This is a genomic window from Janthinobacterium sp. NFX145, from assembly GCF_049810325.1.
GTDB classification, from domain to species: Bacteria; Pseudomonadota; Gammaproteobacteria; order Burkholderiales; family Burkholderiaceae_D; genus Janthinobacterium; species Janthinobacterium rivuli.
Map to the genome: position 1 here is coordinate 5,472,904 of NZ_CP187360.1, position 56,985 is coordinate 5,529,888.

Sequence of the window (56,985 nt, forward strand, 5' to 3'; positions counted from 1 at the left end):
GGTCGCGCGCGCCGGCAATGGCTGTATTCATCAGCACGCCATCGCAACCGAGTTCCATGGCAATGGCCGCATCCGACGCCGTACCCACGCCGGCATCGACGAGCACGGGCACTTTCGCCTGGTCGATGATCAGCGACAAGTTCCACGGATTCAAAATGCCCATGCCCGAGCCGATCAGGGACGCGAGCGGCATGACGGCCACGCAGCCGATGTCTTCCAGAATCTTCGCCTGGATCGGGTCGTCGCTGCAGTAGACCATCACGTCAAAGCCATCCTTGACCAGCGCTTCGGCCGCAATCAAGGTTTCCGGCATATGCGGAAACAGGGTCTTTTCGTCACCCAGCACTTCGAGTTTCACCAGATTGCGCCCACCCAAGAGCTCGCGCGCCAGTTGCAGGGTGTAGACGGCGTCTTTCGCGTTGTAGCAGCCGGCCGTGTTCGGCAAAATCGTGTACTGGTCCGGTGGCACGACATCGAGCAGGCTGGGCGCGTTCGGGTCTTGCCCGATATTCACCCTGCGGATCGCCACCGTGATGATCTGCGCCTCGGCCGCATCCGTCGCTTCGCGCGTCTGCGGCAAATCCTTGTACTTGCCGCTACCGACCAGCAAGCGCGATTGATACTGTTTGCCTGCGATGGTCAGCAGGTCGTCGTTGTTATTATTACTTGTCATTGCTTTTTCCTTAGTCTAGCCGCCGCCGATGGCGCGTACGATCTCAACCTGGTCTTGCGTCTGCAAGACCTGTCCCGGCCACGCCTTGCGCGGCACGACGTTGCGGTTGACGGCCAGCGCCAGCGCCTGGTTTTCCAGCGACAGTGCGGCGATCAATTGATCGAGGGTTTGCCCCGGCGGCACCTTGTGCGGTGCGCCGTTGAGCGTGATGGATATCAATGCAGGCATCACGCTCTCCTTCAGACCTTGCGGTACAGCTCGGCGCCGTTCTTGATGAATTCGATGGCCTTGATTTCCATGCCCTGCTTGAGCGCCTTGTCTTCCGCGATGCCCATGCCGGCCGCGTATTCGCGCACTTCCTGCGTGATCTTCATCGAGCAGAAATGCGGGCCGCACATGGAGCAGAAATGCGCCACCTTGGCCGAATCCTTGGGTAGGGTTTCATCGTGGAATTCACGCGCCTTGTCCGGGTCCAGGCCGATATTGAACTGGTCATCCCAGCGAAATTCAAAGCGGGCTTTCGACAGGGCGTTGTCGCGGATTTGCGCGCCCGGATGGCCCTTCGCCAGATCGGCCGCGTGCGCCGCAATCTTGTAGGTGATGATGCCGTCTTTCACATCGGCCTTGTTGGGCAGGCCCAGGTGTTCCTTCGGCGTCACGTAGCACAGCATGGCCGTGCCATACCAGCCGATCATGGCCGCGCCGATGCCCGAGGTGATGTGGTCGTAGCCGGGTGCGATATCGGTCGTCAGCGGCCCCAGCGTATAGAACGGCGCTTCGCCGCACTGCTCCAGCTGCAAGTCCATGTTTTCCTTGATCAACTGCATAGGCACGTGGCCCGGCCCCTCGATCATTACCTGCACGTCGTGCTTCCACGCAACTTGCGTCAGCTCGCCCAGGGTTTTCAGTTCGCCCAGCTGCGCCTCGTCGTTGGCGTCATAGATGGAGCCGGGGCGCAAGCCGTCGCCCAGCGAAAACGACACGTCGTACGCCTTCATGATTTCGCAGATGTCTTCGAAATGCGTGTACAGGAACGATTCCTGGTGATGGGCCAGACACCATTTCGCCATGATGGAGCCGCCGCGCGAGACGATGCCCGTCAGGCGCTTGGCCGTCATCGGCACATAGCGCAGCAGCACGCCCGCGTGGATGGTGAAGTAATCGACGCCCTGCTCGGCCTGCTCGATCAGGGTGTCGCGGAAGATTTCCCAAGTTAAATCTTCGGCCTTGCCATTGACCTTTTCCAAGGCCTGGTAGATGGGCACGGTGCCGATCGGCACGGGGCTATTGCGCACGATCCATTCGCGCGTTTCGTGGATGTGCTTGCCGGTGGACAGGTCCATCACGTTGTCGCCGCCCCAGCGGATGGCCCAGGTCATCTTTTCCACTTCCTCGCCAATCGACGAGGTGACGGCGGAATTGCCGATATTCGCGTTGATTTTCACCAGGAAATTGCGGCCGATAATCATCGGCTCGACTTCCGGGTGATTGATGTTGGCGGGAATGATGGCGCGGCCGCGGGCGATTTCCTCGCGCACGAATTCAGGCGTGATGTCAAACGGAATGCTGGCGCCGAACGACTGGCCCGGATGCTGGCGGCCCATCAGGTCGGCCAGGCGCTCGCCCATGGGGCTGGAGGCTTTCAGCTCGCGCAAATATTCCTGGCGGCGCATGTTTTCGCGGATGGCGACGAATTCCATTTCCGGCGTAATAATACCGCGCCTCGCGTAATGCATTTGCGTCACGTTCTTGCCGGCAATGGCGCGGCGCGGCTTGCGGTGCAAGTTGAAACGCAGCTCGGCCAGTTTCGGGTCCGCCAGGCGGGCGATACCGTAATCGGAGGTCGGGCCGGACAATTCTTCCGTGTCGGCACGCTCCATGATCCACGGCAGGCGCGGCGTATCGAGGCCCGAGCGGATATCGATCTGCACGTCCGGGTCCGTGTACGGGCCGGAGGTGTCGTAGACGTAGATCGGCGGATTCTTTTCGCCGCCGAACGACGCTTCCGTGTCGGACTGGCTGATCTCGCGCATGGGCACGCGGATGTCGGGACGGCTGCCTTCAACATAGATCTTGCGCGAATTGGGCAGCGGCGCGATGGCGGCTTCGTCGACCGTGGCGGTGGCGGAGAGGAATTTCGGGTTGGCGTTCATTTTGGCTCCTTGGCTAGACTATTTTTAAGCCTGGAGCCAGCTAAGGAGGTTCGGAATTACGCACGCGGAAAAGCGGGGTGCGTTCATCCTAAAGCTTCCCTTCGCTGGCATTATCCAGATCAGGTTCGGAGGGTATTTCTCACCCGCGCTTGCACCGTGTTTCCACAGCGAAATGCAGGACCCCTAGCGTTTGCCGCCTTGCGGCAGCGAGCCAATTATACGCGGTTCACGCCGCGCGGCCAGATGATTTCTTGCAGGTGTCGTCTTTGTACATCGCCCTTACTTCTTCTTGCCCCAGCGCCAGCTGGTCGGTTCACCCTTCAGTTGGCAGATGAAAATGAGCGCGGCAACGATGGCCACTTCATAGACGATGTAGCCCACCAGCATGGTTTGCGGCGGGAACAGGAAGGCGCCGCAGGCGAACAGCGCCAGCGCGCTCAAAAAGACCAGCCAGCCTTGCCACGTGATGGGCAAGCCCCAGCCCCAGCCATAGGTCTTGGCGGGGAACCAGTATTGCGGTGGTAATTTATCAGCCATGATGCTTTCCTTGTGGATATGGATAGCAGCCAGTATAAATCAGGCAATGCGATGGCGCTCCGTGACATCGAGGCCGATGCCGCGGTAGCCGATGAAGCGGCTGCCATTGTCGAACATCGGCTCGCCGCTCACTTGCAGATACTGCGTGCTGCCGTCGAGGTTGGCGCGGCTGTAGATGAAATCGAGAAACGGTTCGCGCGCGGCAATTTTTGCGTCGAGTAAGGCGCGCTCGGTGGCATTCCAGCGCTGCGGCTCTTCCTCGCTGCCGATGCCCAGCATTTCAGCCACGGGGCCGGAAAAGCGCGTCAGGTTGCCCTGCGCATCCTGTTCCCAGTACCAGTCGGACGACAGTTCCGTGAAGCGCTGGAAGCGCGCTTCGCTTTCGCGCAACTCCGCCGTGCGCTCTTCCACCATCTGTTCCAGCGACTTGTTGTATTCGGCCAGCTTCTGGTACAGCAGGCGCACTTCCAGCATGTTGTGGATGCGCGTTTTTACTTCCACCAGGTCGAAGGGCTTGCTGACGAAGTCCTTGGCGCCCGCTTGCAGCGCGCGCAGCTTGTGGCCGGGCTGGGCAGTGATCACCAGCACGGGCAGATAGCTGCCCGCTTCGATGTCGCGCAAGCCTTCCATGACTTCAAAACCATCCATTTCGGGCATCTGCAAGTCGAGCAGGATCAGGTCGTAGCGGTGCTGCTGGTGCAGCGCCTGCACGGCTTGCGGGTCCATGGTGGACGTGATGCGCGTATAACCGGCATTGCGCAGCACCTGTTCCAGCAGCATGACATTGGCCTCCTGGTCATCGACGATGAGGATGCTGGCGTTCAGAATCTCGGTGGCTTGAAGCATGGCGGTATTCCTAAAAATAAATGCTGAATTAGCGTACTGCGTGAATGTCGTCGGCCAGGCCGTGCGCGGCCGCATGGTGCAGGGCCACGTCGAGCGCATCCATGAATTCGACGACCTTGATCGGCTTGGTCAGGTAGCGGAAGAAGCCCGCTTCCAGGCCTTTCTCGATGTCGCGCGGCACGGCGTTGGCAGACAGGGCCATCACGGGAATATGGCTCGTCAGCGGGTCGTCATGCAGGATGTGCAAGGCGCCAAAGCCGCTGATGCCGGGCAGGTTGATGTCCATCAGGATCACGTCCGGCTGATACGTGCGCGCCAGGTCGATGCCCAGGTGCGCATCGATGGCCGTGAGCAATTTCAAATCGCTGCGGCGGGCGATCAATTGCTCCACCAGCGCCAGATTGGCGGGATTGTCTTCCACGTACAGCAAGGTGCGCTGGCTTTCCTGCGGCACCTGCACCTGCGGCAGCGCGTCGCCATCGCCCAGCACCAGGGCCGGCGCGCTGCTGGCGGCCAGCTCGAACCAGAACGTGGTGCCCACGCCGACCGTGCTGTCGACGCCGATGGTGCCACCCATCAATTCGACCAGCTGCTTGGTGACGACGAGGCCGATGCCCGTGCCCTCTTCCGTGCTGTTTTCCTGTCCCAGGCGATTGAAGGGCTGGAACAGCTGGGCCACCTGGCCCGCATCGAGACCGGCGCCGCTGTCGCGCACGCTGACCCGCACCTTGCCGCCACGCTGGCTGCAGTCGACGGTGACGGCGCCGCCACTCTGGTTGTACTTGATGGCGTTCGACAGCAGGTTGACCATCACCTGTTTCACGCGCGTGCGGTCCGCATGCACGAAGTAAGCTTCGCCGCAGCGGGGGAATTGCATGCGGATGCCGCGCTTTTCCGCCTGCGGCGCGATCATCGCCTGGCAATCCTGCAACACGTCGAGCAAGGACATGGCTTCCTGCGACAAGGTGACCTTGCCCGATTCGATCATGGCCAGGTCGAGGATTTCATTGATCAAACGCAAGAGATACCAGCCGCCCTTGAGGATCTGTTCGATCGAGCGCTGCTGCGGCACGGTGGGTGGCGGCACATCGGACGCCATCAGCTGCGCAAAGCCCAGCACGGCATTGAGCGGCGTGCGCAATTCGTGGCTCATGCTCGACAGGAATTCGGACTTGGCGCGGTTGGCCTTTTCCGCCACCTGGCGCGCCTTCTTCAACTCCGCATTGTTGGTCTCGACCAGCGAACGGGTGTACGCCTGCTGCTCCTGCAGGCGCTGGTCCAGCAAGGCCTGTTCCGCCTCGACCTGCTTGCGCGCCGTGTTGTCCGTGCCGATCAGCAAGTAACCGATGACCTTGCTTTGCGCATCGCGCAAGGCCGTCACGGAGACGATGGCGGGGAAACGACTGCCATCCTTGCGGATATAGGTCAGTTCATAAATGTCTTCGATGCCGCGCGTGGCCTTGAACACGAGCGCTTCCACGCCGGGCGTGATGACCCTGTCGAGTTCGGCGCTGAGGGCAGCCGCGCGCGCGACGATTTCTTGCGCATCGGAAATGCCGGCCGGCGTCAGCCTGTCGACCACATCGCTCGCCGCATAGCCGAGCATGCGTTCGGCGCCCACGTTGAAAATCTGGATCACGCCCTGCGCATCGGTGGCGATGCACGAGAAATTGGCGCTGTTGAAAATCGCATCCTGCAAGGCGCCCGCCTTGAGCAGCTGGCGCGGCAGGCTGGCCGCCAGGGTGCGCCGGTACAGCGCCACGAGCAGCATCAGCAGCAAAAAGACCAGCGCGTCGATGACGCAGGCCGTTTCGAATGGCGCGCGCCAGGCCAGCAGGCCGATGGCCAGCAGCACGATGGCGCTGAACGAAAACGCCAGCGCCATGGGCCAGCGCGACGGCGCGCGCGGAGGAATGTTTTCAACAGATTGCATGAGGTAGCCTGGGCTGTGACAACGATAGAGAGAAGATGCGGTATTCAGCGCGCCTGGCGCTGGCGCACGTCCGACAACAGGCGCGCGAATTCCTTTTTGACCACGCCATAGCATTCGCACACATGGCCTTCGAGGCCGGCGCGGTCCAGCACGGAAATATGGCCGCGACGGTAGCTAATGAAGCCCCGCGTCTGCAAGCGCCCGGCCGCTTCCGTCACGCCTTCGCGGCGCACGCCCAGCATGTTGGCAATCAACTCCTGCGTCATGGTCAGCTCGCGGTTCGGCAGGCGGTCCATGGTCAGCAGCAGCCAGCGGCACAATTGTTGCTCCACCGTATGGTGGCGGTTGCACACGGCCGTCTGCGACATTTGCGTGATCAAGGCTTGCGTATAACGCAGCAGCAAGCGCATGACGGGACCGGCGCGGTCGAATTCTTCCATCAGCAAATGCGCCTTCAGCCGGTAGCCGACGCCGCCCGTCTGCACGACGGCGCGGCTCGGCGTCGAGTTGCCGCCCATGAACAGCGACACGCCCACGACGCCTTCATTGCCGACGCCGGCAATTTCCGACGAGCCGCCGTTTTCCAGCAGGTAGTGAATGGAAACGATGGCCGTGGTGGGGAAATACACATGCTGCAGCTTGTCGCCCGAATCGTAGATCACGTCACCGAGCAGCATCGATACTTGCTCCAGATGGGGGGCCAGGCGCGCAAAATCGGCGTCGAGCATGGCGGCGAGCAAATGGTTTTGATTCGGGTTGTGCAGCTGGGCATGCGGACTCGACATGGGCAGGTTTCCTGTTTTCCAGTCGTCAGCTAGGGGATAGTTGAAAGGCGTCCGAACGAGGGGCGCCATGTGGTGCAGCGTAACACAGCGCTGGCACAGTGACCCGACTATATTTCCTATCGGCATGGCCGTCCGTTCGGTAGCGAACGGACGATATTTCGCCTTGCGCTCTACAGTCGGTCACTGCCCGGCCTGCCAGATCATGGATCGGCACCGGCGCTGCCACGGGACTCACCATGCAATCATTCTTCAAACGCATTTCCATTTCCGTTTCCACCTCGGCCCTGCTCACTCTGGCGTTCGGGTTGTGCCTGACGGCCCTGTGCTACGCCTCGGCGCGCCAGATCGAAGGGGAAAGCGCACGGCTGCTGCTGCAGTACCACGCCAGCGGGCACACCGTGGGCGCCGCCCTGCTGCCGGCCAAAGGCATGGGCCTGGACGCCAACCATCGCGGCTCGCTGTATGTGCTGCTGGGTGGAGTGCTGTCGAGCCTGCTGGCAGCAGCCTATGTGTATCAGCTGGTGTCGCGCAATTCGGTCATTGCCCGCATCACGGGCGAACGCACGGCGGCGCTGCAGTTTGCCAATTTGCGCCTGTCCGAGGATATCGCTGCGCGCATGCGCAATGAAAAGTCGCTGCGCCTGCGCGAACGCATCATCGAAGTGTCGGCCAACGCCATCATCCTGTGCAGCGCCGACGCGCCGGGCTACCTGATCGAATACGTCAATCCCGCCTTCGAACGCATCACCGGCTATGCGGCCGGCGACGTCATCGGCCAGCGCCTGGAAGATCTGCAGGGGCCGGAACATGCGCGCCAGGACATGCACGCCATCAGCGCAGCCCTGCACGAACAGCGCGAAGGCAAGGCCATCGTGCGCAATTTCCGCAAGGATGGCAGTACTTACTGGAGCGAGCTGTTCGTCGCTCCCGTGCGCGACGAGGGCGATGGCGCCGTCAGCCACTTCGTGGTGGCGCAATACGACATCAGCACCGTCATGCGCTTCGAGCAGGAACTGGAATTCCAGTCCCGCCACGATATCCTGACGGGACTGGCCAACCGTTTGCTGCTGCGCGAACGGTTGGAACAGGCGATGGCCGTGGCGCGCCGCAGCACCCTGCCCCTGTGGGTGGTGTTCATCGACCTCGACCGTTTCAAATTCGTCAATGACACCCTGGGCCACGACGCGGGCGATACCCTGCTGAAACTGATCGCCGACCGCCTGCGCGCCGCCACGCGCGAAGTCGATACGGTGGCGCGCCTGGGCGGCGACGAATTCGTCCTGCTGCTGCCGCAACACACGAACAGCGAACCTGGCCAGCTCATCCTGCAGCGCGTGCTGGACACGGTGGCTCAGCCACTGCAGGTGGGCGGCCATGAATTCTTTCTTACATGCAGCATGGGCGTGGCCACCTATCCCGACGATGGCGACAGCGCGGAAACCCTGATCAAGCATGCCGACATCGCCATGTACCGGGCCAAGGAGCAGGGACGCAACCATTGGCAAAGCTACGCGCCGGCCATGAATGCCAGCATGCTGGCCCGCTTAAGCCTGGAAAGCGAATTGCGCCATGCGCTCGAACGTGGCCAGTTCCACCTCGTTTACCAGCCGCAGGTGGAACTCGACAGCGGCAGGATCGTCGGTATGGAAGCGCTGCTGCGCTGGCAGCACCCCACCCTGGGCGCCATCGCGCCCGGCGACTTCATCCACCTGGCCGAAGAAATGGGCTTGATCGTGCCCATCGGTGCGTGGGTGCTGCAGACGGCGTGCGCGCAGGCAAAAGCATGGCAACGGCAGGGACTGGGTGGCTTGCGCCTGGCAGTGAATTTGTCTGCCCGGCAATTCCGGCAAAGCGGCTTGCTGCAATCGGTGCGGGAAATTCTGGCCGTGACGGGCCTGGAGGCGCGTTTCCTCGAGCTGGAACTGACGGAAAGCATGATGATGCAGGATGTGGAACAGGCGATCAGCACCATGGGCAAGCTCAAGACGCTGGGCTTGCAACTGTCGATAGATGACTTCGGCACAGGCTATTCAAGCCTGGCGCACTTGCGCCATTTCCCCATCGACGTATTGAAGATCGACAAGTCCTTCGTCAGCGACATCACGCACAGCAACGACGACGCGGCCATCGTGCAAGCCATCATCGCGCTGGCGCACAGCCTGCGCCTGAAAGTCATCGCCGAAGGCGTGGAAACGGCGCAGCAACTGGCCTTCCTGCGCCAGCACGGCTGCGACCAGATGCAGGGCTACCTGTTCAGCCGCCCCCTGGCCGCCGCCGCCTTCGAAACATTGCTGCGCGAAGGCAACATGTTGCCCGCTTAAAACGCGTGGCGCAGGCCGACGTTGAAGGCGCGGTTGCCGCTGCCCACTTCGGTGGCATTGCCCACCATGTAGGCGGCGTCGTTGCGGTTGCGGATATGCGCGTAGGCAAGATACACCTTGCTGCGCTTGGATAAGGCATACGTGGCGCCGATGGCCAGCTGCCGCGCGTCGCGGTTGGCTGCGTCACGGTCATCCTTGTGCACGTACGAGGCCAGCAAGGTCGTCGCGCCCAGTGGCACGGACACGCCGACGATGGCGTCGCGGCTGTCCGTCGACTGGGCCGGCGCCTGCGCCGCGCCGTACGGGTTTTCCGCAAAGAACATGGTGCTGCCGTCGCCCGTGTTGCGGCCATAGCCGGCAAACGCCGTGGCCACGCCGAAGTTGTAGTTACCGGCCAAAATCGTGTTGTTCACGTCGGCCTTGCCCGGTTCGCCGGCACGGCTCTGGCGCGCCAGGCGCAGGGTCAGCGGACCGTTGACATAGCCGAGGGCCAGGCCCAGCGAACGCTGATCTGCCACAATCCCCGTGTGCTCGCCGGCACCATACATGACGGTGGCCGTGACGCCACGCCATTCGGGCGAGGTGTAGCGCACGGTATTGTCGATGCGCGTGGCCGAATAGCCGGCCAGGTTGGTCGCCGCGCCAGCCAGGCCGCCTTCGAATGGATCGGCCACGTCGGTCAGCGCCTGGCTTTGCAGATTGTACTGGCGGCCCACGGTCAGCATGCCCAGTGGGCTGTTGAGGCCGACAAACGCCTGGCGGCCGAACAATTGCCCGGCCTGGTCGGAGCGGCCCGTGTCGCTCAGGACGCCCGCTTCCAGGGTGAACACGGCTTGCAAGCCATTGCCCAGGGATTCCGTGCCGCGCAAGCCCAGGCGCGAGCCGGCCGACACGCCGCTGGTGAGCTTGCTGACGCCACCCTCCTGCACCAGGCCCGCATCCATCAAGCCATACACATCAACGGATGATTGGGCGTGGGCCGCAGGCAAGGCGCCCACGGTGGCGATGGTCGACACGAGGCCGACGGTGATCGAGATTTTTTTCATGCTGGTTTCCTTGTCAAGGCAAAACCGGGAAAGCGCGCGGCCATGGCTCGGCCACAGGCGCCAAAGGCGCGCTGGGGAGTGCCGTATCGAAAGACGACTGGCCAGGCAGCAAGATTCCTGGCTAAGCTGTGGCGGCAGCGGCGTGCAATGATGCGCCGCGTTGATTCCGCCGTGAATGGTGCACCGCTGGCGGTGCGCGTGGCTCAGGCGCCCGGCCCGAAGGGGACGCTCTGAAGGTGGCTGGCATCGCGGATGCGCTGGCCTTGAGACGCGGACGAGTGCTGGATATGCAACGTAAATACAACCGCGTCTGCTGGCGCCGTCCGCAAGGATGGGGCAGGAGGCGCCGGGGCCAGAATTATAGCATCGGCAGCGCCTTGATCCCCGTTCTGTTGCAGGAAAACGACTCGCCAGGCCGCTAAAACCCGGCGTTGTCGCCGGGCAAGATGACGCATGCCGACCAGGCAAACGCTATTGCGGCAACGGTGCGGCGGCCGCAGGCTTGCGCGCCGCGGCGGCCGCCTTCAGCAAGCTCAGCACCGCCTTACTTTCCGGCGTCGACGCCCGTTGCTGCGCCATCTTCAATACGGGAAATTCCCCGCCCAGCGGATCGGCGCCCAGACTCAGCAGCAGCTTGACCATCGCCGCGTCGCTATTTTCGACGGCCGCCAGCAAGGGCGGCAGATAACCGCCGGTGGCGATGGGCGCGCCCATCGCGGCCAGGCGGGCGACCCAGTCGTGCCGCTGGCTGCGCACCGCATGCCACAGCAGCGTCTCCTTTTCCAGGCGCCGCGAATCGAGCGCCGCCTGCTGTCCCTTGTAAGAAACTTCGGCGGCGGGTCCGACTTGCTGCCATGGCATGCCGGGCACCACCAGTTGGCGCAGCACGTCCTCGGACGTCGGCTGGTAGTTGTACATGGCGCGCATCGCAGCGTCGAGCCAGCGGTCATTTCCCTTCGCGTCATGCCGGGGCACGCGCTGCTTGAGCCAGTCCAGCGCGCCGGCGTTGCCCGCTTCGGCGGCATAGGCGTACAGCGACTTTTCCTGCTCATCAGTATTTGGCGTGGTGCCGGTGGCCAGCATTTTATCGAGCACTTCGGTGCCGCGCGTCAGGCGCAGCAAGGGCCCCCATAGCAAAGAATCGGCCAGCGGCCGTTCCGCTGGCTGCGCAGCCCCGCCTTTCTTGGCCTTTTTCTCTGCCAGGTATTGGTCTACCAGCAAATAGGGCCGGCCCGCGCCTGCGTCGAGCATGGCGATCATGCTGGCCGTACGTTCTTTCGCGTCGATCAATTCCGGCAAGATGTCCGCATCCTCCTGCTGCAAGGCGTATTCCAGCGGCGCCTGCGTGTGGTTTTCGCCGCCGTATTGCCGCACATCGGCGCCATGCGCCAGCAACAGGCGCACCATTGCGGCATTGCCGTACAGGGCAGCCAGATGCAGCGGTGCGGCGTGGTAAAGCGTATCGCCTTCGCCGAGCGGCACGCCGCGTTGCAACAGCAGCGTCATCATGCGCAGCTTGGCGGGCAACAGCGCGGCGTACTGCTCACGCAGCGCCTGGCGGCGCGCCTGCAGCGGCGCCTGCGCCAGTCGCTGCTGATCGTCGTCCTGCCGGGTTTGCGCATTCAGCCATGCCGCTTCGGCTTTGTACATGCTCGATGGAGGCGAAATCAAATAGTTCAGCAAGGGACTCCTGTCGAGCGCATAGGCGCCCGGCTCGGCGACGCCGGCCAGCAGCTTGCCAAAGGCAGCTTCGTCGCCCTCTTTGGCAGCCTTGAACAGCGCCGTCACCTCTGGCGTCGGCGGCAGCTTGTTGCGTGCCTCGCGCACATAATTGATCAAGCGTTCCATGCCATGCACCGAGACCTGCGGCAACGGCATGCCCACTTTCCATGCCCGCGCCAGCTGCTGCGCCTCGGCCTGTTGCGCCGCATTCAGTTTCTTTGTCCAGCGGGCCACGGCGTCGCCGGCGTCCGCCGCGCCGCCCGCCGCCGCCAACTGGCTCAGCATGGAAGCGAGCACATAGTCCTGCGGCACGCCCGCCTCCTCGCCATACAGCACGGCCAGCTGCAGCTGGGCCTTGGCAATGCCGCTTTCGGCGGCCTTGCGCAGCCAGCGGGCAGCCTGCTTTTCATCCAGGCCGCCCGTGCCTTTCCAGCACAGCAAGCCCAGCTGGTAAGCGGCTTCCATGTCGCCCCCCTCGGCGGCGCGGCGGTACCAATCCTGCGGCGAACGCTGTCCCGTCTGCGACGTCGTCGGCAAGGGTGCGCCGCGCTGCCAAAGGCCGGCCAGGCGCACGGCCTCGTCGACCTGGTCCGGCGACATCCTGCCACGGCGCGCCGGCAGGGACTTCTCCATCGCGGCCGCACCGCTCCACTCCTTGTCTTGCAGCGCCAGCAGGTTGAGCGCATACGACAGCACCCGGTCGACCGGCCCGCCTTCGCCCCGCTCATACATTTGTGCCAGGTCCTGCAGCGGCTTGCCCTCCCCCTGCGCGGCCATGACGCCCAACCAGGGCCGCGCGCGCGATGGATTGAGCATGCGGCCCGGCGCGTATGCATACATGAAAACCAGCGCCTCCTGCGCGGCGCGATCGCCGCCCTTGGCCGCCAGCAGATACCAGCGCTCCGCTTCGACCTCGCTGCGCTCCACGTCCCGGCATCCTTTCTCGCCCATGTAGATATCGGCGAGGACCTTTTGCGCCTCGACATTGCCACCTTGCGCCGGTCCGCGCAATTGCGCCACGGCCTTGCTGCAGCGCCCATCCTGCAGAGCCGCCATCCCCTCCGGAACGCCGGCGTACGCGCCCCCGGCAGCCCATCCGGCGCCGAGCACGGCCAATTGCCACAATTTTTTCATGATTACCTAAACTTTCAAATAATGTTGCAAAGATGATAGCTTAGAAAAAATACAATGCAGCAATATTGCGCAATCGTGCGCGGCTTTTCGGGCCATCCAGGCCCGCTATTTGCTGCGCATGCTTTATGCACCCCTTATAATGGTTCCTTTTGCCAATCACACGCCAAATCATGGAATTAGCCAAGTCTTTCGAGCCCGCCGACATTGAACAATTCTGGCGCACCGAGTGGGAACAGCGCGGTTACTTCACCGCCACCCTCGATGCCGGAAAACCTTCCTTCAGCATCCAGTTGCCGCCGCCGAACGTCACCGGCACCCTGCACATGGGCCATGCGTTCAACCAGACCATCATGGATGGCCTGACCCGCTACCACCGCATGCTGGGCCACAACACGGCCTGGATTCCCGGCACCGACCACGCGGGCATCGCCACGCAAATCGTCGTGCAACGCCAGCTGGACGCGCAAAAGATTTCGCGCCATGACCTGGGCCGCGAGAAGTTCGTGGAAAAAGTGTGGGAATGGAAAGAAAAATCCGGTTCCATCATCACCGGCCAGATGCGCCGCCTGGGCGCCTCGGCCGACTGGCAGCGCGAATACTTCACGATGGACGAGCCGCGCTCGAAAGTCGTCACCGACGTCTTCGTGCGCCTGTTCGAGCAAGGCCTGATCTACCGCGGCAAGCGCCTGGTGAACTGGGATCCCGTGCTGGGCACGGCTGTGTCCGACCTGGAAGTGGTGTCCGAAGAAGAAGACGGTTCCATGTGGTACATCAAGTACCCGCTGGCCGACGGCAGTGGTTTCCTGACGGTGGCCACCACGCGTCCTGAAACCATGCTGGGCGACGTGGCCGTGGCAGTCGATCCGACGGACGAGCGCTACCTGCCGCTGGTGGGCAAGATGCTGAAACTGCCTTTGAGCGACCGCGAAATCCCCATCATCGCCGACGAATACGTCGACAAGGAATTCGGCACGGGCTGCGTGAAGATTACTCCTGCGCACGACATGAACGATTACGCCGTCGGCCAGCGCCACAAACTGGCGCAGATCGTTATTTTGACGCTGGACGCGAAGATCACCGACGACGCGCCGGAAGCCTACCGCGGCATGGACCGCTTTGCCGCGCGCAAGCAGATCGTCGCCGACCTCGACGCGCAAGGCTTGCTGGAACAGGTCAAACCGCACAAGCTGATGGTGCCGCGCGGCGACCGCACGGGCGTCGTCATCGAGCCGATGCTGACGGACCAGTGGTTTGTCGCCATGAGCAAACCAGCCCCGGAAGGCACGTTCTTCCCAGGCAAGTCGATCGCCGAAACGGCGCTGGACAAGGTCGCCAACGGCGAAATCAAGTTCGTGCCGGAAAACTGGAGCACCACCTACAACCAATGGCTCAACAACATCCAGGACTGGTGCATCTCGCGCCAGCTGTGGTGGGGCCATCAAATCCCGGCGTGGTACGACGACGCCGGCAATATCTTCGTTGCCAAGACGGAAGCCGAGGCACAAGCCAAGGCGCAGGCGGCCGGCAGCACGGGCCCCTTGAAGCGCGACGACGACGTGCTCGACACGTGGTTCTCGTCCGCCCTGGTGCCGTTCTCGACCATGGGTTGGCCTGAAGAAACGCCGGACATGAAGGCGTTCCTGCCATCATCCGTGCTGGTGACGGGTTTCGACATCATCTTCTTCTGGGTGGCGCGCATGGTCATGATGACGGCGCACTTCACGGGCAAGGTACCGTTTGAAACCGTCTACGTGCACGGCCTGGTGCGCGATTCGACGGGGCAAAAAATGTCCAAGTCGAAAGGCAACACCCTGGACCCGATCGACCTGATCGACGGCATCGACCTGGAAGGCTTGATCGTCAAGCGCACCACGGGCCTGATGAACCCGCGCGACGCGGAAAAGATCACCAAGGCGACGCGCAAGGAATTCCCGGAAGGCATTTCGGCCTACGGCACGGACGCCGTGCGCTTCACCATGGCCAGCTATGCCTCGCTGGGCCGCAACATCAATTTCGACCTGGGCCGCTGCGAAGGCTACCGCAACTTCTGCAACAAGATGTGGAACGCCACCCGTTTCGTCATGATGAATACGGAAGGCAAGGATTGCACGCCAAATGACGCCGACCTGTCGCAAGCGGACAAGTGGATTATTTCCCTGCTGCAAAAGGCGGAACTGGACGTGGCCAAGGGCTTTGAAGACTTCCGTTTCGACAATATCGCCGCATCGATCTACAAATTCGTGTGGGACGAGTATTGCGACTGGTACCTGGAAGTAGCCAAGGTGCAAGTACAGCAAGGTACGGAAGGCCAGCAGCGCGCCACCCGCCACACCTTGCTGCGCGTGCTGGAAGTGGTGCTGCGCCTGGCCCATCCGATCATCCCCTTCGTCACGGAAGCCCTGTGGCAGACGGTGGCGCCTTTGGCTGGCAAAACGCTCAAAGCTGAGGGTGATTCCATCATGATGCAACCGTATCCGATCGCCAACACCGACAAGATCGATGAAAGCGCGGAAGCTTGGATGCAGCAACTGAAAGCCTTGACGGACGCGACGCGCAACCTGCGCGGCGAAATGCAGATCTCGCCTTCCGTGCGCGTGCCGCTGATCGTCGAAGCGGGCAATGCCACTGAAAAGGCCGCGCTGGCGTCGTACGCACCGTACATCCAGTCGCTGGGCAAACTGGCGGAAGTGCAGATCGTCGATGCGCTGCCGGACTCGCCAGCGGCCGTCGCCATCGTCGGCACCACCAAGCTGATGCTGAAAGTGGAAATCGACGTGGCTGCCGAACGTGAACGCCTGGGCAAGGAAATCGCCCGCATCGAAGCGGAAATTGCCAAAGTCAACAGCAAATTGGGCAATGAAAGCTTTGTCGCGCGCGCACCGGCCGCCATTGTTGCGCAAGAAAACGAGCGTTTGCTCAGTTTTTCGGCGACAATTGAAAAACTGCGCGAACAGTTTGCTAAACTAGCCAGCGCATAAGGCAAGTTTGGAAGGATTGCGCGGCCGTCCCAGTGACGCCGCGCAGCACTGCTGGTCTTGCCTTGGTATATAACTGTTCGTGACACGATCAAAAAACCAATGGAGACTAGCGATGCATAAAGTATTCAAAGCAAGCGTACTGGTGGCCGCCCTGGCCATCGCCGGCAGCGCCACCGCGCGCGATGGCAACTATACCCCCGTGGGCACGTGGAAAACCATCGACGACGCCAGCGGCAAGCCAAAATCCCTCGTCGTCATCACGGAAAACAACGGCGTCTTGCAAGGCAAGATCGACAAGCTGTTCCGTGCCCCGAATGAAGATCAAAATCCCAAGTGCGACAAGTGCGCGGGCGCCAACAAGGACCAGCCCATCATCGGCCTGGTGATCCTGTCCGGTCTGAAATATGACGGCAAGGAATGGACGGGCGGCGAGATCACGGACCCGGCCACCGGCAAGGTCTACAAGAGCAAGGCCGAACTGATTGAAGGCGGCACCAAGCTGCAAGTGCGCGGCTATGTCGGCGTGCCGATGTTTGGCCGCTCGCAGACGTGGGTGCGCGAAGAGTAAGCAACCACCCCGCCCTGTCAAAGCCGGCCATGCGCCGGCTTTTTTGCGCCTGTCTTGCGCACACTGGCGTTGTTTTTCAGGCCGAATCGGTCCCTTTCGAACCCATTCGCAGCCAAAGACCAGCTATGCGCGCCACCGAACATACTTGAAGTTTCCTAAATGAAATAGTGCATGCCTGTGACGCCATCGCCCTGTAGCGACAGGCGGCATGGCTCTGCCGGATGACCCCATCCGCGGATGCCCGGCAATGACTGCCATGCACAAAGGAACTATATGAATCTCTTCAAGCGATATCTGACCCCGCTGCTCGTCTCGGCAGGTCTGCTGACCATGGCCGCCCTCGCCGGCTGCGGCGGCGGTGACCAGGGGCGCGATCCCATCCTCGGCTTGCCGGGCGCTACCCTGTCCAGCCTCGTCGTCACGCCAGCCACGGCCACGGTCGCCATCGGCGCGGGCCAGCAATTCACGGCCATCGCCACGTATAGCGACGGCTCCTCGCAAGACGTCAGCGCCAAGTCGGCCTGGACGTCGGCCACGCCGGCCAACGCAACCGTCAATGCCGCCACAGGCTTGAGCACCGGCATCGCCGCCGGCAGCAGCAGCATCAGCGCCGCGTTTGGCGACAAGAGCGCAGCGGCTCAGTTGACCGTCTCGCCAGCGACCTTGCTGTCGATCGCCGTCACGCCGCAAAACCCGATCATCCCCGTCGCCGCGACGCGCCAGTTGGCCGTGCTTGCCACGTATTCGGATGGCAGCAGCGCTGACGTCACGTCCGGCAGCAGCTTTGTGTCCGCCACGCCAGCCTCGGCCACCGTCGCCAGCGGCGGCCTCGTCACCGGCGTTGCCTTTGGTAGCAGCGTCATGAATGCCAGCTTCAACGGCAAGACGGCCAGCACCACCGTCACCGTGCCCGCCATTACCCTGGTCAGCATCGCCGTCACGCCAGCCACCGCCAGCATCGCTGTCGGCGCCACCCAACAATTCGTTGCCACCGCAACGTATTCGGACAGCTCGAACGCCATCATCACCAACGGCGCCGCCTGGACCTCGGGCACGGTTGCCAACGCCAGCGTACTGAACACGGGCGTTGCCACCGGCATCGCTGTCGGCACCAGCAACATTACCGCCACAGCCGGCGGCCAGTCGGGCAGCGCGCTGCTGACTGTCACGGCCGTCGCCATCCCACCCGTCCTGAACCCGATCATCCTGGGCCGCGCGGCACCGTTCGGCGTGCTGGCCGGCACCTCGATCACGAACAATTCGGGCGGCACGACCCTGGTCACGGGCGACGTCGGCTCACCGTCGCAAACGGTCGATCCGACCCAGGCAGCTGGTTTTACCAACTACAAGTCGGGCGCCATCCTGGCCGGCGCCATGACGGATCTGCAAGCGGCGATCACGGACGGCAACAGCCGCAGCTGCGACGTCAGCTTTGCCGGCGGCATCGATCTCGGTGGCCAGACCTTCGGTCCCGGCGTGTATTGCTATGCCGGCGCCATCAGCATCACCGGTACGTTGACACTGAACGGTCCCGGCGTGTACATCTTCCGCACGGCGCTGACCTTGAACTCGACCGTCAATTCGGTGGTTGCCCTGAACAACGGCGCCACGGCCGACAACGTCAGCTGGCTGCCAGTCGGCCCCACCACCCTGGCCGCGAACAGCGTCTTCAAGGGCAATATCCTGGGCGAATCGGCCGCCATCACGGTGGGCGACAACACGACCCTGCTCAATGGCCGCGTGCTGACGGCCGCCGCCGTTACCCTGCGCAACAACCAGATCACCAAATAACCGGGACATGACCATGACTATCGCACACACACTGGGCGCCCTGAGCGTCATGACCGGCGCCTTGCTGGCGGCGCAATCGGCGCAGGCGCAGGACAACACTTTCATCAACCCGGACTGGGCCAACAGCGCCTGGTACATCGGCGCGGGCGTGGGCCAGTCGCGCGCCAACATCGACGAGCCGCGCCTGCGCGCCAGCCTGGCCGCCAACAGCGAAACCGTCACCGGTTTTACCAAGGACCAGCGCGACACGGGCTATAAACTGTTTGTCGGCCGCCAGCTGAACCAGTATTTCGCCGTGGAAGCCGGCTACTTTGACCTGGGCAAGTTCGACTTCAAGTCGACCACCAGCGGCAACGGCGTGCTGAACGGGCAAGCGGCCTTTCGCGGCGTGAACCTGGACTTGCTGGGCCAGCTGCCGCTGTCGCAGCGGCTCTCGTTGCTGGGCCGTGTCGGCATGCACTACACCAAGACCAACACGGAGTTCAGCGGCAACCGCCTGCTGGGTTCGACCAATACCCATGCCAGCGAGCGCAAGCTCAACGCCAAGCTGGGCCTGGGCCTGGAATACAAGTTCAGCGAAGCACTGGCCTTGCGCGGCGAAGTCGAGCGTTATCGCCTGAACGACGCCGTGGGCAACCGCGGCGATGCGGACCTGTACTCCGTCAGCCTCGTGTATAAACTGGGCCGCCCGGCCAGCGCCACGCCTGCCTACCAACCGGCGCCCGAAGTTGCCCCTGTCGTCGCCATGCCGGCGCCCGTCATCGTGGCAGCACCGGCGCCAGCACCCGTGTCGGAAAAAGTGTCGTTTGCTTCCGAAGCGCTGTTTGATTTCGATCAATCGACGCTCAAGCCGCAAGGCAAGGCGGCGCTGGACCAGTTGCTGGGCCAGTTGTCGGACATGGATCTGGAAGTCATCGTCACGGTCGGCCATACGGATGCCGTCGGCCCGAACGCCTACAACCAGAAACTATCGCATCGCCGCGCCGAAGCCGTCAAGGCCTATCTGGTGGCGCAAGGCGTGGAAACGAACCGTGTCTACACGGAAGGCAAGGGAGAAACCCAGCCCGTGGCCGACAACACGAGTGCCGCCGGCCGCGTCAAGAACCGCCGCGTCACGGTGGAAGTGGTGGGCACGAAAAAAGTTGCACTCTAAGTTAGATGCACGTAAAAAACCGGCTTGCGCCGGTTTTTTTTCGTCCACAGATTACTGCGCTGGCGCCGGCTTGCGGTGATGCTTGCTCAGGTGCCGGTCCAGGCTGTTGGCGAACTGCTGACGGTCGGACTGGCTGAAGGCGGCCGGGCCGCCCGTGTCCACGCCGCCGCTGCGCAATTCTTCCATGAAGGCGCGCATCGTCAGTTGCTGGGCGATATTGTCCTTCGTGTAAAACTCGCCGCGCGGGTTCAGCGCAAAACCGCCCTTGGTCAGCACGTCGGCGGCCAGCGGAATGTCGCCCGTGATGACCAGGTCGCCCGGATTCAACAGCCGCACGATTTCCTGGTCGGCCACGTCGGCGCCCGACGGCACTTGCACGGTACGGATGAAACGCGAGGGCGGCACGCGCAAGCCCTGGTTGGCGACCAGGATGAGCGGCAACTCCAGGCGGTCGGCGACCCTGTACAGGATTTCCTTGATGACGACGGGACAGGCGTCCGCGTCGATCCAGATTTGCATACCCGGCATACCTTCTTGCGCCATCACAGTTCCCACGCTTCGCCGCCCGGGCCAATGCGCGGTGCGCTGACGCCGAAGTGCAAATAGGCGGCCGGCGTGGCGACACGGCCACGCGGCGTGCGCTGCAGGAAACCTTGCTGTATCAGATACGGTTCCAGCACGTCTTCGATGGTATCGGCCGCTTCGCCGATGGCGGCGGCCAGGTTGCCGATGCCGACGGGGCCGCCGCCGAACTTGAACAGCACGGCTTCAAGCAGCTTGCGGTCCATCACGTCGAAGCCGGCGGAATCGACGTCGAGCATGGCCAGCGCGCGGTCGGCCACCACCTTGGTGATCTCGCCATTGCTTTTGACTTCCGCGAAGTCACGCACGCGGCGCAGCAAGCGGTTGGCGATGCGCGGCGTGCCGCGCGCGCGCTGGGCGATTTCGTGCGCGCCTTCCGGATCGATCGGCGCTTTCAGCAAGGCGGCGCTGCGCGTGACGATCTTCGTCAATTCGCCCGTGTTGTAGAACTCCAAGCGCGCGACGATGCCGAAGCGGTCGCGCAGCGGGTTGGTCAGCATGCCGGCGCGCGTGGTGGCGCCGACCAATGTAAACGGTTGCAGATCGAGTTTCACGGAACGGGCGGCCGGGCCTTCGCCGATCATGATATCGATCTGATAATCCTCAAGCGCCGGATATAAAATTTCCTCGACGACCGGCGACAGCCGGTGGATTTCATCGATGAACAGAACGTCGTTCGCTTCCAGGTTCGTCAGGATCGCCGCCAGGTCGCCTGGACGCTCGAGTACGGGACCGGAAGTCTGGCGCAAGTTGACGCCCATTTCGCGCGCGATGATGTGCGCCAGGGTCGTCTTGCCCAGGCCCGGCGGGCCGAACAGCAAGGTGTGGTCGAGCGCTTCCTTGCGCTGGCGCGCGGCCGTGATGAAAATCTCGAGCTGGTCGCGGATCTTTTCCTGTCCTACATACTCATCGAGCTGCTTGGGACGCAAGGCCCGTTCGATCGCCTCTTCATTGTGCGAGATGGGCGCCGCGTCGATGATGCGCTGTTCCGTGAAGCTGTCGGTCTGGATGCTCATGCCCTATCAGCCTTTCGACAGCGCTTTCAGCGCCAGTTTGATGCCGTCCGACACGCCGGTACCGGCCGGCACGTTCTTCACGGCGGCCAGCGCTTCCTTGTCCGAATAGCCGAGCGCGACCAATGCGTTGAGGATATCCGATTGCGCGTCCGGCGCCGCGTGCGCGCCCAGCGGACCAAGATCGGCACCGATCTTGCCCTTCAATTCCAGCAACAGCCGTTCCGCCGTCTTCTTGCCGATGCCCGGCACTTTGACCAGACGGCCGGAATCTTGCAAGGTGATCGCTTGCGCCAGGTCGGCAATCGTCATGCCGGAGAGAATCGACAAGGCCATGCGCGCGCCCACGCCCGTGATCTTGATCAACTGGCGGAACACGGCCCGCTCGGCCGTATTGCCAAAGCCAAACAGCAAATGCGCATCTTCGCGGATGGCCTGGTGCGTAAACAGCACGACTTTTTCGCCCACATGGGGCAAGTTATAAAAGGTGCTCATCGGCACGTCGACTTCATAGCCGACGCCCTGGCAATCGACCAGCAATTGTGGCGGATTCTTTTCAAGCAAAATACCGGAGAGACGGCCTATCATCGCGTGTTCCTAATGTTAAATTTCAGAGTGATTATCCAACTAAACGGCCGCGCTTCATGCGCAAACCCTGAAGTTGCGGCGCCAGCGCGCCGAGCATGGCCAGCGCATCGATGCTGTTGGCATGGCAAATGGCCACGCCCAGGGCATCGGCCGCATCCGAGCCGGGCAAGCCGGGCAAGGACAGCAGCCGCGACACCATGTCCTGCACCTGCTCCTTGGCCGCCTTGCCGTGGCCCGTGACGGCCTGCTTCACTTGCAACGCCGTGTACTCGGCCACCGACAGGTCAGCATGGACGAGCGCGCAAATGGCCGCGCCACGCGCCTGGCCCAGCAGCAAGGTCGATTGGGGATTGACGTTGACAAACACTTTTTCGATGGCCGCGCAATCGGGCTGGTAGGTGCCGACGATTTCGCTCACGCCCCGCAGGATGACCTTCAGGCGCGGCGGCAATTCCCCTTCGGAACCCGTCTTGACGGTCCCCGACGCAATATAGCGCAGCTTGTTGCCAAGTTTTTCAATGACCCCAAAGCCGGTCGTGCGCAGGCCAGGATCGATGCCAAGAATAATCATCGCCAGATTCTATAATGAATACGGCAGGCACCGGTGAATAACCGGTGCCTGCCGTTTGACCACCTTTCAATAAGGTGGGATAAACCGTAGCGAGCGGCGATGCGGCGTGGCCGAGAAGCGCAACTGTGCTAGAGCACAGTGAGCATCGCAGGCCGCGCCCCGCGCCGCGCAGTAGGTTTAGGCCGCCTTATTAATGACGGAAATGACGCGTACCCGTGTACAACATCACGACACCGCGCTCGTCCGCCGCATCGATCACTTCCTGGTCGCGCATCGAGCCGCCCGGGTGGATGACGCAGGTCGCGCCCGCGTCAACGACGACGTCCAGGCCATCACGGAACGGGAAGAAGGCGTCCGACGCCACGACGGAACCGGTCAGGCTCAGGCCGGCGTTTTGCGCCTTGATGGAAGCGATGCGGGCCGAGTCGATGCGGCTCATCTGGCCTGCGCCCACGCCCAGCGTCATGTTATTGCCGCAGAAGACGATGGCGTTCGATTTGACGAATTTCGCCACTTTCCAGGCGAACATCAGGTCGGCCAGTTGCTGCGGCGTTGGCTGCAGTTTGCTGACCACGCGCAAGTCGCCGATACCGACGTTTTTCGCGTCCGGCGATTGCACCAGCAAGCCGCCACCGACGCGCTTGAAGTCCATGGCGTGCACGCCGCTGCCCAGCGGGATTTCCAGCATGCGCACGTTTTGCTTGCTCGACAGAATCTGTTTCGCTTCGGCGGAGAACGACGGGGCGATCAGCACTTCGACGAACAGCTTGGCGATCTCGCCAGCGGTGGCGCCATCGAGTTCCGTGTTGAAGGCGATGATGCCGCCAAATGCCGAGGTCGGGTCCGTCTGCAGGGCGCGCGCATACGCTTCGGCCGCATTCTTGCCCAGGGCGACGCCGCATGGGTTCGCGTGCTTGACGATGACGCAAGCGGCGCTCTGCTCGAAGCCGCCCATGCTCTTCACGCATTCCCAGGCAGCATCAGCGTCGGCGATGTTGTTGTACGACAATTCCTTACCTTGCAGCTGGCGATAGTTGGCCAGCGCGCCGTCGGTGGTGACGAGGTCGCGGTAGAAGGCGGCGCTCTGGTGCGGGTTTTCACCGTAGCGCATGTCTTGCACTTTTTCAAAGGCCACGTTCAGGATTTGCGGATAAGCGCCGCGCTCGGCGTGCACTTTCGTCGGGCCCAGGCTCGTCAGGTAGTTGGTGATGGCGCCATCGTATTGCGCCGTGTGCGCAAAGACTTTTTTCGCCAGCATGAACTTGGTGTCATAGCTGACGTCGCCTGCCTTGCCGTCGACCGAGCGCATTTCCGCCAGCACCGCGTCGTAGTCGGTCGGATCGCAGATGACGACCACGTCCTTGTGGTTCTTGGCTGCCGAACGCAGCATGGTCGGGCCGCCGATATCGATGTTTTCGATCGCGTCTTCCAGAGTGCAATCGGCCTTGGCGACCGTGCCCTGGAACGGGTACAGGTTGACCACCACCATGTCGATGGTCGGCATATCGTGCTCGACCAGTTTCGACATATGTTCAGGGAAATCGCGGCGCGCCAGGATACCGCCGTGCACTTTAGGGTGCAGGGTCTTCACACGGCCATCGAGCATCTCCGGGAAACCCGTGTAATCGGCAACTTCCGTCACAGGAACACCGTTGTCTGCCAGCAATTTGGCGGTGCCACCCGTGGACAGGAGGTTGACGCCGAGGGCGGACAGGGCGCGGGCGAATTCGAGAACGCCGGTCTTGTCGGAAACGGAGAGGAGAGCTTGTTTGATCATGGCTGTGGCTAGGTGGTTAAGTGTTCTTGGCGAATGGCACAGCGGTCAGCTATCAGGCTGGGCCCGCTGCGGCGGATTCAAATCTTGGCGTCACTTGCATGCCGGCATTACAGCAAACCGTGCTCCTGCAATTTCTTGCGCAGGGTATTGCGGTTGATGCCCAGCATCTGCGCGGCGTGCGACTGGTTGCCATCGGCGCGTGTCATCACGACTTCCAGGATGGGCTTTTCCACGGTCAGCACGACCATGTCGTAGATATTCGATGCTTGCTGTTCGCCCAGGTCATTGAAGTAATCTTCTAGACTTTTCTGTACGACTTCCTGAATGCTTTCTTTGCTCATTTGTATGCTTCAACCGGCTGAACACCTGGCCATCCGGCACCGCGCCGCTCATGCGGTCCGCGTGCTGCCCTCTTGCCTCGGTGTTGTAATTAATATTGCATGACGCTCTGTATAGGCGCTCGCCCTTGTACTGCCGACAACTGACTACCCTGCTTGTTGCTATCTGTTCATGCTGCCGTGGCCATCGGTTTGATCACATCGATCAGGCCACTTTCACTGGATTCGGAGAGGCGGTATTGTAACCGTTCGCCAAATTTCCATTGCGACTCAAAAAATTGATCGACGGCCAGCAACTGCGCGTCCGTCGACTCCAGCAAGTTCATTTGCTGCCGGAACGCTTCGCCGCCTTCCAGATCCTTCACATACCAGCCGATGTGCTTGCGCGCCGTGCGCACGCCGAGAAATTCCCCGTAAAACGCGTAATGGGCGCGCAAATGCTCATCCATCAGGCTACGCACTTCATCCACGTACGGCGCCGGCAGCAAAGTGCCGGTGCGCAAAAAATGGTCGATTTCACGGCAAATCCACGGCCGGCCCTGCGCCGCGCGGCCGATCATGACGGCATCGGCGCCCGTTTGATCGAGCACAAAGCGGGCCTTTTCCGGACTGGTAATGTCGCCGTTGGCCACCACGGGAATGCCCACCGATGCTTTCACGGCGGCAATGGTTTCATATTCGGCATCGCCCTTGTAGCCATCGGCGCGCGTACGGCCGTGCAGGGTCAGCATCTGGATGCCGGCTTGCTCGGCGATGCGGGCGATTTTCAAGGCGTTCTTGTTTTCGCGGTTCCAGCCCGTGCGAAATTTCAGGGTGACGGGCACGTCGACGGCATTGACGACGGCGTGCAAGATTTTTTCCACCAGGCTTTCGTTTTGCAGCAGGGCCGAACCGCACCAGCTGTTGCACACCTTTTTGACGGGGCAACCCATGTTGATGTCGATGATCTGCGCGCCCCGGTCCACGTTGAACTTGGCGCAGTCGGCCAGGTCTTGCGGATCGGCGCCGGCAATCTGCACGGCTTTCGGCTCCATTTCGCCTTCGTGGTCCGTACGCCGCGAGCTTTTTTCCGTTGCCCACAGGCGCGGATTCGACGCCGCCATCTCCGACACGGCGTAGCCTGCCCCCAACTGCTTGCACAACTGGCGGAAAGGCCGATCCGTCACGCCCGCCATGGGAGCGACGAAAACGTTATTGCGCAGAATGTGAGGGCCGATTTGCACTGAGGAACCTGGAATGGACGGAGGAACCTGCTATTTTAACCGATTCCCTGCCTAATTAATAAGCACTATTTTTTTAGCTCAGTGCGTCAGAGTGACGATGGGGCCGCTTATAGGGCTTAGCCCAGCTCGTCCATCGCGGGCGCGCTCAGGTGCTCGATATTTCCCCAGTGCACCAAATGCAGCTTGCCGTCCGCGTAAGAAAAACGGTTGACGCTGGCATTTTTGACTTGGAAGTCGCGCGGGCTGTCGAGCGTCATGCCGACCGCCTCGCGGTAGGCGCACTCGAGCACGCCGCCGTGGGCCACGATGGCGATCGTCTGACCGTCGTACTGCCGGGCCCAGCGGGCGATGGCGCCATTCGCGCGCGCATAAAACTGGCGGAAACTTTCGGCCTGGCGCTCGCCCGACGGCATCACGGCGTCGATCTGGCGCGATTGCCATTGCGCATACTCGTGCGGATAGCGCGCGGCAATGTCCGCATACAGCAAGCCTTCGAAAGCGCCATAGCAGCGCTCGCGCAGCAAGGAGTCCGTTTGCACGGGTAAATCTTTCACGTCGGCCACGGCTTGCGCCGTCTGCCGCGCGCGCTGCAAATCGCTGGCGAGGATGGCGGCCAGCGGCTCATCGGCCAGCGCCTGCCCCAGCGCGCAAGCTTGCGCCAGGCCCGCCTCGTTCAAGGCGATGTCGATATGGCCCTGCAGGCGGCGGCCCGCATTCCAGGCCGTTTCGCCATGGCGTATCAATAAAATCGTGGTGCTCATGCTTTATTTCTTCAGGGTAACTGCCAACTCGGGATTGAGCGAATAGGCGACGACGAGCTGGGCTTCGTCGAGGATGTGGCCGTACAGGGCGGCATGCGCTTGCTGCCCTGTAAAACGCTCGGGCAAGGCCAGACGCGGCACGTCGAGCGCATACAGGCGGAAGATATAGTGGTGGATGCGCTCGTCATTCCACGGCGGGCACGGGCCATCATAGCCATAGTAATCGCCGGCCATGGCGGCATCGCCGGCAAACCAGCCCGTGTAATCGTTGAGGCCCTGGCGCAGGCCAGAACTCGCAGCCTTGCCACGCGGCGTGATGCCACTGGAAAACTCTCCGGCGGCAATCGCGCGCATGGCCAGGGGAATATCGAGCAAGCTCCAATGATAAAAATCGCCGCGCAGCGCCGTCAGTGACAGGGCCTGGCCTTCAACATTGGCCAGGCTGGCGTCTTGCGGCGCATCAGGGTCGATGCAAAAGAGGGCCAGCGACTCGGTGCCGTTGGGCACCTCGTCCCAGGCCAGATGGGGATTGCGGTTGCCGGCGAGGCGCACGCGGCTGGCCGGATCGATCTCGGCAAAAGCATAGTCGGCCGGCATCAGGCCGCCATCACGAAACGTCTCGCTCCACAATTTCATCGCTTGCTCCTCTTTATAATTATTGCTTTGCGTTCACTTGCAGCCAGAAGGTCACCGGACCGTCGTTCGTCAGCGACACTTGCATGTCGGCGCCAAACTGCCCCGTTTGCACGGTCGCATGGCGGCTGCGCGCCTGGTGCACGAAATGCGTGAACAGGCGCAAGCCGTCCTGCGGCGCGGCCGCCGGCGTGAATGACGGGCGCGTGCCGGACTTGGTGTCGGCCGCCAGGGTAAACTGGGGCACCAGCAGCAGGCCGCCGGCCACGTCCGTCACGCTGCGGTTCATCTTGCCCGCCTCGTCGGCAAACACGCGGTAACCGAGCAGCTTGCTCAGCAGGGCGTCCGCTTCCTTCTCCGTATCGCCCCGCTCCGCGCACACGAGCACCATCAGGCCGGCGTCGATGGCGCCGATGGTGGCGCCGGCAACGTCGACTTTCGCCTGGGTCACGCGCTGCAGCAGCGCGATCATGCCGTCAAGGTGACGCGCGCGAAACTGCGCTTGCCAACTTGCAACACGAACTGGCCGGCGTCCACTTGCAAGCCCTTGTCGCTGATGACGGTGCCGTCGATGCGCACGCCGCCCTGGTCGATCTTGCGCATGGCTTCCGACGTGGACGGGCACAGGCCAGCCTGTTTCAGCAGCTGCGGGATGCCCAGCGGTGCGCCAGCCAGGCTCACTTCCGGGATATCGTCGGGGATGCCGCCCTTCGAGCGGTTGACGAAGTCGGCCAGCGCATCTTCGGCCGCCTGCTGCGAGTGGAAGCGGGCGACGATCTCTTGCGCCAGCGCAACCTTGGCATCGCGCGGATTGCGGCCTTCCTCGACTTCGCGCTTCAGCTGCGCCAGTTCGGCGATCGAGCGCCACGACAGCAGCTCGTAGTAGCGCCACATCATGACGTCGGAAATGCTCATCAGCTTGGCGAACATGGTGTTGCCCGGTTCCGTGATGCCGATGTAGTTATTCTTCGACTTGGACATTTTTTCCACGCCGTCCAAACCTTCCAGCAGCGGCATGGTCAAAATACACTGCTGCTCCTGTCCATACTGCTTTTGCAGTTCGCGGCCCACCAGCAGGTTGAACTTCTGGTCCGTGCCGCCCAGTTCCAGGTCCGATTTCAGGGCCACCGAGTCGTAACCTTGCATCAGCGGGTACAGGAATTCATGGACGGAAATAGGAATGCCGCCCTGGAAGCGCTTGGTGAAGTCGTCGCGCTCGATCATGCGCGCCACCGTGTAGTGGGAAGCGAGCTGGATGATGCCGCGCGCGCCCAGCGGATCGCACCACTCGGAGTTATAGCGGATTTCGGTCTTGCTGGCGTCCAACACTAAAGATGCTTGCGCGAAATACGTCATCGCGTTAATCTCGATCTGTTCCTTGGTCAACGGCGGGCGCGTGACGTTGCGGCCCGAAGGGTCGCCGATCATGGACGTGAAGTCGCCGATGAGGAAAATGACTTGATGGCCGAGGTTTTGCAGCTGGCGCATCTTGTTCAGCACGACAGTGTGGCCCAGATGCAAGTCGGGTGCAGTCGGGTCCAGGCCCAGTTTGATGCGCAGTGGAACACCGGTTTTCTCGGAGCGGGCTAATTTTTGCGCAAATTCGCTTTCGATCAAGAGTTCGTCGACGCCACGCTTGGTAATCGCGAGGGCTTCTTGTACTCTGTCCGACAGCACAAGCGCGGTCTGAGCGGCGTTAGCCTTTGTAGGCGATGCGGTGGTGTTGATTTCCATAAAATTTGACTGTAGATCTCAAAATGGTAGTAGGTTTGCGGAGTTTGCTATAATGCTCGATCCCATCAATCTTGCCGTATGAAAACGAACCAAAATAACAATAACAAAGAGCACTAGTTCACGAATCGTTCAAGGGCAAATTTTAACTGATTGCATGAACCCTATACATAAAATCACAGGCTCACGCTTGTACACACAGCTGACGACGACCCGCAAGGCACGCATTATCGGTGCTTCCGCGGTGCTGCTCGCCGTGGCCGCCTTCGGCGCGGTCGCTGTGTCGCCCATGGCGCCCGACGCATCGGACTTGCCGGTCACGTCCATCGCCCAGAACCTGGAAATGCCTGATCTCGCCTCGCAAATTTCCGCGATGGAACAGGTAGACCAGAATTTCACCCACGAAGAAAAAGTCCGCGCTGGCGATACCCTCGCCACCTTGCTGACCCGTCTCGGCGTGGATGATCCTGTGGCCGCCAATTTCATCAAAACCGACAAGATCGCGCGCGGCGTGATGTTGCTGAAATCGGGCAAGCGCGTACAAGCGCAAACGTCCGAAAACGGCGACCTCAACTGGATGCGCGCCACCCTCGTCGATGGCACGGACAAATCGGTCAAGAACATCCTGATCACCCGCAAGGGCGACAAGTTCGTGGCCACGGAAGTGGCAGCCCAGCTGGAACGCCGCGTTGAAATGCACGCGCGCAAGATTACTTCCACCCTGTTCGCCGCCACCGACTCCAGCCTGGACGGCACGCGCCTGCCAGACTCGATTTCCGCGCAAATCGTGGAAATGTTCTCCACCAATATCGATTTCCGCTCCGACCTGAAACGCGGCGACTCGTTCAATGTTGTCTACGAAACATTCTGGCAAGATGGCGAATTTGTCCGAGCGGGCCGCATCCTGGCCGGTGAATTCACCAACCGCGGCACGACTTACCAGTCCGTTTGGTTCGAAGACCCAGCCAGCAAGCAAGGCGGCGGTTACTACAGTTTCGACGGCAAGTCCCTCAAAAAAGCCTTCCTGAAATCCCCCCTCGAATTCTCCCGCATCTCGTCCGGCTTCTCCATGCGCGTGCACCCGATTTCCGGCAACTGGAAAGCGCACAAGGGCATCGATTTCGCTGCAGCAACGGGCACCCCTATCCGCGCTTCGGGCGACGGCGTGGTCGATTCCGTCGGCAGCCAAAACGGCTATGGCAATGTTGTTGTCCTGAAACACTGGGCCAACTACACCACCGCCTACGCACACATGAGCCGCTTCGCTTCGGGCCTGAAAAAAGGTCAAAAAGTCAGCCAGGGCGATGTGATCGGCTACGTCGGCACCACCGGCTGGTCGACGGGCGCCCATTTGCACTATGAATTCCGCGTCGGCGGCGTGGCACAAGACCCAAGCAAGCTGAACGTACAAGCCCAGGCGCCATTGACGGCCGCTGAGCTGAGCCGCTTCCGCATGGTGTCGGCTGACATGATGCACCGCTTCACCCTGCTGCGTCCGAACGACACGGCACTGGCTTCGCGCTAAGCAATACCGCCTTCGGGCAACATATAAAGGCACCGCCCATGCAAATGGCCGGTGCCTTTGTTTTATGTGTGCAGGAAAATCCGGCACAATGCATCCATCACTGACGCACTCAAGGAACACTCCATGCTGTATATCGGTTTAATGTCGGGCACCAGCCTCGATGGCGTCGACGGCGCGCTGGTCGACTTTTCCGACGATGGCGGCACGCGCAGCCTGGGCGACGCGTACATTCCCTTCCCCGCCAGCCTGCGCGCCGACCTGATGGCGTTGCAAAGTGCCGGCCAGAATGAAATCGAACGCGAAGCGCTGGCGGCAAACCAACTCGTGCGCCATTACGCCGATTGCGTCGCCATGCTCCTGAGCAATGCGGGAATCGGCCCGGACGCCGTTGCCGCCATCGGCGCGCATGGACAGACCATCCGCCACCGCCCCGAGCTGGGCTTTACGCGCCAGCTGAACAACCCAGCCCTGCTGGCTGAACTGACGGGCATCGACGTCATCGCCGACTTGCGCAGCCGCGACGTGGCGGCCGGCGGCCAAGGCGCGCCGCTGGTGCCCGCTTTTCACCAGGCCATTTTCAATGTGCCAGGCCACACGCGCGTGCTGGCCAATATCGGCGGCATCAGCAATATCAGCGTGCTGCACGCGGACGGCACGGTGACGGGCTACGACACGGGGCCCGGCAATGCGCTGATGGATGGATGGGTTTTGCAACACCTGGGCCAGCCTTACGACGCCGACGGCGCCTGGGCAGCGACAGGGCAGGTCATCCCCGCCCTGCTGGCGGAATTGCTCAACGACCCGTATTTTGACTTGCCGGCGCCGAAAAGCACGGGACGCGACCTGTTCCATGCCGACTGGTTGCAGGACAAGCTGAGCAACTACCCGCAGGCCAAGCCTGCCGACGTGCAGGCGACCCTGACGCAGCTGACGGCCGCCAGTCTGGCGCATGCCATCTTGCGCGACGGCACGCAGGCGGAAACGGTCTATGTATGTGGCGGCGGCGCGCAGAACGCCAGCCTGATGGCGGCGCTGGACCGTGCATTGCCGGGCATGGCGGTGGAGTCGACCGAAGCGCTGGGCGTGGCGCCGAGCCAGGTCGAGGCGCTGGCCTTTGCGTGGCTGGCCTGGCGTTTTACGCAGCGCAAGCCGGGCAATTTGCCGGCCGTGACGGGAGCGGCGGGCTTACGCGTGCTCGGTGCGCTATATCCGCGTTGAGCAGATGTAGAAACACAAATAGCGGATCGATGATCCGCTATTTTCTTACTTGCCCCGTTTAGTACTTAAACGGAGAAGGACGAACCGCAACCGCAGGTGGACGTCGCGGTAGGGTTTTTAATCACGAACTGCGCACCTTCCAGGTCATCCTTGTAGTCGATTTCCGCGCCGACCAGGTACTGGTAGCTCATGGAATCGATCAACAGCTGGACGCCGTTCTTGACCATGGTGGTGTCATCTTCGTTGACGATTTCGTCGAAGGTGAAGCCATACTGGAAGCCGGAGCAGCCGCCGCCCTGCACGAATACGCGCAATTTCAGGTCGGGATTGCCTTCTTCTTCGATCAGCTGCGCGACTTTTTCAGCGGCGCTATCGGTAAAGATAATAGGGGAAGGGATCACATCTTGCATTTCAGCGACGGCATTCATATCAGGCACTCCTACTAGAAAACATTAAGTCATTATAGACTGTTGGCGCAACTCGCGCTGCGGCCGCCGCTGATGCGGCTGGACGGTGTTGTTCCTGCTCACATTTCCGATACGGCCAGGTGCAGCACGGGGTCGGCGCTGTCGTGCCGGCTGAGCTTGCCTTGCACCAAGGCGCCGCTGTGCATTTCCAGCACCTTGTAATAGACCTCTCCTACAATGCGGGCTTTTGGCTGGATTTCAAGCATTTCGGACACATACACGGGACCATTGATCTCGCCGCTGACGACCAGGCTCGAGCAGCGCACTTCGCCATCGATGCGGCCCGCCTCGCCCAGCACCACGTACGTGGGCTCGCCCGGCTCGCCCGTGACATTGCCGCGCACATGGCCGTCGATGCGCAAGCCGCCGCAAAACAGCAGGTCGCCCTCGATCCGCGTGGCAGCGCCGATCAAGGTGTCGATGGGGTTTTTCGCGTTGCGCTCGAACATGAACGTCATCCTGTCGGGGTACGTGGCAGTCCAATTTATCACAGGTCCGGCAAAAAGGCGCCGGACCCGCGCAAGCACCGTCGCCTATCGTTACGGCATCACGGCGATGTGTTGCAAACCGGCCGTTTCTTTCAAGCCAAACATCAAGTTCATGCATTGCACGGCCTGGCCCGACGCGCCCTTGACCAGATTGTCCTGCACCACCAGCACGATGACGGTATTGCCGCCTTCAGGACGGTGCAAGGCCAGGCGCAGCATGTTCGAGCCGCGCGTGGAGCGTGTTTCCGGGTGCGAGCCGAAAGGCATCACGTCGACGAAAGGCTCATCCTTGTATTGCGCTTCGAACAAGGATTGCAATTCTTCATTGCTGACATCCTTGTTCAGCTGCGCGTACAGGGTCGAATGCATGCCGCGTATCATCGGCACCAGGTGCGGCGTGAAGGTCAGCGCCACTTTCTCGTCCGTGAAGCGCTGCAATTGCGCCGTCGTTTCCGGCAGGTGGCGGTGACCGGCCACGCCATAGGCCTTGAAGCTGTCGCTGCTTTCCGAGAACAGGATGCCGATTTCCGCCTTGCGGCCGGCGCCGGACACGCCCGACTTGCAGTCGGCGATCAGGCTGCCCGCGTTGACCAGGCCAGCTTTCAGCAGCGGATAAAAGCCCAGCTGCATGGTGGTCGGGTAGCAACCGGGGTTGGCGATCAGCGTGGCTTGCTTGATGTCTTCACGGTTCAGTTCCGGCAAACCGTACACGGCTTGCTCGATCAACTCTGGCGCCGTATGGGGAATCTTGTACCACTGCTCGAACTTTGCCTGGTCTTTCAGGCGGAAGTCGGCGGCCAGGTCGATGACTTTCACGCCGGCGGCCAGCAGGGCTGGTGCTTGCGCCATGGCAACACCATGCGGGGTGGCAAAGAAGACCACGTCGCACTGCTCCAGATTGGCTTTATCGGGCGAGGAAAACGCCAGTTTCACGTGGCCACGCAGGGAAGGATACATGTCAGCAACGGGCAAGCCATCTTCCTTGCGCGAGGTAATCGCCGTCAACTCGACATCTGGATGGGTAGCGAGCAAGCGCAGCAATTCCACGCCCGTGTATCCAGTGCCGCCGACGATGCCAACTTTGATCATGTTCTTTCCTTGTGTATAGATTGCATAAGATTGCATAAAGATGAGGGGAAACGCTGCCCCTGCGGGTTTTCGCGTATTTTACAGCGCAACGGCGCATCCCGCTGAAATGCAAAAAAGCCGCGAGACCGAAGTCCAGCGGCTTTTCGACCAGCACCCCGAAAGGTGCTGTAGCGTAGAAATTAACGCTTCGAGAATTGCTTTGCGCGACGTGCTTTGCGCAGACCAACTTTTTTACGCTCGACTTCACGTGCATCGCGGGTCACGAAGCCGGCTTTCGCCAGTTCCGGTTTCAACGCTGCATCGTAGTCGATCAGAGCGCGGGTGATGCCGTGACGAACTGCACCAGCCTGGCCCGACTCACCGCCGCCATGGACGTTGACTTTGATGTCGAAACGCTCGACATTGCCGGTCAGTTCCAGTGGTTGACGGATGACCATCAGACCCGTTTCGCGCGAAAAGTATTCGTTTGCTGGTTTGCCGTTAACAACGATCAAGCCTGTGCCAACTTTGATAAAAACCCGAGCCACTGCACTTTTGCGACGGCCGGTTCCATAATTGTAATTACCGATCATGTCAGTTCCTTAGAGAACAAGTGCTTTAGGTTGCTGAGCAGCGTGCGGATGGGAACCTTCCGCGTACACTTTCAGCTTCTTGATCATTGCGTAGCCGAGTGGGCCTTTAGGCAGCATGCCCTTGACCGCTTTCTCAAGCGCGCGACCTGGAAAACGCTGTTGCATTTTCTGGAAGTTGGTTTCGTAGATGCCGCCTGGATAGCCAGAGTGACGGTAGTAAATTTTCTCAGTAGCTTTGGTACCGGTCACACGCAGTTTGCCTGCGTTGATGACGACGATAAAGTCGCCGGTATCGACGTGAGGAGTAAATTCTGGTTTGTGTTTGCCGCGCAGTCGGAGTGCCACTTCGCTGGCAACACGTCCGAGGACTTTGTCCGTCGCGTCAACCACGAACCAATCGCGCTGGACTTCATGTCCTTTAGCGGAAAATGTTTTCATGTTGACTTCCTAATAGATTACACGCTCAAATGGTGGTTCCGCCGATGCTGCCATGCGGACTCTGCCTTATTTACTTTTCCTGAGCGAACGGAAAGCCGACAAGTATAAGCGGCTTTGCCTTGCCGCGTCAAGCCGCAATCGAGGCCGGCTGCGGGCCGGCGGCCGGCACATGGATGAGCATTCCTCTATTACAATACAAAACGCTTACAATTTTCGGAGAGTACGATGGAATGCAAAGTCAGCTGGAATGGCCCGTCGGGCATGAGTTTTCGGGCAGAAACGGGTTCCGGCCACCTGGTGACCATGGATGGCGCGCCCGATGGCGGCGGCCACAACCTGGCGCCACGCCCCATGGAAATGGTCTTGCTGGGCACGGGCGGCTGCACCGCCTATGACGTGGTGCTGATCCTGAAACGCGGACGCGAAGCCGTCAGTGGCTGCGAAGTGACCCTGAAGGCCGACCGCGCCGACACCGATCCGAAAGTGTTTACCAAGATCCACTTCCACTTCACCGTGCGGGGCAAGGCCCTGAAACCGACGGCCGTGGAACGGGCCGTGGCCTTGTCGCATGACAAATATTGCTCGGCGTCGATCATGCTGGCCAAGACGGCGGAGATTACGCATTCCTTCGAAATCATCGAGGAGTAGGTCGGATTAGCGGAGCAAGGCCCCGCGTAATCCGACGACACTACAAGCGCCAACAATGTTGTCGGATTACGGCCGGCGGCCTAATCCGACCTACGCCGACCTGTCAGATGTAGTAAGCCGTTTTGGTCATCACTTTCCCCATGATGCCCATCAGCGCCTTCACGGGCGCCGGGGTATCGATGGCGCCCAGGCGCTGGGCGGCGGCGCCGTGCTCCACTTCGTCGATGGCCATCTGTTTCACGATGGCGCGCGACTTGGCATCCTGCGGCGGCAATTCCTGCAAGTGGCTGGCCAGGTGCGCTTCCACCTGGCGTTCCGTTTCCACCACGAAACCCAGGCTGCGGCCGTCGCCCATGCGCGCGGCGATGGTGCCCAGCGCAAACGAACCCGCATACCACAGGGGATTGAGCAGGCTCAGACGCGAGCCCAGCTCCGTCAGGCGCTGCGCCGTCCAGGCCAGGTGGTCTTCCTCTTCGCGTCCCGCTTCGTCGAACTGGGCGCGGATGGCCGGGCTATGCGCATAGCGCGCCTGCGAGTTGTACAGGGCTTGCGCGCACACTTCGCCCACATGGTTGACGCGCATCAAGCCGGCGCTGTGGCGCTGTTCGGCCGGGCTCAGCTCCGCATCGGGCGCATGCGCGGCCGGCGTGGGGCGAGAGGCCGAGGCCACGCCCGCCATGACGCGCAGGGCCTTGTCGGCGCCAACAATCAAACGATCCAGGGGGTCAAAATGGCGGTTCGCGGTCATCGTGGCTATGCTCATGAGTAGTAAAGCATGAATTATAGGACGATCAGGGCCGGCAGTCCCCACGCCGCGCGCAGGGTGAACGGGGCTTTATTGACTTGTGCGCGCTTTTTCCTGCTCGATCCAGTCCACCACGGGGCCGACGGCGTCCAGGCCGGACAGGCTTTTCGCCACGCCCAGGTTCAGTGAAATCAGGAAAGAAATGCTGTCGACGGGGATGTCCGGGCAGAACTCGGCAAACGCGGCGCGAAAACGCTCCGATTGCAGCACGCGCAAGACTTTCTCGCCGCTCATGAATTGCAGCACGCTGGCGATGCTGTGCCCGCCACCTAGCGAGTGGTAAATGAAACGGTTGTATTTCGCGTCTATCTCTTTGAAGTCGAGCGCTTCCTCCGTCATCAGGCCGGCCAGGTAATACAGCCCCAGGCTGACGCGGAAGAAACCGATGGCTTCGGCACTGGTCATACCGGCGCGGGCTACGGCCAGTACCTTGTCCTGCATCGCCTGATCGATCGTTCGCATTGCGCTCTCCCGCGCCGTCCGCCGGCGCCCACCGGGCCAGCTTGCATGAAGATGCTGTTTTTTTCAATAGACCAAACGATATTTCCACCTTGCAAGTTACATTTTTTGCATGCTACTCTCGTTCTTCACCGTTAAATGGATGAAGCACATGATTGAGGTCAAGCACCTGGCAAAACGTTTCCGCATGCCGCCCCACAAAGGCAAGGCCATGCACGTCAGCGATCCGCGCGAACATGAGGGCTGGTTTCACGCCGTGCGCGACGTCAGTTTCAGCTGCGCCCCCGGCGAAGTGCTGGGACTGCTGGGGCCGAATGGCGCCGGCAAGACCACCACCCTGCGCCTGCTGTCGACGGCCTTGCAAGCGGACGCGGGCAGCGCCCTCGTCAACGGCGTCGATGTCCTGCAGCAACCGCTGGTGGCGCGCCAGAGCATCGGTTTCCTGTCCGGCTCGACGGGACTGTACGGCCGCCTGACGGCGCGCGAGAACGTGGAATACTTTGGCCGCCTGCACGGCATGCCGGCCGACAAGCTGAAACGCCGCTGCGACGAACTGTTCTCCCTGCTGCAGATGGAGGAGTACGGCGCCAAGCGGGCCGATCAATTATCGACGGGCATGAAGCAGAAGTGCGCGATCGCCCGCACCGTCGTGCACGAGCCGCAAGTGGTGATCCTCGACGAGCCGACCACCGGGCTGGATGTGATGTCGGCCAAGATCCTGCTCGACTTCATCGCCAGCTACAAGGCGCTGCGCGTGCCGCTGATCTTTTCCACGCATCACCTGCACGAGGTGGAAAAGCTGTGCGACCGCGTCTGCATCATCAACCGCGGCACCACCGCCTTCAATGGCACGGTCGACGAACTGCGCCACCTGGGCGGCAGCGCGGACTTGTACGACGCCTTTGTCAGCGTCATCAACCAGGGAGCCTGAGCCATGTGGACCATTTATCTGAAAGAGTTGCTGGAACTCACGCGCGACCGCAAGACGCTGATTTTCACCATTCTCATCCCCATCTTTGCCATGCCGCTGATCTTTGGCGGCTTCGCTTATGTTTCCAGCAATATGTTCAAGAACGCCAAGACGGCGGAAATGCGCTATGCGCTGTTCGGCAAGGACCATTCGCCTGGCCTGAGCGCGCGTTTTGCCCAGCAGCACAACTTGCGCGAAGTGCCGCTGGCCAGCGAGGGCGACATCCGCCGCGCCATCGGCGACGACACGATCAAGTTCGCCGTCGTCATTCCGCCCCGGTTTGAAGAGGCGCTGCAGCAACAGCAGCAAGCCAAGGTGGTGTTGCACTACAACAGCGCCAGCACGGTCGACGTGACCCAGCAGCGGGTGCGCGAGATCGTCGAGGCGTATAACGCCAGCCTGCGCGAAAGCGCGCTGTCGGCCCTGAACCTGAGCCCGGCCCAGCTGGCCTTTGCCCTCAATCCCATCGTGCTCGACAAGCAATCGACGGCCAACGAACGCGAGCAGATGGGCGCCATCGTCGGCGGCATGCTGCCGTATCTGCTGCTGATGGTGTGCCTGACGGCGGCCATGTATCCGGCCATCGACCTGGGCGCCGGCGAAAAGGAACGGGGCACCCTGGAAACCCTGCTGCTGGCGCCCGTGCCGCGCAGCGCCATCGTGCTGGCCAAGTTCCTCGTGCTGTTTACGGTGGGCATGACCTCGGCCGTGCTGATGGTCGGCAGCATGGGCGCCCTGCTGGCCATCTTCGGCAGTTCGCTGGAAGGCAACATGGCCGTCATGGTGCGCAGCATCGGCTTGCCCGACCTGGCCATGGTGACCCTGATGCTGGTGCCGACGGCCGCCATCTTCGCCTCGCTGCTGCTGTCGATCTCGATCTACGCAAAAAGCTACAAGGAAGCGGCCGGCATGATCACGCCATTGATGCTGTTCGTCATCCTGCCCACGGTGGCGGCCATGCTGCCCGGCGTCGAGCTGAACTGGATGTGGGCCATGGTGCCGCTCACCAACGTGTCGCTGGCCATGAAGGAACTGGTCAAGGGCACCATGGATTACCGCATGTTCGGCGTGATCCTGGCCTCGACCACGGTGATCGCGGGCGCCCTGCTGATGCTGTGCCGCTGGTGGTTTAACCGCGAATCGGTACTTTTCCGAAATTAAACCTGCAAATGGCTTGCGGCGGGGTGCCGTCCACCCCGCCCATCCGCACTCTGGGCACGTGAAAATGCCGTGTATCGCATGCAACTGCCCAGCACGTCTTAAATTCAATACAATGCCAGCATAGATAAGCTCCGCAGCATGGGGCCGCAACAGCATGAGCAAGGAGTTGTATGGAATTGCAGATTCGCAAATTGTCGAAGACCTACGCGAATGGCGTGGTGGCGCTGGATAACGTGTCGCTGACGATACCGCCCGGGATGTTTGGCTTGCTGGGCCCGAATGGCGCCGGCAAGTCGACCCTGATGCGCACCCTGGCCACCCTGCAGGAATGCGATTCCGGTTCCATCTTCTTCGGCGACTACGACGTGCTCGACGACAAGGACGAGATCCGCCGCATGCTGGGCTACCTGCCGCAAGACTTCGGCCTGTACCCGAAAGTGACGGCCTACGAACTGCTCGACCACTTCGCCACGTTAAAAGGGCTGTCGCAGCGGGCGCGCCGGCGCGAGGTCGTCGATGGCCTGTTGCAGCAAACCAATCTGTTCGACGTGCGCCACCAGCGCCTGGGCAGCTTTTCCGGCGGCATGCGCCAGCGCTTCGGCATCGCGCAAGCGCTGCTGGGCGACCCGAAACTGATCATCGTCGACGAACCGACGGCCGGCCTCGACCCGCAGGAGCGCGTGCGCTTCCATAATCTGCTGTCCGACATCGGCGAAGACAAGACGGTGATCCTGTCGACCCACATCGTGTCCGACGTGGCCGACCTGTGCGCCAACATGGCCATCATCAACAAGGGCCATTTGCTGCTGTGCGGCAAGACCCAGGAACTGATCGACGAAGTCAGCTGCAAGATCTGGGCGCGTTTTGTCGAAAAGAAAGAGCTGGCCAGCTTCCAGCAGCGCCACGCCGTCATTTCCACACGCTTGCTGTCGGGCCGCACCCTGATCCACGTCTACAGCGACGACGACCCGGGCGACGGCTTCGAGGAAGCCATCGGCGACCTGGAAGACCTGTATTTCGCCACCATTGCCGGGCGCCACCGCGTCGCCCCGCAGTGCGACTGAGGGGGCGGCCATGTTTGCCATCGCCCGCTTTGAAGCGCGACAGCGGCTCAAGCTGCTGTCCACCTGGGTGTATTTCATCATGTTTTTGGCGCTGGCGATGCTGTGGATGGCTGCCGCCGGCGGCGTCTTCAAGGAAGCGAGCATCAGTTTCGGCGGCAAGTTCCTGATCAACGCACCGCGCTCGCTGGCTTTTACGTGCAGCGTGCTGGGCTGCTTCGGCGCCGTGGTCGTGGCCGCCATGATGGGCCGTTCGGTGCAGCAGGATTTCGAATACGGCATGCAGCATTTCTTCTTCAGCGCGCCGATCAAAAAATACCAGTATGTGTTTGGCCGCTTCCTCGGCGCCTGGCTGGTGCTGGCGGTGGTGTTTTCCAGCATCGTCATCGGCGCCTGGCTGGGCGCCTGGCTGCCCGGCATCGATCCGGAACGGCTGGGGCCGCAGCGGGCGCTGGCCTACCTGATGCCGTATGTGTTTACCCTGCTGCCGAATCTGTTCATCTTCGGCGCCATTTTCTTCGTCATCGCGGCCCTGACGCGGCGCATGCTGCCCGTGTACATCAGCTCGGTAGTCATGCTAATCGGCTATCTGGTGGCGCCGTCGCTGGCGCGCGACCTCGACTACAAGACCCTGGCCGCCCTGATCGACCCCTTCGGCACCACGGCGCTGATACGCCTGACGGAATACTGGCCGAATGCGGAGCGCAACACGCGCCTGGTCACCCTGGAAGGCGTGTACCTGCTGAACCGCGCCATCTGGTCCGGCTTCGCCCTCGTGGCCTTGCTGCTCGGCTACTGGCGCTTCCAGTTCCACGCGACGACGGACGCAGGCGCCGGCAAGCGCCGCAGCGAGGGCGAGGCGCCGCAGCGCCTGTCGAACGCCTCGCTGTCGACGCAGGAAACACCGGACTTTGCGCAGCGCAATCTGGCCGCCCTGCTCGTCAAGATGAGCTGGCTGAACCTGCGCGAAACCATCAAGAACATCTATTTTGTCGTCATCGTGCTGGCCGGCGTGCTGACCATGTATGCGGGCGCGCTCGACATGGGCTCCATTTACGGCACGAATACCTATCCGGTGACGGAAAAGGTGCTGGACATGGTCAACGCCTCGTTCGCCCTGTTCATGCTGGTCATTACCACTTTCTATGCGGGCGAGCTGGTGTGGCGCGAACGCGAGGCGGGCACGTATCTGATGCTCGACGCCCTGCCCGTGCCGAACTGGCTGCCCCTGCTGTCGAAACTGTTTGCGCTGATCGGCCTGCAAGCCTTGCTGAGCCTGGTCATCATGCTGTGCGGCATGTCGATCCAGGTCTTCAAGGGCTATTACCGCCTCGACCCCGGCCTGTACCTGGAATCGCTGTTCCTGTCGCACCTGCCCTACTATGCGCTGATCGCCGTGCTGGCCATCTTTTTGCAGGTATTGATCAATCACAAGTACCTGGCGTATTTCGCCATGATCCTGTACCACATCGCCAGCATCAGCTTTTCCTCGCTGGGCCTGGGCGACCCGCTGCTGCTGTACGGCAACACGCCAGACTTCGTGTATTCGGCCATGAACGGCGCCGGCCACTATCTGTTGCGCGAACGCTGGTACTTGCTGTACTGGAGCGGCGCGGCCGTCATGCTGACGGTGCTGTCGCTGCTGTTCTGGCCCCGCGGCGCGCAGGACAGCTGGCGCATCCGCCTGCGCCTGGCGCGCCACGGCCTGACGCAGGGCGTGCTGGCCAGCTTTGCCGGCGGCGCCCTGATCTTCCTCGGCGCCGGCGGCGTGCTGTTCTACGTTTTCCACGTGGCCAACGATTACCAGTCCGAATTTTCCCGCGATGCGGACCGCGCCAGCATCGAGCGCCAGTACCGCAAGTTTGCCGCCACGCCGCAACCGAGAATCACCGACGTGAAACTCGACGTGGCGATCTACCCGGCGCAGCGCAGCCTCACCGTCACGGGCCGCTATGTGCTGCAAAACAAGACCAGCCTGCCGATCAGCCACATTTTTGTGCAGCAAGACCCGACCTCCACCATGCGCCTGCGTTTCGATGCCCGCGTGCATCCCGGCCTCGATGACGGCAAGCTGGGCTTTTACAGCTACCGCCTGGCCGCGCCGCTGGCGCCGGGCGCCACTCTGGGCCTCGATTTCGACGTCCGCTACGCGCCGCGCGGCATCTTCGGCCTGGGCCAGGACACGCCCGTGGTGGCCAACGGCACCTTCTTCACGAATGCCGTGCTGCCGCACATCGGCTACCAGCCGCAGCAGGAATTGACGGACCCGCGCGACCGCAAGAAACACGGCTTGCCCGCGCGCGAACGGGCCTTGCCGCGCGACGATGCGAAGGGATTGGCCGACAATTACGTCAGCAACGACGCCGACCGCATCAACTTTGACGCCACCGTCAGCACCGTCGACGGCCAGACGGCCATCGCGCCGGGCATGCTGGACAACGACTGGATCGCCAAGGGCCGCCATTACTTCCACTACACGATGGAGCAGCCGATCCTGAATTTCTACGCCTTCCAGTCGGCCCGCTATGCCGTCAGGCACGAGCGCTGGCAAGACGTGGCCATCGACGTGTACTACCATCCTGGCCATGAGTACAACCTTGATCGCTTCGTGCGCGGCAGCAAGGAAGCGCTCGAGTACTACACGAAGAACTTCGGCCCCTACCAGCACAAGATCCTGCGCATCGTCGAATTCCCCCGCTACGCCACGTTCGCGCAATCGTTCCCGAACACGATACCGTATTCGGAAGGGCTGGGCTTCATCGCCAGGGTGGACGACAAGAACCCCAAGGACCTCGACTATCCGTTCTACGTCACGGCACATGAAGTGGCGCACCAGTGGTGGGCGCATCAATTGGTGGGCGGCAATACGCGGGGCGCTACCGTGCTCAGCGAAACCCTGGCCGAATATTCGGCCCTGATGGTGATGAAAAAAAGCGTAGGGCCGGCCAAGATGCGCCGCTTCCTGCGCTATGACCTGAATCAATACCTGATGGGGCGCAGCGAAGAGCGCAAGAAGGAATTGCCGCTGGCCGAGAATGAAAACCAGGCCTACATCCACTACCACAAGGGCAGCCTGGCCATGTACTTGCTGCAAGATATCATCGGCGAAGACAAGGTCAACGGCGTACTGCGCGACTTGCTCAAGACCCATGGCCAGAAAGGCCCGCCGTATGCCAGCGTGACGGCCCTGGTCCAGGGCTTGCGCCTGGTCACGCCGCCCGAGCAGGCTTACCTGATCGACGACCTGTTCGAGAAAATCGTGCTGTTCGACAATCGCGCCCTGTCGGCCACGGCCACCAAACGCAGCGATGGCAAGTACGCCGTCACCGTCAAGGTGCAGGCCAGCAAATTGACGGCAGGCGAACAGGGAGAGGAACACGATGCGCCCCTGCACGACTGGATCGAGATCGGCGTCGACGACGCGAACGACCATCCGCTGCTGCGCGAACGCCTGCGCATGACGGCGCGCGAGGCGAGCTACACCGTCATCGTCGGCAGCCGGCCAGGCAAGGCGGGCATCGATCCCGACAACAAGCTGATCGACCGCAAGCCGGACGACAATATGGTCACCGTCGAGCTCGAAGAACCATGACGAAAAATGGCCACCCTGAACAGATGGCCATTTTTTTGAATATCAGGCGTTCATCAGACTGCGGCGCGGCGCGTCACCAGGCTCAGGCTGATGCCCATTTCCGTCAAATGCTGCATGTCGGCCAGGCTTAGGTCCAGCGGCGAGTCGAGCGTATCGTCGCCGTTCAGTTCCAGTTGCAGCTCGGCCACGATGCGCGGCATCGTGAAGCTGACGCCGCGCGAGCGGCATTCGGCCAGATAGCTACGTATGCGCGAGGGCAACACTTGCGATTTCGGCGCCTGCGCAATCAGCACTTCAAAGCCGGAATCGAGATGCACGCGATTCGCGCCCTTCGCCTCGCCCTTGCGCCATTGCCGCTCCGGATCCGTGGGCAAGACTTCGAGGATGGATTTGAGCGTGGGGTCGTCCCCATGCACCGACAGCTTCGCCATATTCATATTGCAAGACTTTCTAGTCAGGACGCCGCCAGGAAGGCGGCGCGATCATCAGACCAACAAGTCTACGCATGGAAGGCAAATATGTCCATACGGCAATATTTGGTATCCCATTCTAATTTGTGCTGCATCAACAACAGGCGGAACACACTTGTTCCGCCTGCAACATCCGCTTACACGGTCAGCCGCGAGCCTGCAAGGCGGCGCGCACGCCGGCGCCGTAGGCCGCATCGGCCCGGTCGAAGTGGCCGAGTTGACGCTGCAAGGTTTCCGGCCGCACCTGGCTCAGGGGACCTGCCAGGTTGACGAACAGGTTTTGCTTCGCCTGGTCAGACATCAAGCGGAACAGATTGCCAGCTTGCGTAAAGTCGTCTTCCACACCGCGCCCATCATAGCGCGCCGCGCCGCCATCGAGCGCCAGCGCCGGTTCACCGTGGCCCAGCCCTTGCGGCTGCGTGCCCGCCGCCGCCACGTTGGCGTAGTTCTTTGCCGAGCTGCCATTGTGAATCGCCATGCCGCCGTCGCGCTGCTGGTTGTGGAAGGGGCAGCGGGCCGCATTCACGGGCAGATGCTGGTGATTCGTGCCGACCCGGTACAGCTGGGCGTCATGGTAGGCGAACAAGCGGCCTTGCAGCATCTTGTCGGGCGAGTAACCCATGCCAGGCACGGCGTTGGCCGGCGAGAAGGCTGCCTGCTCGACTTCCGCGTGGTAATTGTCCGGATTGCGGTTCAGCTCGAAAATACCCACGGGCAGCAGCGGGAAGTCCGCGTGCGGCCACACTTTCGTCAGGTCGAACGGGTTCCAGCCCGTGCGCTGCTCCCATGCATCGAGTTGTTCTTGTGTTGCCACCTGCAGCTTGACTTCCCACTGGGGGAAATCGCCGCGTTCGATGGCGCCGAACAGGTCGCGCTGGGCGTAATCGGGATCGGCGCCGGCCAGGCGGCCCGCTTCCGCCGCAGGTAAATTCTTGATGCCCTGGCGCGTCTTGAAGTGCCATTTCACGTACACGCGCTGGCCGTCGGCATTGATCAGGCTATACGTGTGGCTGCCGAAGCCATCCATGTGGCGGTAGCCGTCCGGCGTGCCCCGGTCCGAGAACAGCATGGTGACCTGGTGCAAGCTTTCCGGCGCATGGCTCCAGAAATCGAACATCATTTCGGCCGATTTCAAGTTGCTTTGCGGATCGCGCTTTTGCGTGTGGACGAAATCGGGGAACTTGATCGGGTCCTTGATGAAGAACATCGGCGTGTTGTTGCCAACCAAATCCCAGTTGCCCTCTTCCGTGTAGAAACGCACGGCGAAACCGCGCGGGTCGCGTTCCGTGTCTGCACTGCCGCGTTCGCCGCCGACGGTGGAAAAGCGCGCGAAGGTGGCCGTCTGCTTGCCCACTTCAGCAAACAATTTGGCCTTGGTGTAGCGCGAAATGTCGTGCGTGACGGTAAAGGTGCCGTAGGCGCCCGAACCTTTCGCGTGCACGACGCGCTCGGGGATGCGCTCGCGGTTGAAATGCTGGAGTTTTTCGATCAGGTGGAAGTCTTGCAGCAGCAGCGGGCCGCGAGGACCGGCACTGATGGAATTCTGGTTGTCGGCGACGGGAATGCCCGAGGCGGTACTGAATGGCGGCTGTTGACTCATGGCTGCTTTTCCTTCGTTGTTGACTAATGGAAGCAGTGTAACGAGGTCAACAACAAAGGAAAAGCTAATTGATTTTATCGATCCGATAGATATTTACAATGCACAACCTTGTTCATCGCAGACGCCACCGAGCTGCGCCTGCAACTTCGCCGGCTGGCCCAAAAAGCCGCCGATATCGATCACGGACAATTTCCCGCTGCCATCGTCGAGCACGAAGGTGGGAAAGCCCTGTCCGCCCACCTGCGCCAGCAAGGCGCGGCTGGCGTCGATATGCCGCTGCGTGGCGGCGCCCGCCTGGCACGCATACTCGGCCTGGAAGGCGGCGCCATCCATGCCCAGCTCTTGCGCCAGGGTCACCAGCACGGGCAGGTCGGCGATGCGCAAGCCGTCCACGTAATGGGCGCGCTGCACGCGCTGCAGCATGTCCAAGCCCTTGCCAGCCAGGACTTCCGCTGCCAGGATGGCCGTGATCGGCGGTTCGGAATCCATCATGGCCGTCGTGTCGTTCAGCAAGCCATTCATATAAGCATCGCCGAATGGCTGGCCTGACAATTGCTCGATGCGCCGGTCATGCGGCAGCACATAGCCGCGCCATGCGGGCGTGATCTGGCGGCGATTGCTGCCCGTCATCATGCCGCCGCCGTGGAAGGCCACCGTCAGGCCGGGCACGGCGCGCGCCGCCTCGACCAGCGGGGCGGCGCCGTAGCACCAGCCGCACAGCGGGTCGAAAATGTAGTGCAGTGTGGGCGTGCCGGTTTCCTGGTTGCCGCTTACCATTTCATCTCACCCTTCGCCACTTTCGCGCTGGTCTCTAAAGCGCCATCGAGGCCCAGCTTCGGATAGCGCATTTTCATCGCCTCGATCAGGGCGGCCGAATTGGCGGCCTTGGCCGTTTCCGCTTCAAACGTCACCAGGTAGTCGCGCGTAAAACCGATGCTGTCCGGCGTCAGGGGCGAACCGACCTTGAAGTGGCCCGGCACGACGGTGACGGGTTTCAGGGCGGCGATGCCGTCCAGGGTCTTGAGCCAGTCCTGGCGCGATTGCAGGCTTTGCGTATCGGCCGTCCACACGTGCAAGTTGCCAAACAGCACCACGCCGCCGACGACGGCCTTGATCGATGGAATCCACACATAGGTGCGCGCCGGCGTCGGGCCGGCGATGTCCAGCGACTGGCCTTCCAGGCTGATGCGCTTGCCCGTCAACGCTTCCGGAATGACGATGCTTTTCGGCGCATTGTCTTTCAGGATAGGGCCCCAGTAGGCGACTTTGGCGTCGGCCTTGCGGCGAATTTCCGCGACCGTTTCCGGCGTGGCGACGATCTTTGCCTGCGGGAAAGCCGCCTTGATCACGTCGAGGCCAAAGTAAAAATCGGGATCGCTGTGGCTGATATATACCGTCGTCAGTTTCTTGCCGCTGGCGCGAATCTTTTCCACCAGCTTTTGCGCTTCGGCGCGCGAAAACTGCGCATCGATCAGCACGGCGTCATGCTTGCCCGCAACCAATACAGAAGCGACGGGAAAGATGGCCGCTTCGCCCGGGTTGAAGACTTCCAGGGTCAGGGGGGCGCTGGCGGCGGCCGAGGCGGCGCCGACGGCAAACACGGTGGAAACGAGAACGCTGCTGATGGTTTTGGTGAACATGATCTGCCTTCACAAGATGATTAGGATGACTGCATCTTACGTTGCTCGGTTCGGTAGAAAAACCCGTTAAAGCGCAATAGTTTATTGCTTAATTCGGATGAATGAAAACTGCCGTGCCACTGCATGCCGCCATTACTCCGCCAGTTCGCCATGCCACATCAGCAGCACCTGCTCGTTGCACTCGACGGCGTCAGCAAGATTGTCCGGCGTGCGCGGCGTCTGATCAATTAATCAATGCGTACATGTGACGGTTTAAAAACTTCATAGTAACTTTCGGGTCAAAGCATCCTGATGTTTTGGAGCGATTGACGATGTGGACGCAAGAGAATCGAAGCCGGCATCAGCAGGTGAGGACGGCACTCAAACGTGGCTATCCCACGGATGTGAAAGATGAAGAGTGGCGCCTGATCGCGCCGCTGTTGCCAAAGCAAGCGAAGACGGGAAGGCCTCGCAAGACGGATTTGCGCGCAGTGATCAATGCGCTGCGTTACATGTTGCGATCCGGGTGCGAGTGGCGCATGCTGCCTAATGATTTCCCGCCGTATCAGACAGTTTATTACTGGTTTCGGCGGCTGATGCGACGCATGCTGTTTCGTACCATTCATGACTTGGCGCTGATGCGGGATCGCTTGTGCAATGAGCGGGAGGTGCTGCCAAGTGCTGGCATTATCGATAGCCAGAGCGTGAAGGCCCCCGGCGCGCGAACGAGGTTATGACGCCAACAAGAAACTCAGCGGGCGCAAACGTCATATTGCAGTCACACTGCAGTCACACAGATGGCCGCTTGCTGGCGATCAACTTGACGCCAGCCGACATTGCCGACTCCACTGGTGCACAGATGGTGCTTGATGGTTTGATCAAACGCTGGCCATGGGTAAATCATCTGTTTGGGGATGCAGCATACGATCGCAGACAGTTGATGGACAAGGCCGCGTTTCTCGACTTTACTGTCGAAGTCGTGCGCCGCCTGCAGGGGCAGCAAGGTTTCACTGTTCAGCCAACGCGCTGGGTGGTCGAGCGAACGTTCGCGTGGCTGATGCGTTACCGGCGCCTGGTGCACGACTACGAACAGCGCATTGACGTGTCGGAAACATGATTTACCTGGCCATGGGATGGTTGCTGCTGCATCCGCTAACTTTCCGTCAAGTTATTCAACCCGCTGTTAGAAAATTATAACTATCTAATTAAATGTAAGTGCAAATTTATATATGAATATCGCCAAAATAGAAAGGAATGCAGAGATCGATAAATTTATAAAAAAAATCTTGCCAAAAATTAATGCTTCATCATCCACTTTTTTATTTTTTGGCTTTATGTAATGTGGCAAGCTGCTAAGAATCACCATTACAAATATCAACATCGGAGATACCGTGACTGCTTTCCCAAATATAGCGGGAAGACTAGCAGATGAAAATACAATGATTAAAATGAATATAACGAATCCTGAAATGTTATGTTTTTTTAAATCATTGTCAATCATTTATTTCTCCTAAAATGAGCATGCCCTGCAGCATGCTCACCGTGCAACTTCGTTAATTATATTAGTTTGCTATACGATAAGCGATGTAACCAATTCCACCACCAATGACAGCACCACCAATCATACCTAACGCGCCCAAACCAAGTCCGGCCCGCATACCATAACCAGCACCACGTGCGATAGCATAACTGGCGCCAGCACCAGCCGCAGCACCATTAACAGCGCCTCCAGCAGTTGCATCGCCACGATCACCGCCAGACACCATCATTACTTCATCCATAGTCAATACTTGCATCTTTAATCCTTTTTTAACACCTTCACTTGAAGGAGTAATCCCATAAAATTAACGAAAATTTAAATCAGACTTAAACCATTAAAATATAATTACATCTGATGCACTGATCAATTTATTTAAAATGGTCGACCTACAAAGAATGATTTAAGCGCCCACTTTTGCATGAAGCATGAAAATCACTTACTTTCATGCCACTCTTCGGATGTTAAAACGGCATTACAAGAAAAAAGCACTTGCAGTTCTATCTTGCCTCACATCCCCTATATTGAAAATAAGACTAGTCCTAAATTTCTTCAAAATACTGTGTTGTTACGGAATATAGATATCGACTGCCCACCACCACCTCGCGGCCAGCCCTGCGCTCACAGGCGGGCAGCGGCGGCCTTACGCGGTACGATGTACTTTTCTATCGAGGACGTGCGCTAAAACAACACGACCGGGGGACGCGCACCGGCGTGGCCAAATGTGTCACAGCGTCATGATGGCGTCACATTGGATTGTTATCTTGCCAGCTCTTTCCAACCTAGCCGGATGAACCACATGACACGCAGAAAAATTTCCGTCGCTGGCTGCAGCGTCGCCATCACCCTGATGCTGGCCGCCTGCGGCAGCGATGCAAAAAAAGAAGAGGCAGTGGTCGAAGCACCACCGAAAAACGTCATCTTCTTCCTCGGCGATGGCATGGGCCTGACCACCATGACGGCCGCGCGCATCTATTCGGTGGGCGAAGAAGGTGCGCTGACCATGGATACCCTGCCGGAAACGGCCTTCGTGAAAACCTTCTCGAACGACGCGCAAGTGACGGACAGCGCGCCATCGATGGCCGCCTACATGACCGGTGTCAAGATGAACAATGAAGTCATCTCGATGTCGGCCAATACGGTCGCCATCGATCCGGGCACGGATACGAACGGCAACAAGCTGGTCAACAAATGCGGCACCGGCAACGGCACGCCCGCCACCACCCTGCTGGAACTGGCCAAGGCCAAGGGCTTTGCCGCCGGCGTCGTCAGCACGGCGCGCGTGACGCACGCCACGCCGGCCGCCACCTACTCGCACATCTGCCACCGCGACCTGGAAAACGATATCGCCGCGGCCCTGGTACCGGGAGGCACCGGCTACAACAGCGCGCTGGGCACCGCTGGCCTGGACGTGGTCCTCGGCGGCGGCGCGCAATTCTTCAAGCCGTTCAAGGATGGCGGCAAGCGTTCCGACGGGCGCGACCTGGTCGCCGAACTGAAGGCCAAAAGCTACACGGTCGCCAACAACGCCACCGACTTCAAGGCCGTCGATGCGGCCAAGACGGAGCGCCTGTTCGGCGTGTTCACGTCCAGCCACATGAGCTACGACCTGGACCGCGATGCGGCCAAGGAACCGAGCCTGGCGGAAATGACCACCAAGGCCATGGACGTATTGGCCAAGAACAAGAAGGGTTACTTCCTGATGGTCGAAGGCGGCCGCATCGACCATGCGCTGCACGAAACGACGGCCAAGAAAGCGCTGCAAGACACGGTTGCGTTCGACAACGCCATCAAGGCCGCCATCGAGAAAGCCAAGCTGACCGACCCGACCCTGGCCAATACCCTGATCGTCGTCACGGCCGACCATGACCACACCCTGGTACTGAACGGCTACGCCAAGCGCACGGGCAAGACGGCTGCCGGCAACCCTGGCGTGCTGGGCGTGGTGAAGAACTACGTCACTGGCGCGGTCGAAAAAGACCTGGACGGTGCACCGTATTCGATCATCGGCTTCGGCAATGGCGAAAACCGCACCCAATCGAGCCGCGCCGCCATGGCCAGCCTCGATGAAACCGTCACCAGCGCCAATAATTACCATCAGGAAGCGGTGATCCGCACGGCCATCGGCAATGAAACCCACGGCGGCACCGACGTCTTCCTGGGCGCCATCGGCAAGGGTTCGGAAACCTTCCTGGGCACCATCGACAACACCAAAGTATTCGGCCTGGTCAAGACGGCCGGCGGTCTGTAATCCCCAAGAGACAAGAATTGGACAAGCATATGAAACCAGCATTGAAATCCGCCTTGAAACTGTCGCTGCTGACCACGCTCGTGGCCGCCAGCGTTGCCAGCGCCTACGCCGCCGACGCCAAGAACGTCATCTTCTTCCTCGGCGACGGCATGGGCCCGTCCGTCGTGACGGCGTCGCGCATCTACCAATACGGCGAAAACGGCAGCCTGACGATGGACACGCTGGAGCGCACGGCGCGCATCAAGACGTTCTCGAACGATGCGCAAACGACGGACAGCGCGCCATCGATGGCCGCCTACATGACCGGCGTCAAGATGAACAATGAAGTCATCTCGATGGCGCAGGAGACGGTCGCCAAAGAGCCCGGCCGCGACGCCAACGGCAACCTGGGCGTGGACAACTGCCCGGCCGGCGGCAAGAGCGCGCCAACCATCCTGGAACTGGCGAAAGCCAAGGGCAAGGCCGTCGGCGCCATCACCACCACGGAACTGACGCATGCCACGCCGGCGACGACGTTCTCGCACATCTGCAACCGCAATGCGCAATACGCGATCGCCGCGCAAGCGACGCCAGGCGGCACGGGCTACAACACGGCGCTGGGCGACGGCGTCGACGTGCTGATGGGCGGCGGCCGCAACCACTTCACGCCTTGGTCGGCCAGCAACAAGTATGGCCGCGCCGATGGCCGCAACCTGTTGACGGAATTTGCCGCCAAGGGCTACACCGTGGCCGCGACGAAAGCGGAAATGGCGGCGGCACCTAGCGGGAAAAAATTCATCGGCCTGTACAGCACCCGCAGCCACTTGGAATATGAACTGGACCGCACGGCCACGCCACCGCTGGGCGAAGGCGCGACCCAGCCTAGCCTGTCGGAAATGACCCTCAAGGCCATCGACTTGCTGTCGAAAAACGCGAACGGCTATTTCCTGATGGTTGAAGGCGGCCGCATCGACCACGCCTTGCACGGCATCAACGCCAAGCGCGCGCTGACGGACACCATCGCCTTCGACGACGCCATCAAGGCCGCCATCGCCAAGATCAAGGAAACCGATCCGACCCTGGCCAATACCCTGATCGTCGTCACGGCCGACCATGACCACACCCTGGCCTTCAACGGCTATGGCAAGCGCGGCAACAATATCCTCGACATCAACCGCGGCTACAAGGATAACCAGCCGAGCAAGGATGCCGATGGCAATACCTACACCACCCTGGTGTTCGGCAATGGCCCGAACCGCCCTGCCCTGCGCAGCAACGTCGACAGCGCCACGGCCCTGAAAGACAACTACCTGCAAGAAACAGGCGTGCGTCTGGCCAGCGAAACCCACGGCGGCGGCGACGTCAAGCTGCTGGCCACGGGCGCCGGCGCAAAACCTTTCAAGGGCACCCTGGACAACACCAAGGTGTTTGACTTGCTGAAGGCGGCGTTCGGCTTCTGATCCACATCAACACGGCAACCCCACCGGGGCGGATGGCGCGAGCCCTCCGCCCCTCTGCACGTAAAGGCAACACCATGAAATCGTCCCTGATCGCCGTCCTCCTCGCCGCCGGCTTTGCCGCCAGCGCGCAAGCCGCCCCTGCCACGCCGTCCGCTCCTGCCGACCTGGACCTGGGCATCACCTATTACAGCCGCGTCCTGACGCCGGAAGGCGTGACGCGCGAGAGCCGCTACGAAGAAAAGATGCTGCGCCGCCCCGGCCACGTGTGGGTCGAGCGCGTACTGGCGCCGCCGACCGATGCGCATGCGGGCCACAACCACGGCGACAACAAAAAAGTGGCGCTGAAGGCCACGCAGCATGAACACAAGCACTTCAATCCCGTGCTGATCCCGCGCCACGTGATGCTGGAAAAGAATACCGTGCGCGTGGAATACATCGATGCGCATGACAAGATCGTCGTCGCCATCCCCAAGGCCGAGTACGAAAACGTCAATTTCGACGGCTCTTGGGAAAACAGTTTTTACCTGCTGGACCCGAAACTGGTGGCCGCCATGCCGCTGTCGAAACAGGCGTCGACCGTGACGGGGGCGCGCTGGCGCGAAGTGGAAAAGAATGGCGTGTTCCAGCGCATCCTGTGGGATGAGCAAAAGCAGATTCCCCTGGTCATCGAAAGCGGCGACCGCGCGAATACCTTCTATCGCCGGGTCGACGTCAAGCTGCAGCCGACCGTCAGCAAGGCGCAGCCGTGGGCGAATTTGCAGAACTACGCGCAGCGCGAGTATTCCGACTACCTGGACTAAGCGCCAACTAAAATCGGGACGTAAAAAAAGCCAGGGACATCCCTGGCTTTTGTCTGGCTGAGGCTAGATTACTCCGCCGCTGCCGCTTTCTTCGCCGGCGCCTTCTTGGCGGCCGGCTTTTTCACGGCCGCAGCTTTCTTCGCTGGCGCTTTCTTCACGGCAGCCTTTTTGACCGCCGTTTTCTTCGCTGGCGCCGCGCCTTCTTCGCCTTCGGCCTCGACGGCTGCCGCCTTCGTCTTCGCGCCCGGCTTGGCCTTGCGCTCTTCAAACTCGAAGCTCACCTTGCCATCCTTGCCGCGCACGAGGAAGGCCTTGAACGGACGACGGGTACGCTGGGATACGAACCCAGGCAACAGGTCCGTCTTGCCATCGTTAAGCAGTTTGGCCATTTGTTCCGGCAAGATTTCCTGCTGCAAGATGATGCGGCCGCTGCGGAAGTCGCACGTCTTCGGCTTGGCCACGCTGTGTTCGCACACATAGGCCAGGCCCATTTCGTACACGCCGGCATTGCACTTGGGGCAAGGTCCCACGGGCGTCTGGCCCGTGAAATCGACGCCTTCGCCATCTTCGCTCTCGTCGTTCTGGCCGAAATCGAATTCCAGCTTGAAGTTCTTGATCTCTTCATCGCGCACGATGCGCAGGATGGCGGCGAACGGACGGCCCATCTTCGAGCGGAAACCTTGCAGCGGGCCGATGGTGCGGTCCTTCAGCAACTGCTCCACTTCGGCGATTTCGAACTGGCGCGACCCCGGTGTCTTGCTCATCGAAAATTCGCACTTGGTGCAGGCGAAACGACGGTAGTTTTCCTTCACCACGCCGCTGCAATTCGGGCATGGCGTTTCCAGTGTCGCGTAGTCGCCGGGAATCGTGTCGTTGTCGTATTCCTTGGCGCGCTTGACGATGATTTGCGTCATCTGCGCGATTTCACGCATGAATTCTTCGCGCGAAATCTTGCCTTTTTCCATCTGCGACAGCTTGTATTCCCACTCGCCCGTCAGCTCCGGCGCCGTCAATTCATTGACGCCCAGGCCTTTCAACAAGGTCATCAGCTGCGACGCCTTTGCCGTCGGGATCAGTTCGCGGCCTTCGCGGATCAGATAGCGTTCCGTCAGCAAGCCCTCGATGGTGGCCGCGCGCGTCGCTGGCGTGCCGAGGCCCTTGCCAGCCATCGCATCGCGCAGCTCGTCGTCGTCGATCAGCTTGCCGGCGCCTTCCATGGCCGACAGCAACGTTGCCTCCGTGAAGCGCGCAGGCGGTTTCGTCACCAGGCCATTCGCGTTGACGCTTTCCGTCTGTACTTTCTCGCCCTTGGCCACTGGCACCAGATTGCCGTTGCCATTGCTTTCCTTGTCGGCGTCCGTCGACGCTTCCTTGCCGTAGATGGCCAGCCAGCCCGGATTGGTCATGACCTTGCCTTCAGTCTTGAACTGATGGCCGGACACTTCCGTGTAGCGCGTGGTGACCTGGAATTCCGCAGGCGGGAAGAACACGGCCATGAAGCGGCGCGTGACCAGGTCGTACAATTTTTGTTCCGGCTCGGACAAATTCTTTGGCGCGATCGTCGTCGGGATGATCGCGAAGTGATCCGAGATCTTCGTGTTGTCGAAGATGCGCTTGTTCGGCTTGACCCAGCCCTTGTCGATGATCTGCTTGGCGAACTGGTGGTAGTTGCTGTTTTCCTTGACCGTTTCCAGCGCCTGCAGCACGGTCGGCATATAGTCTTCCGGCAGGTGGCGCGAATCGGTACGCGGATACGTCAGCACCTTGTGCTTTTCATACAGCGCCTGGGCCAGGCCTAGGGTATTTTTAGCGGAGAAACCGAAACGCGAGTTCGCTTCGCGCTGCAGGCTGGTCAGGTCGAACAGGCCAGGCGCCATCGAGGTGGTCGGCTTCGATTCTTCCGTGACATTGCCTTGGCGGCCGCGGCAGGCGGTGGCGATCGAGTCGGCGGCCGTCTTGCTCCACAGGCGCTCGGCGCGCTTCTCGGGATCGTTCTCGTCCTTCTTGAACTTCGTGTCGAGCCAGCGGCCTTCATAGATGCCGGCCGCGCAAACGAATTCGGCGCGCACTTCCCAGAAGTCGCGCGGCACGAATTTTTTAATTTTATCTTCGCGTTCGACCACGATGGACAAGGTCGGCGTCTGCACGCGCCCCACGGTGGTCAGGTAAAAGCCGCCTTCTTTCGAATTAAACGCCGTCATGGCACGCGTGCCATTGATGCCGATCAACCAATCGGCTTCCGAGCGGCAGCGGGCCGCGTCCGCCAGCGGCAGCATTTCTTCGTCGCTGCGCAGGTGCGAGAAACCGTCGCGGATGGCGCCCGGCGTCATCGACTGCAGCCACAGGCGCTTGACCGGTTGCTTGGCTTTCGCGTTTTGCGCGATCAGGCGGAAAATCAGCTCGCCTTCGCGCCCCGCATCGCATGCGTTGATGAGGGTGGTAACGTCTTTACGTTTGATCAGCTTGTTTAATACTTTGAGACGCGCTTCCGTCTTGGCGATCGGGTTCAGCGCGAAATACGGTGGAATCATCGGCAAGTGCGCGAAACTCCATTTGCCGCGCTTCACGTCGAATTCTTCCGGTACGGCGATCTCCAGCAAGTGGCCGACCGCCGACGACAGGACGTATTCATCCGATTCAAAGTACTCATCGTGCTTGGTGAAGCCGCCAAGCGTCTTCGCGATATCGTTCGCGACAGAAGGCTTCTCGGCGATGATGAGGGTTTTTGTCATATTTTTTAGTCTCGAAAAATGCTCTAGGATAGTTTCAGCATGCGCATCATACAGTGCATTGCCAGGCGCCGACGCTTTTGTCTGCGCAAGGCCTTGTGACTTGTGGTCTTGTCAAGCGGCCAATGATAAGCGCCTATTGAAGAATTCGGCAAGTTATCTGCAAGCAAGAATGCGCAGGCGCAAACAGAATGGTCTGGCGTGCGCGGTGCCGCAGCATATAGTAAGGGAGATGGCGCGGCAGCGGCGCCAGGTGCGGCGGGGGGGGTGTAGAAACTAGTGCAGCAGGCGCGGGGGAAGATCTTCATCGTCGACAAACAAGTCGTCGAACATCAGGGCGTCCGGTTCCTTGCCCTGGCTCCACAGCAGCATCAGCACGATGACTTTCAGCTTGCCCAGCGACACGGGCGCCTCGTCGAGCGCCAGCGCCCGTTCGATGACGATTTCGCGCTGCAAGGGCGAGAGCACTTTGGCGCTTTCGAGGAACTGGATGAAGCCGATGGCGGCCGTGCCCAGCACGTCGCTTTCCTGCTGCACATAGAAGCGCGTGCCCGTGGAACTGGCCGTCAGGGTCTGTTCGACGCCGGCCATGGCGTTCAAGTCCGTCAGCCAGACGAGCGCCTCGGAAATCTCCACGTCGTCGAAACCGACGGCCGACAGTTTGCGCGCCAGGACCGCCGGCTCGGGGCAGGCATCGGGGCGATAGTAAGTCTCGTAGAGGTACACCAGGATATCGAACATGGCTCTACTCTAGCAGCTAAGTTCGCTAAGACACAAGGGTGTGCACAGACAAAGCGCGCCCGTGCGGCAAGGCCGCCACACAAGTGCCTAGCTGTCATTTGCAGCGTTGAAACAGTCCTCCCGGCAAGCGTTCCACCCGGCCCGCCAGCTCCAGCGCCAGCAATTCGCCCATCAGCGCGCCCATGGCCAGACCGCTGCGCGCGGCCAGGGTATCGGCATCGACGGGATCGTGGCCCAGCGCGGCCAGCAGCGGCGGTTCGTCTTCCACCGCTGCCGGCACGTGGGGAACGCCGCCCAGCCATTGCAGTTCCTGCAGCACATCGTCCGCCGACTCGACCAGCTTGGCGCCCTGCTTGATGAGTGCATGGCAACCCTTGGCCAACGTCGCATGGATGGAACCGGGCAAGGCATACACATCGCGCCCCTGCTCGCCGGCCAGGCGCGCCGTG

51 protein-coding genes, 1 pseudogene and 1 riboswitch (2 of these 53 cut by a window edge) are annotated in these 56,985 nt (G+C 61.2%); of the genes and pseudogenes, 16 read left to right on the plus strand and 36 right to left on the minus strand.

What is annotated here, in order from left to right; genetic code table 11:
- The 7 genes from ACPJXG_RS24495 to ACPJXG_RS24525 form a co-directional block, all read right to left on the minus strand.
- Positions 1–673 carry the 5' portion of a thiazole synthase gene (locus ACPJXG_RS24495; protein ID WP_425252590.1) on the minus strand. Its footprint begins 125 nt before the window's first position, so the window shows 673 of its 798 coding nt (coding positions 1–673); its start codon is at positions 671–673; its stop codon lies beyond the left edge, outside the window.
- 15 nt (positions 674–688) lie between these two features.
- Positions 689–892 carry a sulfur carrier protein ThiS gene (gene thiS, locus ACPJXG_RS24500; RefSeq protein WP_425254791.1) on the minus strand — a complete coding sequence of 68 codons (204 nt, stop codon included), beginning with the start codon at positions 890–892 and terminating at the stop codon, positions 689–691.
- A 20-nt stretch (positions 893–912) separates the two neighbouring features.
- Positions 913–2,826, minus strand: coding sequence for a phosphomethylpyrimidine synthase ThiC (gene thiC / locus ACPJXG_RS24505; RefSeq protein ID WP_425252591.1), 1,914 nt, complete (start codon positions 2,824–2,826; stop codon positions 913–915).
- A gap of 79 nt (positions 2,827–2,905) precedes the next feature.
- A riboswitch (TPP riboswitch) is annotated at positions 2,906–3,021 on the minus strand.
- Positions 3,022–3,105: 84 nt separating this feature from the next.
- Entirely contained in the window at positions 3,106–3,363 is a 258-nt protein-coding gene (locus ACPJXG_RS24510) for a hypothetical protein (RefSeq protein WP_099403318.1), read from the minus strand.
- 39 nt (positions 3,364–3,402) lie between these two features.
- Positions 3,403–4,209 carry a response regulator gene (locus tag ACPJXG_RS24515; RefSeq protein ID WP_425252592.1) on the minus strand — a complete coding sequence of 269 codons (807 nt, stop codon included), beginning with the start codon at positions 4,207–4,209 and terminating at the stop codon, positions 3,403–3,405.
- A 28-nt stretch (positions 4,210–4,237) separates the two neighbouring features.
- Entirely contained in the window at positions 4,238–6,142 is a 1,905-nt protein-coding gene (locus ACPJXG_RS24520) for an ATP-binding protein (protein ID WP_425252593.1), read from the minus strand.
- Positions 6,143–6,186: 44 nt separating this feature from the next.
- A complete protein-coding gene (locus ACPJXG_RS24525) occupies positions 6,187–6,927 on the minus strand; it encodes a Crp/Fnr family transcriptional regulator (protein ID WP_035824612.1) in 741 nt (246 codons plus the stop codon).
- 236 nt (positions 6,928–7,163) lie between these two features.
- Between ACPJXG_RS24525 and ACPJXG_RS24530 the strand changes: the two genes are divergently transcribed.
- On the plus strand, positions 7,164–9,248 hold the full coding sequence (locus ACPJXG_RS24530) for a putative bifunctional diguanylate cyclase/phosphodiesterase (RefSeq protein WP_425252594.1): 2,085 nt from the start codon (positions 7,164–7,166) through the stop codon (positions 9,246–9,248).
- Here the strand turns inward: ACPJXG_RS24530 and ACPJXG_RS24535 are convergent.
- On the minus strand, positions 9,245–10,294 hold the full coding sequence (locus ACPJXG_RS24535) for a porin (protein WP_035824610.1): 1,050 nt from the start codon (positions 10,292–10,294) through the stop codon (positions 9,245–9,247). The genes ACPJXG_RS24530 and ACPJXG_RS24535 overlap by 4 nt on opposite strands.
- Before the next feature lie 471 nt (positions 10,295–10,765).
- Positions 10,766–13,150 (minus strand): ankyrin repeat domain-containing protein, encoded by a 2,385-nt coding sequence (locus ACPJXG_RS24540; protein ID WP_425252595.1) that lies wholly within the window; start codon positions 13,148–13,150, stop codon positions 10,766–10,768.
- Between the two features lie 170 nt (positions 13,151–13,320).
- Between ACPJXG_RS24540 and ACPJXG_RS24545 the strand changes: the two genes are divergently transcribed.
- The 4 genes from ACPJXG_RS24545 (at position 13,321) to ACPJXG_RS24560 (ending at position 19,640) form a co-directional block, all read left to right on the plus strand.
- Positions 13,321–16,128 carry a valine--tRNA ligase gene (locus ACPJXG_RS24545; protein WP_099403323.1) on the plus strand — a complete coding sequence of 936 codons (2,808 nt, stop codon included), beginning with the start codon at positions 13,321–13,323 and terminating at the stop codon, positions 16,126–16,128.
- A 112-nt stretch (positions 16,129–16,240) separates the two neighbouring features.
- Entirely contained in the window at positions 16,241–16,696 is a 456-nt protein-coding gene (locus ACPJXG_RS24550; RefSeq protein WP_176389152.1) for a DUF2147 domain-containing protein, read from the plus strand.
- Positions 16,697–16,969: 273 nt separating this feature from the next.
- On the plus strand, positions 16,970–18,487 hold the full coding sequence (locus tag ACPJXG_RS24555) for an ice-binding family protein (protein WP_425252596.1): 1,518 nt from the start codon (positions 16,970–16,972) through the stop codon (positions 18,485–18,487).
- A gap of 13 nt (positions 18,488–18,500) precedes the next feature.
- A complete protein-coding gene (locus ACPJXG_RS24560; RefSeq protein ID WP_425252597.1) occupies positions 18,501–19,640 on the plus strand; it encodes an OmpA family protein in 1,140 nt (379 codons plus the stop codon).
- 51 nt (positions 19,641–19,691) lie between these two features.
- Here ACPJXG_RS24560 and ACPJXG_RS24565 read toward each other — a convergent pair whose 3' ends face one another.
- The 11 genes from ACPJXG_RS24565 to tyrS form a co-directional block, all read right to left on the minus strand.
- Positions 19,692–20,159, minus strand: a complete 468-nt coding sequence (locus tag ACPJXG_RS24565; protein ID WP_034749529.1) for a YaiI/YqxD family protein — start codon at positions 20,157–20,159, stop codon at positions 19,692–19,694.
- Between the two features lie 23 nt (positions 20,160–20,182).
- A complete protein-coding gene (ruvB, locus tag ACPJXG_RS24570) occupies positions 20,183–21,238 on the minus strand; it encodes a Holliday junction branch migration DNA helicase RuvB (RefSeq protein WP_278317738.1) in 1,056 nt (351 codons plus the stop codon).
- A gap of 6 nt (positions 21,239–21,244) precedes the next feature.
- Positions 21,245–21,823 carry a Holliday junction branch migration protein RuvA gene (gene ruvA / locus ACPJXG_RS24575; RefSeq protein WP_099403325.1) on the minus strand — a complete coding sequence of 193 codons (579 nt, stop codon included), beginning with the start codon at positions 21,821–21,823 and terminating at the stop codon, positions 21,245–21,247.
- A gap of 31 nt (positions 21,824–21,854) precedes the next feature.
- Positions 21,855–22,394 carry a crossover junction endodeoxyribonuclease RuvC gene (gene ruvC / locus ACPJXG_RS24580; RefSeq protein ID WP_099403326.1) on the minus strand — a complete coding sequence of 180 codons (540 nt, stop codon included), beginning with the start codon at positions 22,392–22,394 and terminating at the stop codon, positions 21,855–21,857.
- Positions 22,395–22,584: 190 nt separating this feature from the next.
- A complete protein-coding gene (purH, locus tag ACPJXG_RS24585) occupies positions 22,585–24,171 on the minus strand; it encodes a bifunctional phosphoribosylaminoimidazolecarboxamide formyltransferase/IMP cyclohydrolase (protein ID WP_425252598.1) in 1,587 nt (528 codons plus the stop codon).
- A 107-nt stretch (positions 24,172–24,278) separates the two neighbouring features.
- The gene (locus tag ACPJXG_RS24590) at positions 24,279–24,512 is read right to left on the minus strand and encodes a helix-turn-helix domain-containing protein (RefSeq protein WP_008445162.1); all 234 of its coding nucleotides are present in this window, start codon (positions 24,510–24,512) and stop codon (positions 24,279–24,281) included.
- 167 nt (positions 24,513–24,679) lie between these two features.
- Entirely contained in the window at positions 24,680–25,732 is a 1,053-nt protein-coding gene (gene dusB / locus ACPJXG_RS24595) for a tRNA dihydrouridine synthase DusB (protein WP_099379940.1), read from the minus strand.
- A 116-nt stretch (positions 25,733–25,848) separates the two neighbouring features.
- Positions 25,849–26,493, minus strand: coding sequence for a histidine phosphatase family protein (locus tag ACPJXG_RS24600; RefSeq protein ID WP_425252599.1), 645 nt, complete (start codon positions 26,491–26,493; stop codon positions 25,849–25,851).
- Between the two features lie 3 nt (positions 26,494–26,496).
- Positions 26,497–27,129 carry a YbhB/YbcL family Raf kinase inhibitor-like protein gene (locus ACPJXG_RS24605; protein WP_425252600.1) on the minus strand — a complete coding sequence of 211 codons (633 nt, stop codon included), beginning with the start codon at positions 27,127–27,129 and terminating at the stop codon, positions 26,497–26,499.
- A gap of 19 nt (positions 27,130–27,148) precedes the next feature.
- Positions 27,149–27,598, minus strand: coding sequence for a D-aminoacyl-tRNA deacylase (dtd, locus tag ACPJXG_RS24610; RefSeq protein WP_425252601.1), 450 nt, complete (start codon positions 27,596–27,598; stop codon positions 27,149–27,151).
- A complete protein-coding gene (gene tyrS, locus ACPJXG_RS24615) occupies positions 27,595–28,860 on the minus strand; it encodes a tyrosine--tRNA ligase (protein WP_402720184.1) in 1,266 nt (421 codons plus the stop codon). Before tyrS ends, dtd begins: the two co-directional genes overlap by 4 nt.
- A gap of 154 nt (positions 28,861–29,014) precedes the next feature.
- On the opposite strand from tyrS, the gene ACPJXG_RS24620 reads away from it, so the two are divergent.
- Together ACPJXG_RS24620 and ACPJXG_RS24625 are read left to right on the plus strand one after the other, a co-directional pair.
- A complete protein-coding gene (locus ACPJXG_RS24620) occupies positions 29,015–30,382 on the plus strand; it encodes a M23 family metallopeptidase (RefSeq protein WP_099403330.1) in 1,368 nt (455 codons plus the stop codon).
- 123 nt (positions 30,383–30,505) lie between these two features.
- Positions 30,506–31,600: an anhydro-N-acetylmuramic acid kinase gene (locus tag ACPJXG_RS24625; protein ID WP_425252602.1), complete on the plus strand. Its 1,095-nt coding sequence runs from the start codon at positions 30,506–30,508 to the stop codon at positions 31,598–31,600.
- A gap of 65 nt (positions 31,601–31,665) precedes the next feature.
- Here ACPJXG_RS24625 and erpA read toward each other — a convergent pair whose 3' ends face one another.
- The 5 genes from erpA to rplM form a co-directional block, all read right to left on the minus strand.
- Positions 31,666–32,028, minus strand: coding sequence for an iron-sulfur cluster insertion protein ErpA (gene erpA / locus ACPJXG_RS24630; protein WP_029496047.1), 363 nt, complete (start codon positions 32,026–32,028; stop codon positions 31,666–31,668).
- 98 nt (positions 32,029–32,126) lie between these two features.
- Entirely contained in the window at positions 32,127–32,516 is a 390-nt protein-coding gene (locus ACPJXG_RS24635) for a bactofilin family protein (RefSeq protein WP_035828615.1), read from the minus strand.
- Between the two features lie 90 nt (positions 32,517–32,606).
- Positions 32,607–33,644 (minus strand): N-acetyl-gamma-glutamyl-phosphate reductase, encoded by a 1,038-nt coding sequence (gene argC / locus ACPJXG_RS24640; RefSeq protein ID WP_176389146.1) that lies wholly within the window; start codon positions 33,642–33,644, stop codon positions 32,607–32,609.
- 179 nt (positions 33,645–33,823) lie between these two features.
- A complete protein-coding gene (gene rpsI / locus ACPJXG_RS24645; protein ID WP_010393285.1) occupies positions 33,824–34,216 on the minus strand; it encodes a 30S ribosomal protein S9 in 393 nt (130 codons plus the stop codon).
- Between the two features lie 9 nt (positions 34,217–34,225).
- Positions 34,226–34,654, minus strand: coding sequence for a 50S ribosomal protein L13 (gene rplM / locus ACPJXG_RS24650; RefSeq protein ID WP_010393282.1), 429 nt, complete (start codon positions 34,652–34,654; stop codon positions 34,226–34,228).
- 225 nt (positions 34,655–34,879) lie between these two features.
- On the opposite strand from rplM, the gene ACPJXG_RS24655 reads away from it, so the two are divergent.
- Complete coding sequence (locus ACPJXG_RS24655) at positions 34,880–35,302, plus strand: OsmC family protein (RefSeq protein WP_034749235.1); 423 nt, start codon at positions 34,880–34,882, stop codon at positions 35,300–35,302.
- Positions 35,303–35,405: 103 nt separating this feature from the next.
- Here the strand turns inward: ACPJXG_RS24655 and coq7 are convergent, their stop codons facing one another.
- Together coq7 and ACPJXG_RS24665 are read right to left on the minus strand one after the other, a co-directional pair.
- Positions 35,406–36,050 carry a 2-polyprenyl-3-methyl-6-methoxy-1,4-benzoquinone monooxygenase gene (gene coq7 / locus ACPJXG_RS24660; RefSeq protein WP_035824568.1) on the minus strand — a complete coding sequence of 215 codons (645 nt, stop codon included), beginning with the start codon at positions 36,048–36,050 and terminating at the stop codon, positions 35,406–35,408.
- Between the two features lie 87 nt (positions 36,051–36,137).
- On the minus strand, positions 36,138–36,569 hold the full coding sequence (locus ACPJXG_RS24665) for a hypothetical protein (RefSeq protein ID WP_035824565.1): 432 nt from the start codon (positions 36,567–36,569) through the stop codon (positions 36,138–36,140).
- A 148-nt stretch (positions 36,570–36,717) separates the two neighbouring features.
- Between ACPJXG_RS24665 and ACPJXG_RS24670 the strand changes: the two genes are divergently transcribed.
- The 4 genes from ACPJXG_RS24670 to ACPJXG_RS24685 all read left to right on the plus strand — a co-directional run bounded on the left by ACPJXG_RS24670 (position 36,718) and on the right by ACPJXG_RS24685 (position 43,350).
- On the plus strand, positions 36,718–37,497 hold the full coding sequence (locus tag ACPJXG_RS24670) for an ATP-binding cassette domain-containing protein (protein ID WP_035828613.1): 780 nt from the start codon (positions 36,718–36,720) through the stop codon (positions 37,495–37,497).
- Positions 37,498–37,500: 3 nt separating this feature from the next.
- Positions 37,501–38,697: an ABC transporter permease gene (locus ACPJXG_RS24675; RefSeq protein ID WP_035824561.1), complete on the plus strand. Its 1,197-nt coding sequence runs from the start codon at positions 37,501–37,503 to the stop codon at positions 38,695–38,697.
- A gap of 170 nt (positions 38,698–38,867) precedes the next feature.
- Complete coding sequence (locus ACPJXG_RS24680; RefSeq protein ID WP_035824559.1) at positions 38,868–39,761, plus strand: ABC transporter ATP-binding protein; 894 nt, start codon at positions 38,868–38,870, stop codon at positions 39,759–39,761.
- 10 nt (positions 39,762–39,771) lie between these two features.
- Complete coding sequence (locus tag ACPJXG_RS24685; RefSeq protein ID WP_425252603.1) at positions 39,772–43,350, plus strand: ABC transporter permease/M1 family aminopeptidase; 3,579 nt, start codon at positions 39,772–39,774, stop codon at positions 43,348–43,350.
- Positions 43,351–43,403: 53 nt separating this feature from the next.
- On the opposite strand, the gene ACPJXG_RS24690 is transcribed toward ACPJXG_RS24685, so the two are convergent.
- The 4 genes from ACPJXG_RS24690 to ACPJXG_RS24705 all read right to left on the minus strand — a co-directional run bounded on the left by ACPJXG_RS24690 (position 43,404) and on the right by ACPJXG_RS24705 (position 47,060).
- Complete coding sequence (locus ACPJXG_RS24690) at positions 43,404–43,787, minus strand: hypothetical protein (RefSeq protein WP_425252604.1); 384 nt, start codon at positions 43,785–43,787, stop codon at positions 43,404–43,406.
- Between the two features lie 178 nt (positions 43,788–43,965).
- Positions 43,966–45,420, minus strand: coding sequence for a catalase (locus tag ACPJXG_RS24695; protein WP_425252605.1), 1,455 nt, complete (start codon positions 45,418–45,420; stop codon positions 43,966–43,968).
- A 93-nt stretch (positions 45,421–45,513) separates the two neighbouring features.
- The gene (locus ACPJXG_RS24700; RefSeq protein ID WP_425252606.1) at positions 45,514–46,197 is read right to left on the minus strand and encodes a DsbA family protein; all 684 of its coding nucleotides are present in this window, start codon (positions 46,195–46,197) and stop codon (positions 45,514–45,516) included.
- Positions 46,191–47,060, minus strand: a complete 870-nt coding sequence (locus ACPJXG_RS24705; protein WP_176389141.1) for an MBL fold metallo-hydrolase — start codon at positions 47,058–47,060, stop codon at positions 46,191–46,193. Before ACPJXG_RS24705 ends, ACPJXG_RS24700 begins: the two co-directional genes overlap by 7 nt.
- A 311-nt stretch (positions 47,061–47,371) precedes the next feature.
- Between ACPJXG_RS24705 and ACPJXG_RS24710 the strand changes: the two are divergent.
- Positions 47,372–48,236, plus strand: a pseudogene (locus ACPJXG_RS24710) (IS5 family transposase).
- 4 nt (positions 48,237–48,240) lie between these two features.
- On the opposite strand, the gene ACPJXG_RS24715 reads toward ACPJXG_RS24710, so the two are convergent.
- Together ACPJXG_RS24715 and ACPJXG_RS24720 are read right to left on the minus strand one after the other, a co-directional pair.
- On the minus strand, positions 48,241–48,540 hold the full coding sequence (locus ACPJXG_RS24715; RefSeq protein WP_152598842.1) for a hypothetical protein: 300 nt from the start codon (positions 48,538–48,540) through the stop codon (positions 48,241–48,243).
- A 61-nt stretch (positions 48,541–48,601) separates the two neighbouring features.
- On the minus strand, positions 48,602–48,835 hold the full coding sequence (locus ACPJXG_RS24720) for a bacteriocin (protein ID WP_152598841.1): 234 nt from the start codon (positions 48,833–48,835) through the stop codon (positions 48,602–48,604).
- Between the two features lie 540 nt (positions 48,836–49,375).
- Between ACPJXG_RS24720 and ACPJXG_RS24725 the strand changes: the two genes are divergently transcribed.
- From ACPJXG_RS24725 to ACPJXG_RS24735, 3 genes are all read left to right on the plus strand, one after another.
- Complete coding sequence (locus ACPJXG_RS24725; protein ID WP_425252607.1) at positions 49,376–50,827, plus strand: alkaline phosphatase; 1,452 nt, start codon at positions 49,376–49,378, stop codon at positions 50,825–50,827.
- Positions 50,828–50,856: 29 nt separating this feature from the next.
- Positions 50,857–52,266, plus strand: a complete 1,410-nt coding sequence (locus ACPJXG_RS24730) for an alkaline phosphatase (RefSeq protein WP_416208792.1) — start codon at positions 50,857–50,859, stop codon at positions 52,264–52,266.
- Between the two features lie 74 nt (positions 52,267–52,340).
- Positions 52,341–53,066 (plus strand): hypothetical protein, encoded by a 726-nt coding sequence (locus tag ACPJXG_RS24735; protein WP_425252608.1) that lies wholly within the window; start codon positions 52,341–52,343, stop codon positions 53,064–53,066.
- A 68-nt stretch (positions 53,067–53,134) separates the two neighbouring features.
- Here the strand turns inward: ACPJXG_RS24735 and ACPJXG_RS24740 are convergent, their stop codons facing one another.
- The 3 genes from ACPJXG_RS24740 to dprA form a co-directional block, all read right to left on the minus strand.
- Positions 53,135–55,798 carry a DNA topoisomerase III gene (locus ACPJXG_RS24740; protein WP_099403340.1) on the minus strand — a complete coding sequence of 888 codons (2,664 nt, stop codon included), beginning with the start codon at positions 55,796–55,798 and terminating at the stop codon, positions 53,135–53,137.
- 273 nt (positions 55,799–56,071) lie between these two features.
- Complete coding sequence (locus ACPJXG_RS24745) at positions 56,072–56,536, minus strand: DUF494 family protein (RefSeq protein WP_034749287.1); 465 nt, start codon at positions 56,534–56,536, stop codon at positions 56,072–56,074.
- A 94-nt stretch (positions 56,537–56,630) separates the two neighbouring features.
- Positions 56,631–56,985: the end of a DNA-processing protein DprA gene (dprA, locus tag ACPJXG_RS24750; RefSeq protein ID WP_425252609.1), read on the minus strand. The gene runs 749 nt beyond the window's last position; only the last 355 of its 1,104 coding nucleotides appear in the window; the start codon falls outside the window, past its right edge — the gene reads right to left on this strand; its stop codon occupies positions 56,631–56,633.

What these genes read in the sequence shown, in the direction of transcription:
- ruvA (WP_099403325.1), bottom strand. Translation starts at nt 21,823, where the DNA reads ATGATAGGCCGTCTCTCCGGTATTTTGCTTGAAAAGAATCCGCCACAA.
- ACPJXG_RS24550 (WP_176389152.1), top strand. Translation starts at nt 16,241, where the DNA reads ATGCATAAAGTATTCAAAGCAAGCGTACTGGTGGCCGCCCTGGCCATC.
- ACPJXG_RS24605 (WP_425252600.1), bottom strand. Translation starts at nt 27,129, where the DNA reads ATGAAATTGTGGAGCGAGACGTTTCGTGATGGCGGCCTGATGCCGGCC.
- ACPJXG_RS24510 (WP_099403318.1), bottom strand. Translation starts at nt 3,363, where the DNA reads ATGGCTGATAAATTACCACCGCAATACTGGTTCCCCGCCAAGACCTAT.
- ruvB (WP_278317738.1), bottom strand. Translation starts at nt 21,238, where the DNA reads ATGAGCATCCAGACCGACAGCTTCACGGAACAGCGCATCATCGACGCG.
- ACPJXG_RS24665 (WP_035824565.1), bottom strand. Translation starts at nt 36,569, where the DNA reads ATGCGAACGATCGATCAGGCGATGCAGGACAAGGTACTGGCCGTAGCC.
- ACPJXG_RS24685 (WP_425252603.1), top strand. Translation starts at nt 39,772, where the DNA reads ATGTTTGCCATCGCCCGCTTTGAAGCGCGACAGCGGCTCAAGCTGCTG.
- ACPJXG_RS24530 (WP_425252594.1), top strand. Translation starts at nt 7,164, where the DNA reads ATGCAATCATTCTTCAAACGCATTTCCATTTCCGTTTCCACCTCGGCC.
- ACPJXG_RS24740 (WP_099403340.1), bottom strand. Translation starts at nt 55,798, where the DNA reads ATGACAAAAACCCTCATCATCGCCGAGAAGCCTTCTGTCGCGAACGAT.
- thiC (WP_425252591.1), bottom strand. Translation starts at nt 2,826, where the DNA reads ATGAACGCCAACCCGAAATTCCTCTCCGCCACCGCCACGGTCGACGAA.
- ACPJXG_RS24545 (WP_099403323.1), top strand. Translation starts at nt 13,321, where the DNA reads ATGGAATTAGCCAAGTCTTTCGAGCCCGCCGACATTGAACAATTCTGG.
- ACPJXG_RS24590 (WP_008445162.1), bottom strand. Translation starts at nt 24,512, where the DNA reads ATGAGCAAAGAAAGCATTCAGGAAGTCGTACAGAAAAGTCTAGAAGAT.
- ACPJXG_RS24670 (WP_035828613.1), top strand. Translation starts at nt 36,718, where the DNA reads ATGATTGAGGTCAAGCACCTGGCAAAACGTTTCCGCATGCCGCCCCAC.
- ACPJXG_RS24620 (WP_099403330.1), top strand. Translation starts at nt 29,015, where the DNA reads ATGAACCCTATACATAAAATCACAGGCTCACGCTTGTACACACAGCTG.
- ACPJXG_RS24655 (WP_034749235.1), top strand. Translation starts at nt 34,880, where the DNA reads ATGGAATGCAAAGTCAGCTGGAATGGCCCGTCGGGCATGAGTTTTCGG.
- ACPJXG_RS24690 (WP_425252604.1), bottom strand. Translation starts at nt 43,787, where the DNA reads ATGAATATGGCGAAGCTGTCGGTGCATGGGGACGACCCCACGCTCAAA.
- rplM (WP_010393282.1), bottom strand. Translation starts at nt 34,654, where the DNA reads ATGAAAACATTTTCCGCTAAAGGACATGAAGTCCAGCGCGATTGGTTC.
- dtd (WP_425252601.1), bottom strand. Translation starts at nt 27,598, where the DNA reads ATGATCGCGCTGCTGCAGCGCGTGACCCAGGCGAAAGTCGACGTTGCC.
- ACPJXG_RS24735 (WP_425252608.1), top strand. Translation starts at nt 52,341, where the DNA reads ATGAAATCGTCCCTGATCGCCGTCCTCCTCGCCGCCGGCTTTGCCGCC.
- ACPJXG_RS24515 (WP_425252592.1), bottom strand. Translation starts at nt 4,209, where the DNA reads ATGCTTCAAGCCACCGAGATTCTGAACGCCAGCATCCTCATCGTCGAT.
- argC (WP_176389146.1), bottom strand. Translation starts at nt 33,644, where the DNA reads ATGATCAAAGTTGGCATCGTCGGCGGCACTGGATACACGGGCGTGGAA.
- ruvC (WP_099403326.1), bottom strand. Translation starts at nt 22,394, where the DNA reads ATGATTATTCTTGGCATCGATCCTGGCCTGCGCACGACCGGCTTTGGG.
- coq7 (WP_035824568.1), bottom strand. Translation starts at nt 36,050, where the DNA reads ATGACCGCGAACCGCCATTTTGACCCCCTGGATCGTTTGATTGTTGGC.
- erpA (WP_029496047.1), bottom strand. Translation starts at nt 32,028, where the DNA reads ATGAATGCCGTCGCTGAAATGCAAGATGTGATCCCTTCCCCTATTATC.
- ACPJXG_RS24565 (WP_034749529.1), bottom strand. Translation starts at nt 20,159, where the DNA reads ATGCAAATCTGGATCGACGCGGACGCCTGTCCCGTCGTCATCAAGGAA.
- ACPJXG_RS24555 (WP_425252596.1), top strand. Translation starts at nt 16,970, where the DNA reads ATGAATCTCTTCAAGCGATATCTGACCCCGCTGCTCGTCTCGGCAGGT.
- ACPJXG_RS24715 (WP_152598842.1), bottom strand. Translation starts at nt 48,540, where the DNA reads ATGATTGACAATGATTTAAAAAAACATAACATTTCAGGATTCGTTATA.
- tyrS (WP_402720184.1), bottom strand. Translation starts at nt 28,860, where the DNA reads ATGGAAATCAACACCACCGCATCGCCTACAAAGGCTAACGCCGCTCAG.
- ACPJXG_RS24725 (WP_425252607.1), top strand. Translation starts at nt 49,376, where the DNA reads ATGACACGCAGAAAAATTTCCGTCGCTGGCTGCAGCGTCGCCATCACC.
- rpsI (WP_010393285.1), bottom strand. Translation starts at nt 34,216, where the DNA reads ATGATCGGTAATTACAATTATGGAACCGGCCGTCGCAAAAGTGCAGTG.
- ACPJXG_RS24695 (WP_425252605.1), bottom strand. Translation starts at nt 45,420, where the DNA reads ATGAGTCAACAGCCGCCATTCAGTACCGCCTCGGGCATTCCCGTCGCC.
- ACPJXG_RS24560 (WP_425252597.1), top strand. Translation starts at nt 18,501, where the DNA reads ATGACTATCGCACACACACTGGGCGCCCTGAGCGTCATGACCGGCGCC.
- ACPJXG_RS24600 (WP_425252599.1), bottom strand. Translation starts at nt 26,493, where the DNA reads ATGAGCACCACGATTTTATTGATACGCCATGGCGAAACGGCCTGGAAT.
- ACPJXG_RS24675 (WP_035824561.1), top strand. Translation starts at nt 37,501, where the DNA reads ATGTGGACCATTTATCTGAAAGAGTTGCTGGAACTCACGCGCGACCGC.
- ACPJXG_RS24720 (WP_152598841.1), bottom strand. Translation starts at nt 48,835, where the DNA reads ATGCAAGTATTGACTATGGATGAAGTAATGATGGTGTCTGGCGGTGAT.
- ACPJXG_RS24705 (WP_176389141.1), bottom strand. Translation starts at nt 47,060, where the DNA reads ATGTTCACCAAAACCATCAGCAGCGTTCTCGTTTCCACCGTGTTTGCC.
- ACPJXG_RS24700 (WP_425252606.1), bottom strand. Translation starts at nt 46,197, where the DNA reads ATGGTAAGCGGCAACCAGGAAACCGGCACGCCCACACTGCACTACATT.
- ACPJXG_RS24745 (WP_034749287.1), bottom strand. Translation starts at nt 56,536, where the DNA reads ATGTTCGATATCCTGGTGTACCTCTACGAGACTTACTATCGCCCCGAT.
- ACPJXG_RS24730 (WP_416208792.1), top strand. Translation starts at nt 50,857, where the DNA reads ATGAAACCAGCATTGAAATCCGCCTTGAAACTGTCGCTGCTGACCACG.
- ACPJXG_RS24680 (WP_035824559.1), top strand. Translation starts at nt 38,868, where the DNA reads ATGGAATTGCAGATTCGCAAATTGTCGAAGACCTACGCGAATGGCGTG.
- ACPJXG_RS24625 (WP_425252602.1), top strand. Translation starts at nt 30,506, where the DNA reads ATGCTGTATATCGGTTTAATGTCGGGCACCAGCCTCGATGGCGTCGAC.
- ACPJXG_RS24520 (WP_425252593.1), bottom strand. Translation starts at nt 6,142, where the DNA reads ATGCAATCTGTTGAAAACATTCCTCCGCGCGCGCCGTCGCGCTGGCCC.
- purH (WP_425252598.1), bottom strand. Translation starts at nt 24,171, where the DNA reads ATGATCAAACAAGCTCTCCTCTCCGTTTCCGACAAGACCGGCGTTCTC.
- ACPJXG_RS24635 (WP_035828615.1), bottom strand. Translation starts at nt 32,516, where the DNA reads ATGTTCGAGCGCAACGCGAAAAACCCCATCGACACCTTGATCGGCGCT.
- ACPJXG_RS24540 (WP_425252595.1), bottom strand. Translation starts at nt 13,150, where the DNA reads ATGAAAAAATTGTGGCAATTGGCCGTGCTCGGCGCCGGATGGGCTGCC.
- ACPJXG_RS24525 (WP_035824612.1), bottom strand. Translation starts at nt 6,927, where the DNA reads ATGTCGAGTCCGCATGCCCAGCTGCACAACCCGAATCAAAACCATTTG.
- ACPJXG_RS24535 (WP_035824610.1), bottom strand. Translation starts at nt 10,294, where the DNA reads ATGAAAAAAATCTCGATCACCGTCGGCCTCGTGTCGACCATCGCCACC.